The organism is Gilliamella sp. BG2, assembly GCF_046635645.1.
GTDB lineage: Bacteria > Pseudomonadota > Gammaproteobacteria > Enterobacterales > Orbaceae > Gilliamella > Gilliamella bombi.
In genome coordinates this window covers 115344-173014 of record NZ_JBIDFF010000002.1, presented here as the reverse complement: position 1 = coordinate 173014, position 57671 = coordinate 115344, and the positions used below count along the sequence as shown (strand labels likewise).

Annotated in this window: 49 protein-coding genes and 1 pseudogene (2 of these 50 cut by a window edge); 25 read left to right on the top strand and 25 right to left on the bottom strand. The window is 35.0% G+C overall.

Features of this window, described 5'->3' with window-relative positions; genetic code table 11:
• Window positions 1-630: pseudogene (locus ACGH6Q_RS01830) on the top strand (IS3 family transposase); it begins 536 nt to the left of the window's first position.
• A gap of 186 nt (window positions 631-816) precedes the next feature.
• Here the strand turns inward: ACGH6Q_RS01830 and ilvA are convergent.
• The 5 genes from ilvA to ilvG all read right to left on the bottom strand — a co-directional run bounded on the left by ilvA (window position 817) and on the right by ilvG (window position 7335).
• Window positions 817-2358: a threonine ammonia-lyase, biosynthetic gene (gene ilvA, locus ACGH6Q_RS01825; RefSeq protein ID WP_411591602.1), complete on the bottom strand. Its 1542-nt coding sequence runs from the start codon at window positions 2356-2358 to the stop codon at window positions 817-819.
• A gap of 2 nt (window positions 2359-2360) precedes the next feature.
• On the bottom strand, window positions 2361-4211 hold the full coding sequence (gene ilvD, locus ACGH6Q_RS01820) for a dihydroxy-acid dehydratase (RefSeq protein WP_065589312.1): 1851 nt from the start codon (window positions 4209-4211) through the stop codon (window positions 2361-2363).
• Between the two features lie 116 nt (window positions 4212-4327).
• Complete coding sequence (locus ACGH6Q_RS01815; RefSeq protein WP_085165727.1) at window positions 4328-5257, bottom strand: branched-chain amino acid transaminase; 930 nt, start codon at window positions 5255-5257, stop codon at window positions 4328-4330.
• A gap of 167 nt (window positions 5258-5424) precedes the next feature.
• Window positions 5425-5655 carry an acetolactate synthase 2 small subunit gene (gene ilvM / locus ACGH6Q_RS01810; RefSeq protein WP_065635496.1) on the bottom strand — a complete coding sequence of 77 codons (231 nt, stop codon included), beginning with the start codon at window positions 5653-5655 and terminating at the stop codon, window positions 5425-5427.
• A gap of 3 nt (window positions 5656-5658) precedes the next feature.
• Window positions 5659-7335 (bottom strand): acetolactate synthase 2 catalytic subunit, encoded by a 1677-nt coding sequence (ilvG, locus tag ACGH6Q_RS01805; protein ID WP_411591600.1) that lies wholly within the window; start codon window positions 7333-7335, stop codon window positions 5659-5661.
• 1115 nt (window positions 7336-8450) lie between these two features.
• Here ilvG and ACGH6Q_RS01800 point away from each other — a divergent pair.
• The 4 genes from ACGH6Q_RS01800 (at window position 8451) to ACGH6Q_RS01785 (ending at window position 11506) form a co-directional block, all read left to right on the top strand.
• A complete protein-coding gene (locus tag ACGH6Q_RS01800; RefSeq protein ID WP_065589309.1) occupies window positions 8451-9338 on the top strand; it encodes an SDR family oxidoreductase in 888 nt (295 codons plus the stop codon).
• Between the two features lie 135 nt (window positions 9339-9473).
• Entirely contained in the window at window positions 9474-10136 is a 663-nt protein-coding gene (locus ACGH6Q_RS01795; protein WP_411591598.1) for a hypothetical protein, read from the top strand.
• A 213-nt stretch (window positions 10137-10349) separates the two neighbouring features.
• Window positions 10350-10877, top strand: coding sequence for a hypothetical protein (locus ACGH6Q_RS01790; RefSeq protein ID WP_085165723.1), 528 nt, complete (start codon window positions 10350-10352; stop codon window positions 10875-10877).
• Between the two features lie 188 nt (window positions 10878-11065).
• Complete coding sequence (locus ACGH6Q_RS01785) at window positions 11066-11506, top strand: hypothetical protein (RefSeq protein WP_085165721.1); 441 nt, start codon at window positions 11066-11068, stop codon at window positions 11504-11506.
• A 75-nt stretch (window positions 11507-11581) separates the two neighbouring features.
• Here the strand turns inward: ACGH6Q_RS01785 and ACGH6Q_RS01780 are convergent, their stop codons facing one another.
• The 6 genes from ACGH6Q_RS01780 to ACGH6Q_RS01755 form a co-directional block, all read right to left on the bottom strand.
• A complete protein-coding gene (locus ACGH6Q_RS01780) occupies window positions 11582-12823 on the bottom strand; it encodes an MFS transporter (protein WP_411591596.1) in 1242 nt (413 codons plus the stop codon).
• Window positions 12824-13006: 183 nt separating this feature from the next.
• On the bottom strand, window positions 13007-14119 hold the full coding sequence (locus ACGH6Q_RS01775; RefSeq protein WP_411591595.1) for a JmjC domain-containing protein: 1113 nt from the start codon (window positions 14117-14119) through the stop codon (window positions 13007-13009).
• Window positions 14109-14894, bottom strand: a complete 786-nt coding sequence (locus ACGH6Q_RS01770; RefSeq protein ID WP_296318172.1) for a YchF/TatD family DNA exonuclease — start codon at window positions 14892-14894, stop codon at window positions 14109-14111. The genes ACGH6Q_RS01775 and ACGH6Q_RS01770 overlap by 11 nt, the downstream gene beginning before the upstream one ends.
• A 22-nt stretch (window positions 14895-14916) precedes the next feature.
• Window positions 14917-16086: a lipopolysaccharide assembly protein LapB gene (gene lapB / locus ACGH6Q_RS01765; protein ID WP_065589302.1), complete on the bottom strand. Its 1170-nt coding sequence runs from the start codon at window positions 16084-16086 to the stop codon at window positions 14917-14919.
• Between the two features lie 12 nt (window positions 16087-16098).
• Window positions 16099-16404 carry a LapA family protein gene (locus ACGH6Q_RS01760; RefSeq protein ID WP_411591592.1) on the bottom strand — a complete coding sequence of 102 codons (306 nt, stop codon included), beginning with the start codon at window positions 16402-16404 and terminating at the stop codon, window positions 16099-16101.
• 162 nt (window positions 16405-16566) lie between these two features.
• The gene (locus ACGH6Q_RS01755; RefSeq protein WP_065589301.1) at window positions 16567-17286 is read right to left on the bottom strand and encodes a phosphatase PAP2 family protein; all 720 of its coding nucleotides are present in this window, start codon (window positions 17284-17286) and stop codon (window positions 16567-16569) included.
• A gap of 106 nt (window positions 17287-17392) precedes the next feature.
• On the opposite strand from ACGH6Q_RS01755, the gene ribA reads away from it, so the two are divergent.
• Entirely contained in the window at window positions 17393-18004 is a 612-nt protein-coding gene (gene ribA / locus ACGH6Q_RS01750) for a GTP cyclohydrolase II (protein WP_034914165.1), read from the top strand.
• A gap of 180 nt (window positions 18005-18184) precedes the next feature.
• Here the strand turns inward: ribA and ACGH6Q_RS01745 are convergent, their stop codons facing one another.
• The 4 genes from ACGH6Q_RS01745 to zipA form a co-directional block, all read right to left on the bottom strand.
• Window positions 18185-18373, bottom strand: a complete 189-nt coding sequence (locus tag ACGH6Q_RS01745; protein WP_085165713.1) for a 2-hydroxymuconate tautomerase — start codon at window positions 18371-18373, stop codon at window positions 18185-18187.
• A gap of 9 nt (window positions 18374-18382) precedes the next feature.
• Window positions 18383-18901 (bottom strand): S-ribosylhomocysteine lyase, encoded by a 519-nt coding sequence (gene luxS, locus ACGH6Q_RS01740; RefSeq protein ID WP_296300923.1) that lies wholly within the window; start codon window positions 18899-18901, stop codon window positions 18383-18385.
• A gap of 70 nt (window positions 18902-18971) precedes the next feature.
• The gene (gene ligA, locus ACGH6Q_RS01735; protein WP_296300922.1) at window positions 18972-21050 is read right to left on the bottom strand and encodes an NAD-dependent DNA ligase LigA; all 2079 of its coding nucleotides are present in this window, start codon (window positions 21048-21050) and stop codon (window positions 18972-18974) included.
• A 119-nt stretch (window positions 21051-21169) separates the two neighbouring features.
• On the bottom strand, window positions 21170-22084 hold the full coding sequence (gene zipA, locus ACGH6Q_RS01730) for a cell division protein ZipA (RefSeq protein ID WP_174799441.1): 915 nt from the start codon (window positions 22082-22084) through the stop codon (window positions 21170-21172).
• A 409-nt stretch (window positions 22085-22493) separates the two neighbouring features.
• On the opposite strand from zipA, the gene ACGH6Q_RS01725 reads away from it, so the two are divergent.
• Window positions 22494-23702, top strand: a complete 1209-nt coding sequence (locus ACGH6Q_RS01725) for an efflux RND transporter periplasmic adaptor subunit (protein WP_065575602.1) — start codon at window positions 22494-22496, stop codon at window positions 23700-23702.
• A gap of 18 nt (window positions 23703-23720) precedes the next feature.
• A complete protein-coding gene (locus tag ACGH6Q_RS01720) occupies window positions 23721-26915 on the top strand; it encodes an efflux RND transporter permease subunit (RefSeq protein WP_065589296.1) in 3195 nt (1064 codons plus the stop codon).
• 163 nt (window positions 26916-27078) lie between these two features.
• Here the strand turns inward: ACGH6Q_RS01720 and ruvC are convergent, their stop codons facing one another.
• Together ruvC and ACGH6Q_RS01710 are read right to left on the bottom strand one after the other, a co-directional pair.
• On the bottom strand, window positions 27079-27567 hold the full coding sequence (gene ruvC / locus ACGH6Q_RS01715) for a crossover junction endodeoxyribonuclease RuvC (RefSeq protein WP_034914152.1): 489 nt from the start codon (window positions 27565-27567) through the stop codon (window positions 27079-27081).
• On the bottom strand, window positions 27567-28310 hold the full coding sequence (locus tag ACGH6Q_RS01710) for a YebC/PmpR family DNA-binding transcriptional regulator (RefSeq protein ID WP_411591590.1): 744 nt from the start codon (window positions 28308-28310) through the stop codon (window positions 27567-27569). The genes ruvC and ACGH6Q_RS01710 overlap by 1 nt, the downstream gene beginning before the upstream one ends.
• A 767-nt stretch (window positions 28311-29077) precedes the next feature.
• Here ACGH6Q_RS01710 and murB point away from each other — a divergent pair.
• From murB to birA, 3 genes are read left to right on the top strand one after another with little or no spacing between them, the layout of a single operon-like run.
• The gene (murB, locus tag ACGH6Q_RS01705; protein WP_085165700.1) at window positions 29078-30088 is read left to right on the top strand and encodes a UDP-N-acetylmuramate dehydrogenase; all 1011 of its coding nucleotides are present in this window, start codon (window positions 29078-29080) and stop codon (window positions 30086-30088) included.
• 58 nt (window positions 30089-30146) lie between these two features.
• Complete coding sequence (locus ACGH6Q_RS01700; protein WP_411591586.1) at window positions 30147-31289, top strand: MFS transporter; 1143 nt, start codon at window positions 30147-30149, stop codon at window positions 31287-31289.
• Window positions 31264-32217, top strand: a complete 954-nt coding sequence (gene birA, locus ACGH6Q_RS01695; RefSeq protein WP_411591584.1) for a bifunctional biotin--[acetyl-CoA-carboxylase] ligase/biotin operon repressor BirA — start codon at window positions 31264-31266, stop codon at window positions 32215-32217. Before ACGH6Q_RS01700 ends, birA begins: the two co-directional genes overlap by 26 nt.
• 67 nt (window positions 32218-32284) lie before the next feature.
• Here the strand turns inward: birA and ACGH6Q_RS01690 are convergent, their stop codons facing one another.
• Window positions 32285-34606 carry a zinc/cadmium/mercury/lead-transporting ATPase gene (locus ACGH6Q_RS01690; protein ID WP_411591583.1) on the bottom strand — a complete coding sequence of 774 codons (2322 nt, stop codon included), beginning with the start codon at window positions 34604-34606 and terminating at the stop codon, window positions 32285-32287.
• Window positions 34607-35630: 1024 nt separating this feature from the next.
• On the opposite strand from ACGH6Q_RS01690, the gene ACGH6Q_RS01685 reads away from it, so the two are divergent.
• Together ACGH6Q_RS01685 and gapA are read left to right on the top strand one after the other, a co-directional pair.
• Entirely contained in the window at window positions 35631-36581 is a 951-nt protein-coding gene (locus tag ACGH6Q_RS01685) for a hypothetical protein (RefSeq protein WP_065589292.1), read from the top strand.
• Between the two features lie 487 nt (window positions 36582-37068).
• Window positions 37069-38067, top strand: coding sequence for a glyceraldehyde-3-phosphate dehydrogenase (gene gapA, locus ACGH6Q_RS01680; protein ID WP_034912538.1), 999 nt, complete (start codon window positions 37069-37071; stop codon window positions 38065-38067).
• A 145-nt stretch (window positions 38068-38212) separates the two neighbouring features.
• On the opposite strand, the gene ACGH6Q_RS01675 is transcribed toward gapA, so the two are convergent.
• The 3 genes from ACGH6Q_RS01675 to yjgA all read right to left on the bottom strand — a co-directional run bounded on the left by ACGH6Q_RS01675 (window position 38213) and on the right by yjgA (window position 39938).
• The gene (locus ACGH6Q_RS01675; RefSeq protein WP_025315032.1) at window positions 38213-38422 is read right to left on the bottom strand and encodes a cold shock domain-containing protein; all 210 of its coding nucleotides are present in this window, start codon (window positions 38420-38422) and stop codon (window positions 38213-38215) included.
• Between the two features lie 384 nt (window positions 38423-38806).
• A complete protein-coding gene (ppa, locus tag ACGH6Q_RS01670) occupies window positions 38807-39337 on the bottom strand; it encodes an inorganic diphosphatase (RefSeq protein WP_065589290.1) in 531 nt (176 codons plus the stop codon).
• Between the two features lie 64 nt (window positions 39338-39401).
• On the bottom strand, window positions 39402-39938 hold the full coding sequence (gene yjgA, locus ACGH6Q_RS01665; RefSeq protein WP_065589289.1) for a ribosome biogenesis factor YjgA: 537 nt from the start codon (window positions 39936-39938) through the stop codon (window positions 39402-39404).
• Between the two features lie 77 nt (window positions 39939-40015).
• Here yjgA and pmbA point away from each other — a divergent pair, with 77 nt between their 5' ends.
• The 12 genes from pmbA (at window position 40016) to uvrD (ending at window position 55347) form a co-directional block, all read left to right on the top strand.
• The gene (gene pmbA, locus ACGH6Q_RS01660; RefSeq protein ID WP_065589288.1) at window positions 40016-41368 is read left to right on the top strand and encodes a metalloprotease PmbA; all 1353 of its coding nucleotides are present in this window, start codon (window positions 40016-40018) and stop codon (window positions 41366-41368) included.
• Window positions 41369-41376: 8 nt separating this feature from the next.
• Window positions 41377-43119 carry a SulP family inorganic anion transporter gene (locus ACGH6Q_RS01655; protein WP_411591580.1) on the top strand — a complete coding sequence of 581 codons (1743 nt, stop codon included), beginning with the start codon at window positions 41377-41379 and terminating at the stop codon, window positions 43117-43119.
• A 153-nt stretch (window positions 43120-43272) separates the two neighbouring features.
• A complete protein-coding gene (gene rpoZ / locus ACGH6Q_RS01650) occupies window positions 43273-43563 on the top strand; it encodes a DNA-directed RNA polymerase subunit omega (RefSeq protein WP_174799447.1) in 291 nt (96 codons plus the stop codon).
• An 18-nt stretch (window positions 43564-43581) separates the two neighbouring features.
• A complete protein-coding gene (gene spoT, locus ACGH6Q_RS01645) occupies window positions 43582-45690 on the top strand; it encodes a bifunctional GTP diphosphokinase/guanosine-3',5'-bis pyrophosphate 3'-pyrophosphohydrolase (RefSeq protein WP_174799448.1) in 2109 nt (702 codons plus the stop codon).
• Between the two features lie 5 nt (window positions 45691-45695).
• The gene (gene recG, locus ACGH6Q_RS01640) at window positions 45696-47789 is read left to right on the top strand and encodes an ATP-dependent DNA helicase RecG (RefSeq protein ID WP_174799449.1); all 2094 of its coding nucleotides are present in this window, start codon (window positions 45696-45698) and stop codon (window positions 47787-47789) included.
• Between the two features lie 242 nt (window positions 47790-48031).
• Window positions 48032-48187 carry an LPS translocon maturation chaperone LptM gene (gene lptM, locus ACGH6Q_RS01635; protein ID WP_141672655.1) on the top strand — a complete coding sequence of 52 codons (156 nt, stop codon included), beginning with the start codon at window positions 48032-48034 and terminating at the stop codon, window positions 48185-48187.
• A gap of 21 nt (window positions 48188-48208) precedes the next feature.
• Window positions 48209-49462, top strand: a complete 1254-nt coding sequence (gene lysA, locus ACGH6Q_RS01630; protein ID WP_411591622.1) for a diaminopimelate decarboxylase — start codon at window positions 48209-48211, stop codon at window positions 49460-49462.
• A gap of 121 nt (window positions 49463-49583) precedes the next feature.
• The gene (gene dapF, locus ACGH6Q_RS01625; protein WP_174799450.1) at window positions 49584-50408 is read left to right on the top strand and encodes a diaminopimelate epimerase; all 825 of its coding nucleotides are present in this window, start codon (window positions 49584-49586) and stop codon (window positions 50406-50408) included.
• Window positions 50409-50567: 159 nt separating this feature from the next.
• On the top strand, window positions 50568-51305 hold the full coding sequence (locus tag ACGH6Q_RS01620; RefSeq protein ID WP_174799451.1) for a DUF484 family protein: 738 nt from the start codon (window positions 50568-50570) through the stop codon (window positions 51303-51305).
• 12 nt (window positions 51306-51317) lie between these two features.
• Window positions 51318-52235, top strand: a complete 918-nt coding sequence (xerC, locus tag ACGH6Q_RS01615; protein ID WP_174799452.1) for a tyrosine recombinase XerC — start codon at window positions 51318-51320, stop codon at window positions 52233-52235.
• 2 nt (window positions 52236-52237) lie between these two features.
• On the top strand, window positions 52238-52951 hold the full coding sequence (yigB, locus tag ACGH6Q_RS01610) for a 5-amino-6-(5-phospho-D-ribitylamino)uracil phosphatase YigB (RefSeq protein ID WP_174799453.1): 714 nt from the start codon (window positions 52238-52240) through the stop codon (window positions 52949-52951).
• A gap of 215 nt (window positions 52952-53166) precedes the next feature.
• Window positions 53167-55347: a DNA helicase II gene (uvrD, locus tag ACGH6Q_RS01605; RefSeq protein WP_174799454.1), complete on the top strand. Its 2181-nt coding sequence runs from the start codon at window positions 53167-53169 to the stop codon at window positions 55345-55347.
• A 76-nt stretch (window positions 55348-55423) separates the two neighbouring features.
• Here uvrD and cyaY read toward each other — a convergent pair whose 3' ends face one another.
• The 4 genes from cyaY to ACGH6Q_RS01585 form a co-directional block, all read right to left on the bottom strand.
• The gene (gene cyaY, locus ACGH6Q_RS01600; RefSeq protein WP_034912502.1) at window positions 55424-55735 is read right to left on the bottom strand and encodes an iron donor protein CyaY; all 312 of its coding nucleotides are present in this window, start codon (window positions 55733-55735) and stop codon (window positions 55424-55426) included.
• A gap of 99 nt (window positions 55736-55834) precedes the next feature.
• On the bottom strand, window positions 55835-56347 hold the full coding sequence (locus ACGH6Q_RS01595) for a surface-adhesin E family protein (RefSeq protein WP_174799455.1): 513 nt from the start codon (window positions 56345-56347) through the stop codon (window positions 55835-55837).
• Entirely contained in the window at window positions 56348-57130 is a 783-nt protein-coding gene (locus ACGH6Q_RS01590; RefSeq protein WP_174799456.1) for a hypothetical protein, read from the bottom strand.
• Window positions 57131-57219: 89 nt separating this feature from the next.
• Window positions 57220-57671 carry the 3' portion of a thiamine diphosphokinase gene (locus ACGH6Q_RS01585; protein ID WP_296301107.1) on the bottom strand. The gene runs 169 nt beyond the window's last position, so only the last 452 of its 621 coding nucleotides appear in the window; the start codon falls outside the window, past its right edge; it ends in the stop codon at window positions 57220-57222.

The window sequence follows — 57671 nt, the reverse complement described above, 5'->3', positions numbered from 1 at the left end:
TTACGTAGTTTAAGATTGCATAGTAAAGCAGCACGTAAATTCAAGTATAAAACAGACAAGGCTCATCACAATATTGCGCACAACACGTTAGATAGGCAATTTAACCCTGATAAGCCTAATAAAACATGGGTAACCGATATTACTTATATTAAAACGGGGGAAGGTTGGTTATATTTGTCGGTGATTATCGATTTATATGGACGAAAAGTGATTGCTAGGCAAACCAGTCGCTACATAGACCGCCATTTAGTGTGTAATACATTAAAACAAGCCTTATTTCGGCGTCACTTTCCTAAAAATGTACTCATTCATAGTGACCAAGGAAGCCAATATTGCAGTGCTGATTTCAAGCAATTATTGTTACAATATGGGCTAAGGCAAAGCATGAGTCGAAGAGGAAACTGCTTTGATAATGCGGTTGTTGAGAGTTTTTTTCATACACTCAAAACACATATTATTCATGACTGTTACTACAAAACGAGGAAGCAGGCTAATAAAGCACTATTTGAATATATTGAAATCTATTATAATCGGATACGCCGTCATTCAACCAATGGCTGGGTATCACCTGAACAATATGAACAACAATATTACCAAAACGAAAAAATGATAGAGGCGGGCACTGTCTAATATTTTGGCGAGGATCAGTATTACAACGCCATCAACAAATACATAGGAGCATATAGAAGACAAAGTCTGCGGTCCTTGCGCTTTTGCAACTGAGTAGCAAAAGCGCTTTTCTAAAAAATAAAACTTACTACAACAAAAAAGTACTCTTCGCTAATCCACCTTATAGGTGAATAGTTGTTACTAATTTTAACCTTGATTGGTTAAAAACAGTTTAAGCGAAGGATTATGTGTTTCGTTGTGGAAACCATAATCGAGTTCAGTTAGGTGTTGATTAAACTGGTTAAGGGTTGATTCGTCGATTTCAAATGCGGTAAGTACACGACCATAATCGGTACCGTGACTACGATAGTGGAACATTGATATATTCCAATTAGTCCCTAACGTTTGTAAGAATTTAAGCAGCGCTCCTTGCGATTCAGGGAACTCAAAACTGTATACTTGTTCTTGAAGCGGTTTGCAAGGTTTGCCACCAATCATGTAGCGTACATGTAGTTTTGCCATTTCGTCTTCGGTTAGATCCACAACCGGGTATTTTGCAGCAGCAAGCTCTTGCATGATGTCATCTTTTTCGTTGCTTTGTGCTATTTTGATTCCAACAAAGATGTAAGCAGACTTTTCGTCATGATAGCGGTAATTAAATTCGGTCACTGAGCGTCCGCCAAGGAGCTGGCAGAATTTTAAAAAACTACCTTTCTTTTCGGGAATAGTGACAGCAAACAGGGCTTCACGCTTTTCGCCAAGTTCGCAACGTTCTGATACATAGCGTAAGTTGTGGAAATTTAAATTAGCGCCTGACAGTATATGAGCAAGTTTTTCACCACAGATGTTATGCTGATCGACATATTTTTTTAGTCCAGCTAATGCTACTGCGCCAGATGGTTCAGCTATTGCACGTACATCGTCAAATAAGTCTTTCACTGCCGCGCAAATTTCGTCGCTATTCACGGTAATAATATCATCAATATATTGTTGGCAAAGTCTGAATGTTTCATCGCCAATTCGTTTGACAGCAACGCCTTCAGCAAAGAGTCCGACACGCTCTAAATCAACAGGGTGACCTGCATCTAATGCAGCTTTTAAGCAAGCTGAGTCTTTAGGCTCAACAGCAATAACTTTGATTGATGGCATGATTTGTTTGATTAATACTGCAATGCCTGCGGCAAGCCCACCACCACCAACAGGTACAAAGATTCGGTCGAGTTTAGCATTTTGTTGTAATAGTTCCATAGCAATACTGCCTTGCCCAGCAATTACTAATGGATGATCAAATGGTGGAATAAAGATGCGATTTTGTTCTTTAGCCAATTCCATTGCTTTGGCTTTGGCTTCGTCAAAGTTGGCACCATAAAGTAATACTTCACCACCAAAACTTTTTACAGCTTCAACTTTGATATCGGCAGTTGTTAGTGGCATAACAATTAAAGAACTGATGCCTAATTTTGTAGCCGAAAAAGCCACTCCTTGCGCATGGTTGCCAGCCGACGCGGCAATAACGCCGCATTTGCGTTCTTCTTCACTTAAGCTGGCTATCATGGCTTGTGCTCCACGGATTTTGAAACTGTGGACGAGTTGGCGGTCTTCGCGTTTGACAAAAACTTGATTGTGTATTCTTGCCGAGATTTTTTCCATTTTTTCAAGTGGAGTTACTTCTGCCACATCGTATACGGCGCTACAAAGCGTTGCTTTTAAATAATCTGCACCAGTAAGTTGAGTATTTTCTTGTTTCACAATTAGCCACCTAATTTACTTTTATCTCGTACGGCACCTTTGTCTGCGCTTGTTGCTAAACTGGCGTAAGCTTTAAGCGCAAATGAGACGTAACGATCTCGATTATGAGGCGTAAATGCTTTTTCACCTCGTTCTAGTTCTGCAACTCGTCGACGTTCAAGTTCAGAAGTTGGGACATCAAGTACTAATTTACGATTTGGGATATCAATATCAATAATATCACCATCACGAACAAGACCTATAACGCCGCCATTTGCTGCTTCAGGAGAAATATGACCAATCGATAAGCCAGAGGAACCACCAGAAAAACGTCCATCTGTTATCAATGCACATTTTTTGCCTAGACCCATGGATTTTAAATAACTGGTTGGGTAGAGCATCTCTTGCATACCCGGTCCGCCTTTTGGTCCTTCATAAATGATGACAACGACATCACCTTCAACCACTTTGCCTCCTAATATGCCATCAACAGCATCTTCTTGGCTTTCAAATACTTTTGCTGGGCCTCGGAAAATTAAATTTTCAGTAGCAACGCCTGCGGTCTTAACAATTGCGCCATCTTGTGCCACATTACCATAGAGTGTTGCAAGTCCACCGTCTTGACTATAGGCGTGAGCTTTATCACGAATACAACCATTTATACGGTCATCGTCAAGTGAATCCCAATAGCAATCTTGTGAAAAAGCTTTAGTGGTGCGAATGCCTGCAGGTCCACTACGATACATTTTTTTTACTGCTTCGTCGGTAGTTTGAGTTATGTCGTATTTGGTGAAAGTTTCTTGTAATGTTAGTCCTAAAACGTTGTGCACATTGCGATTTAGTAATCCTGCTTTATCTAGTTCTGACATAATTGACACAACACCACCAGCTCGATGAACATCTTCCATATGATATTGTGCTGTACTTGGCGCTACTTTACATAAATGTGGGACTTTTCGCGATAATCTATCTATATCTGACATGGTAAAGTCGATTTCGCCTTCTTGTGCAGTAGCTAACAAATGTAATACGGTATTGGTCGAGCCACCCATAGCAATGTCTAATGACATAGCATTTTCATATGCCGCTTTTGTTGCAATTGAACGAGGCAGGTAAGATACATCATCATGTTCATAATAACGTTTGGTGATTTCAACAATGCGTTTAGCTGCGTTTAAAAAGAGTTGTTCACGTTGTTTGTGAGTGGCAATAAGTGAACCATTGCCCGGTAATGAAAGTCCTAATGCTTCGGTTAAGCAGTTCATGGAGTTAGCCGTAAACATACCTGAGCAAGAACCACAAGTAGGGCAGGCTGATTCTTCGATGGTTTTGCTATCTTCATCGCTAACATTTGGGTTAGCACTTTGAATCATTGCGTCAACTAAGTCTAATTTAATGATTTGGTCAGATAGTTTGGTTTTGCCTGCTTCCATCGGTCCACCTGAAACAAAAATGGTTGGGATATTTAAACGAAGCGAAGCCATTAACATTCCCGGTGTGATTTTGTCGCAGTTAGAAATACAGATCATGGCGTCGGCACAGTGTGCATTAACCATATACTCGACAGAATCAGCAATGAGTTCTCTTGAAGGAAGTGAGTAAAGCATTCCACCATGTCCCATGGCAATACCATCATCAACTGCGATTGTATTGAACTCTTTGGCAATGCCACCCGATGCTTCAATTTGTTTGGCAACTAGTTGTCCAATGTCTTTTAAGTGGACATGTCCTGGTACAAATTGTGTGAATGAGTTAACCACCGCAATGATGGGTTTACCAAAGTCTTCATTTTTAACGCCAGTTGCACGCCATAATGCGCGGGCACCAGCCATGTTTCTACCCTCGATCGAGGTTGCTGAACGATATTTAGGCATTTCCTGCTCCCAATTTTATGCAAGTAACCGTGTTTAACGGTTTGTAGTTTTTAATATTAATCACCAAGTTAAAAAGTCATCCGCCAACATGGTTGGCGGATTTTTGATTTTATTTATTATTTAACAAGATCTAACCAACCATATTTATCTTCAGTTTTACCATTAAATAAACCAAAGAATGTTTGTTGGATTTGTTTGGTGATTGGACCACAACGGCCAATGCCAACTTGGATGCGGTCAACACTGCGCACAGGTGTGATTTCAGCTGCAGTACCTGTCATAAAGACTTCATCTGCCAGATAAAGTGATTCGCGTGATAGTGTTTGTTCTCGCACTTCAATACCAATGTCACGTGCTAGCGTTAATACTGCATCACGTGTAATACCAGGTAGCGCCGATGACGATAAAACCGGAGTGTATAAAATGCCATCTTTAATAATAAAGAGATTTTCACCAGCACCTTCAGATAAGTGACCATGAACATCTAACGCAATACCTTCTTGGAAGCCATTTGCTCTCGCTTCAGAACCAATTAATAATGATGATAAATAGTTACCACCTGCTTTAGCTGCGGCAGGAATTGTATTTGATGCAACGCGATGCCAAGATGAGACCATTGCATCAATACCTTGGTCTAATGCTTCTTCGCCTAGATAAGCCCCCCATGGAAATGCAGCTATCATAACATCGGTTTTATAACCCTCACGTGGGTTAACGCCCATACCCACATCACCAATAAAGACTAATGGGCGAATATAAGCGCTTTTTAAATTATTTTTTTTAATGGTTTGACGTGTAGCTTCCATGATTTCATCAAGAGAATAAGGTACAGGGAAACGATAAATTTTTGCTGAATTTAACAGCCGTTGTGCATGTTCTTTGTGGCGAAAAATGGCAGGACCTTTATGGGTGTCATAACAACGTACACCTTCAAATACTGAAGTTCCATAATGTAAAGCATGTGACATTACATGAACTTTTGCATCTGCCCATGGAATCATGTCACCATTCAACCAAATATAATCAGATTTTGCTGTAGAACTCATTTTGTTTCCCTCTTTATTTTTCAATTTGTTAAGCATGTACTTTGCTTTCGGTATTTTTGTTTTAACGGTCAAGCATTATACTACACTTATTTGTTTATTTAACTGTTAAATTGTTTACCATCTTTGATTTAAGATATTATTTAATAATAAGTTGTTTGAGATTATTATTACTCAATTACTATTACATCTTCTAATTTTGCTACTTGATTTTGTAGTGTCGAAAACGCTCTTTCGGTGGTTAATATTAATGTCATAATTAGTATGTTGTTTTCAACTGTTTGCATTTGCATTGATTTAATATAACCACCCCGATGACGGATAACCCGTAATATACGTTCAAGTGCCCCCAATTTGTCATAAGCTTTTATGACTAATTGGTATTGTGTTTGTTCGTTCATTGCTTACTCCTCACAACTTCTATCTAGCATGTTTTCGTTTGCTGCTCCAGGTGGTACCAGTGGCCATACGTTTTCTAATTCATCTATGCATACATGTAAAAGATAAGCACCTTTTGAATTAAATAGGTTATCGAGCGCAGTATCGATTTGTGACTTTTTGTTGATAGTTTGCCCAGGTATATCAAATGCTTTAGCTAGCATTAAAAAGTCGGGATTATCTGATAAATTTGTTTCGCTGTATCTTTCGTTAAAAAATAATTCTTGCCATTGGCGAACCATACCTAGGCGTTGATTATCAATTAATACAATTTTTATTGGCAATTTTTTACGTTTTATAGTAGTCAATTCTTGGACATTCATCATGAAAGATCCATCACCTGATACACAAATTACACAGTCATTGGGTCTTGCCATCTGTGCGCCAACGGCCGATGGTAAACCAAATCCCATTGTGCCAAGCCCACTTGATGTAATGAAGTTTTGAGGGTGATTAAAGCACATATGTTGTGCTGTCCACATTTGGTGTTGTCCCACATCGGTAGTGACAATAGTATTAGCTGATTTTCGCTCAGAGATAGTTTTTAATAAAGTTGGCGCATAAATAGCTTCACCAGGGTGATCATATCGAGTTGGGTATTGTGCTTTTAGTTGATTAATTTTTTTATGCCAGTTATCAATTGAAACTGTTTGATTTAGTAGTGGTAAAACTTGCTTTATATCGCCTTGTAATCCTAAATGGCTTTGGCGTAATTTGTTGATTTCAGCTTGATCGATATCAATATGAAGTACTTTAGCATGTCGTGCAAATTCATTAAGATTGCCGGTAACCCTGTCATCAAATCGCACTCCTAGGGCAATTAGTAGGTCACACTCTTGCACTGCTAAATTGGCTGCTTTTGCTCCATGCATGCCGACTAATCCTAAATAATAGGGATTATTAATATCGGCAACACCAAGCCCTTTTAATGTTGATACACTTGGAATTTGTGTTAATTCCATAAAGCTTCTAAGTTCGGATATTGCGCCTGAAAGCCCAACACCTCCACCAATGTAAAGTATTGGTTTTTGGGCTTGGGTGATCATTTGTTTGGCTTGTTTTATATCATCAGGCAAGATTGGGTATAGTTGAGTTTTATTCTGTGCGATTTTTAATGAGGGTGGCGTTAAATAGTTTTGATACTCTAGGTTTGCAAGCTGTATATCTTTGGGAACATCAATTAATATTGGTCCCGGTCTTCCCGAATTGGCTAAGTTAAACGCCTCTTCTAATATATTGGGTAAATCGTGTGCATCATCGATTAAATAACTGTGTTTGGTGCAAGCAAGAGATAATCCTAAAACATCAACTTCTTGAAAGGCATCAGTGCCAATAAGCTTTGTGGGAACTTGTCCTGTTATGGCAACAATCGGTACTGAATCAATTAAGGCGTCGGCAAGACCGGTAATGATGTTGGTTGCTCCAGGGCCCGAAGTGGCAATGCAAACGCCAGTTTTGCCTGTTGCACGAGCATAACCTATAGCTGCCATGGCAGCACCTTGTTCATGACGACATAGTACATGTTCAATACCCCCGTCATAAAGTGCATCGTATAGAGGCATAATTTGTCCACCAGGATATCCAAAAACGATGGTTACGCCTTTTTCTTTTAAGGTTTTTACTATCCACTGTGTTCCTAACATTTATTCCTCGCTTGTACTTTACCTATCCATTAACCATAAAAAAACCCCCGCTTTTTGGGAGCGGGGGTTTTCTGATTTATGTATAAACATATTTTTTATTCAAAAACGCCCCCGCGCAGGAATGATGACCACGCTGACAATAATATTGATGAGGACGATTTTGAGTGAAAATTTCATAATGTTGGATGATTAACTTTTTATCATTTTTTAAAATATTTTTAACAAAATACCCTTTTTTAAAAAAAGTGCAACAGTTTTTTATTGCTTTTGCTATTTAGCATAAATAGTTTGTGAAAAAGTTTCAGGAAACACTGTGTTTTAGTATAAAAATATCGGTTTTAATAATTTGGTTTGATGTTTTTGCAATGTCAGTGTATAAAAAATAAATATAAGTAATATAAAGAAATATCGAATATTTAAAAAATGATATCAGTATGAAAATATTGCAACTAATTATTTTTGTTATTTTTAAATTGGTTTTAATAAACTTTGATAACGCTAAAAAACTTCACAAGATACATCTACCGCGGATTGGGAAAATGGTGATCTTAATGATTCTCAAAGTTCAGTCAATGATCCAATCCTTCAAAAATTACTTAACGCATATTGTGAAAATAGTAATGAGATGAATGAGCTTAAAAAATTTTCTAAATGGTGTTAACTATCACTACGATATAAATAATAAAAAAATCATAATAATTTATCTAAAATCAATATGTTGTAAATAAAAGCAACCTGTTTTTAAAATTTTCTTTTACTAGCTTCGTATATGTTAATTTGATACACTTAGTTCAGTGCAAGATTATGCAATATTTAAGGTTTCGGCTTTACTATTTTCAATGACCTCACCAAGCCAATCATAGAAAGCCGCCTTTGTTTATTATTAGCCTCACTTTTTGTTTGTTTAAAAATCTTTGGGGATGATATTGAGCAATGCTATTAAGTTTAAAAAAGAATATTCTAATTTTTGTTGTCAGTAAATATAATTTATTGAATTAATTAGTTATTTTAAAGATTAAAATAGGTTTATCAATAGGATTTTGTGATTATTAATTGATTTCATTTAAGTTATATCGAATTTGTTTTCAAATACATGTTTAACTTAGGAGAAAATTATGAGCAAACAAATCTATAATCCACTTACCAAATATCATCATGATAAGTTCCCAAAACAAACACAAGTTGCACCAGCTTTACAGTGTGAAATGACCCCAACTCCTGATTGTGGTGAAAAAAGCTATCAAGGCCATGGCCGCTTAGAAGGACGTAAAATGCTTGTTACTGGTGGCGATTCTGGTATTGGTCGGGCGGCAGCGATTGCTTATGCTAAAGAAGGTGCTGATGTAGCAATAAATTACCTTCCTTTCGAGCAAAAAGACGCGGAAGATGTTGCTAAGGTTATTCAAGCGGCTGGGCGCAAAGCTGTATTGATCCCTGGTGATTTGAGTGACGAGACTTTTTGTAAAAAATTAGTTGAAGAGGCGCACCATCAATTAGGTGGATTGGATAATTTGACATTGGTTGCTGGTAAGCAGGTTGCTGTTGAAGATATTATGGAACTTACTACCGAGCAAATTAAGAAAACCTTTGAAGTTAATGTGTTTTCGCTTTTTTGGTTAACTAAAGCGGCTTTAGGTTACTTAAAACCAGGATCAACCATTATTACAACTTCATCTGTTCAGGCTTATCAACCTAGCAGTAATTTATTAGATTATGCTTCAACTAAAACAGCTATTATTGCATTTACACGTGGATTAGCTAAACAATTAGGTCATAAAGGTATTCGTGTAAATTCTGTTGCCCCAGGTCCAGTTTGGACTCCATTACAAATTTGTGGTGGTCAACCAAGTGATGCTATTCCTGAATTTGGTAAACAAACTCCTTTACAACGAGCTGGCCAACCTGTTGAACTTGCTGGTGTTTATGTGCACTTAGCATCTGAAGAATCAAGTTATACAACTGGCGAAACTTATGGTGTTACAGGTGGTATGCATATTAACTAATTGATATTTGTTATAGTAAAAGAATTTATTTAAACTCTTTTACTATTAACATTAGATAAAATTAACTTTTAAAATAAAATGGTTATTATGAGTTAATTCATGGTAGTCAAAAAATTAAATAAAAAAGGAATAAAAATGAAACTTTTTAAAGTGATCACTTTAGTAGTGTTAGGGCTTTTTTTAGTCAATTGTGATAATTCAAAATCAAAAACTGATGATATTGAACAACAAGCCAAACAAACAAGTTCAGAAGTAAGTGACAAGGCCAATCAAACAGGTGCAGAAATTAGCGATAAAGCCAATCAATTAAGCTCAGAAATTGGTGATAAGGCTAGCCAATTAAATGCAAAAATTGAAGACCAAGTTAAGCAAGTAAGCTCAGCAATTAGTGATAAAGCTAAAGATTTGTATGAACAAACAAAATCAGAAAAAGATGAGATGCTTAATAAGATTGAAGAAGGTAATTATAATGTTGCTCAAGGTTTGATGATCAAGGCGATTAAAACAAAATTACCTGCAACAATTGATTCGAGTGTAACTTTAGTTGATGTATCGTCAGATAGCAATGCAATTAATTATAAATATATTGTGAATAATATCACTAAAGATGCATTACAGGCTAAAACTAATCAAAAAAATTTACAGGATAAATTGGTTGCGTTTTATTGTGGTGATGATTCTAGCATGAAGACTTTAAGATTAGTATTCCCTAGAGGAGCTAACCATAATTATTATATCAATGACGATAAGGTATTTTCAGTAGATATAAAACCAAGTGATTGTGATGATGATGATTAAATATATTTTTATTAATTTGAATAACTAGTTAAATTTTATTAATATAAAAGGGCTGATTGAAGCCCTTTTTATTTTGGACGCTCTTTCTTAATAGTGTTCATTTACAGCTCTTTTAAAGGTTAATTAATATTATTATTACTGTTTTTGTATTTTTATAGTTTTATCTTTTAAAAGATATCAGGTAGTGATGAATTAGCTTAGGTAGGAATGAATATGAAAGGCATGAAAGTAACATTTGTGATGTTAATGGGGATAATATTATTTGGTTTTAACAATTCAGAAGCAAAAGTTATAGGTACTCAGCGAACTGGTATTCAAGAGAATATGGATATTGTTGAAAGAGGACAAAATATTATTGCTCAATCAACACCTGAAAAAATTAAAGAATTTAATGAGCAAAAAGATGGTGATTATAGTTTTGCTCAAGATTCGGTTGTTGCAGGTATAAAAGAAAAGTTACCCATTGTGATTGATAAATTTACGATGTTCAATGACATATCAAAAGATAACAATAAACTTATTTATAAATATATTATAAAAGGTTTGCCTAAAGATGTGATATTGCTAAAGCAAAATCAGCAATCTGTATTAAAAACGATAGTTACTTTATATTGTGGTAATGACCCAAATGTTGAAGCGTTGAAACTCATATTCCCAAATGGAGTAAGTCATAATTATTATCTTGAAAATGAGAAAATTATGTCGTTTGATTTGGAACCGAGTGATTGTGATTCTAAATAACCATTAATCAACTTAAAAAATACTAGAAACCATCAGCACTAAATGGGTGGGGGCTTATTAAAGCTTACTTTTTGTTTTAAATTGTAAATTTTTTATGTACTTTTTTCACTGATATTTTACAATTTATCGACCACTTTTTAAATAAGTGGTCGATATGTAATTTATAAAATTTACTCAAAGGAATAATAATGAAAAGTTTAAAAACAGTGTCAGCAATTTTGATAAGCTTGGTTCTTTGTAGTTGTGATAATTCAAAATCTGATGCTAATAAAGCTGTTGGTGATTCTTCAAAAAATACTGAATTAAGTCGTTTGCAAGAAACTATTATTAACGAAGCAAAAAAAATGCTTCCAGTTAAAGTTGATGCAAAAACTAATTTGATTGATATAACTAAAGATAATGATTTAATTAATTATAAATATGTAATTGATAGTTCAAAAGATGAGGTATCAATTCCTGATACTCAAAAAATGACGACAGAAAGTCTAAAAACACTTTATTGTAGTAATAGCTCACAAGTTAAACAACTTAGGGATGCATTCCCAAATGGTGTTAGTCATAATTATTATATAAATGATGAGCAATTATTTAGTGTTAAATTGACGCCAGCTTCTTGTACTGCTAACTAAAGTAGTTTGTTTTAATTTTTGATATAATTTATTAATGTGATATAAAACAGGGTGATTTACCCTGTTTTTTTTGAGTTATTCTAGTTCTTTACCTTTTGTTTCGGGTATTAAAAATACAAATGCAGCCGCTGATAATAAATAAGCAGCAGACAGTAAAGCTAATGCGTAGCTAATTGAATAAACAGTAGCTAAATATGCAATTAAAACTTGCGATATTCCTGCAATTCCTCGACCTACATTGAAAATAATATTTTCAGCACTTGAACGGGCATCTGTTGGGTAATGTTCAGCAAGCAATGCACCATATCCGCCCATCATGCCATTTACAAAAAAGCCAATTGCTGAACCAAATATGATTAATATAAACATATCAGTTTGATGAAAATAAAACCAAATTGAAACTGCCGAAACGAATAAAAATAGGATATAAGAAGGACGGCGACCAAATTTATCACATAACCAACCAAAAATTAAGATCCCTAATGACATACCAATTGTTGTTGAAATGGTCCAGAACATTGTATTTTTGAATGGCAATTTGAGTTCAGTTGCAATCATATTTGGCATCCAAACCATGAGCCCATAAAAACCAAAATTTTGTACTGCACAGGCAATAGTTAACCCTATTGTAGTTGCTACGGTTCGAGGATTTTTAAATAATTTGCCAATGGCTATTTTATTTTTATTTTGGGCTTTTAAATTTTGCCAGATTTCTGGCTCTTTTAGGCCTTTACGTGTCCAAGCAACAAATAGCGCTGGTAGTACTCCCATGGCAAAAGCCCAGCGCCAACCATAAATTTCACCAATAAAATTAACGGTCAATGCGGCTAAAATGATACCTACTTGAAAGCCTAATGCTACAATAGATGTTGCTCTTGAGCGTTTATTTTTAGGCCAGCTTTCAGAAACTAAAGTCATACCAATTCCAAATTCACCACCAAGACCAAGACCACTTAAAAAGCGAAATATTAAAAAGCATTCATAGTTAGGTGAAATTGCACATAACCCAGTGAAAAGAGAAAATATTAAAATAGTCCATGAAAAGACTCTTACTCGACCATATTTATCGGCAAGGATACCAAATAAAATACCGCCTAATACGGCGCCAAGTAAGGTTACTGATGTTAAGGTTCCTAAATCAGCTTTAGTTAGGTTAAAGCTGGTCGAGATTAGACTAAAACATACACCTAAAATCATCATATCCATGCCATCAAGTGCGTAACCGACAGTGGATGCAAAAAGGGTTCTTTTTTGATACGGGGTTGTGTGTTCGTTTTCACTTTCTGCTTGCAAGGCTGTGTTTGCTTCAGTGTTCATGTATACCTCTAGTTTTTAAAAATAGATGTTACTTAAAATTTGCGTTTTATGATGTTTAATTTGTGATTAAACGGAGGGTAAATTAAAGCGGGGCAAGTATATACTTAAAACTAGTAAAAAGCCAAGCTTAATGCCCTAAACAGTCGTTTTATCTGCCGATTTTGTTATCGGCAGTTGATTTATTTAATCTTCAGCAAAGTGCCAATAACCTTTGTTGACAAGATCAAGCATGACTTTAAGTGTGTTTTTATCCTGCAACTGTTCGTAATTAAGTGTTTCATTTTCACAAAGTAGATCTATAATAGGCATTGGTAAGTCAATTTTTTCACCATGAATATAGCCAAAATCACCTACTTTAAAGATTCGAATGCTTAGTACACGGTGCAGCTCTGCACCAGCTTCTAGTAATGATTCAAATTCTTCATAATTGTATGGTGGTTCAACTGGTACAATATTTAGATCGTGCATTGGTAGAGTAATGTATTTGCCAAACCAATCGTTAAATAATGTAGGCGTTTTGATTAGGTCGATAATTTGATTTTGTGCTTTTGTTAGTTCATAAGGTTGAACGCGATGGGGATCATTAGGTAGCTTTAAATCTGGATCTTGATAATAAACACTAATTGGTAGGTTATCAATGACATAATCAGCAAAGCTACTTAATAGTTGTTGTGATGTTTGTGTCATAAAGCCAACGGAATAACTTAATGATTCTCCAATGGATATACCATTATGCGGACAACCTGTTGGAATATATAGAATGTCGCCTGTGGTGAGCTCTTCGTCAATGATTGGTTGATATTCTTCGACATGTAATAATGCTTTGTGTGCATTAAATTGTTTATAATTTGGATCGCCATTGCCTACTTGCCAACGCCTGCTACCCATGCCTTGAATAATAAATACATCATAATTATCAATATGAGGTCCAACTCCAGCGCCTTGGGTTGCGTAAGAAATCATTAGATCATCAAATTGCCATTGTGGAAGGCATTTAAAAGGTTTAAGTAAGGTCGCTGCTTGTTCATGCCAATGGTCAACGGCTTGTACTAGCAAACTCCAATGATCTTCACCTAAGTTATCGTATTGAGTAAATGGTCCGAATTTAGCATCCCAAACACCATCTTTATTAGAAACAATTCGGCTATCAATTTCTTCTTCCATCGCTAAACCAGCTAGTTCGTCTGGTGTTATGGGATCAATAAAATTAACAAATGCTTTGTGTAAGATTACCGGTTTTTTTTGCCAATAGTTTGTTAAAAAATCATCCCAATCAATAGTTAATTTATAATTCATTTAATTTTCCTTGAAGATTGAATAACTGGCAAAAATTATGGGTGGTTTTTTGGGCTATATCCTCTAAAGAAACACCTTTTAAAGCAGATAAATATTGCGCAACTACACGAACATACGCTGGTTGGTTTTCTTTACCTCGATATGGCACGGGGGCAAGATAAGGTGAGTCAGTTTCGACCAAAATACGATCAAGTGGAACATATTTAGCAACTTCGCGTAAGGCCACGGCATTTTTAAAGGTGATAATCCCTGAAAAGGAAATATAAAAACCAAGATCCAATAGTTGTTTTGCTGTTTCGATATCTTCTGTAAAACAGTGCAAAACACCAGAGTGGACATGCTCTTCTTTTAAAATTCTTAAAGTGTCTTCTTTAGCATTACGTGTATGGACAATAATGGGTTTGCTTAGCTTTCGCCCTAATCGGATATGTTCTTTAAATATAGTTTGTTGTAGTTCTAAGTTGTCTTGTTGGTAGTAATAATCAAGTCCTGTTTCACCAAGGGCAATGACATTATCTTCTTGTGCTAAGGTTTGAAAGCGTTCAGCATCGTAGGTTTCGTCATCAAGATTAAGTGGATGAATCCCACATGAGAAAGAGCATTGAGTTTGATAAGGTGTAAGCTTATGTTTCATCGATTCATAGCCAGATAGTGTTGTTGCCACGCTTAGGCAATGTTTAACGCTATTGTTGATAGCTTCTTGTAAAACATCTTTGATGGATTTAGTACTAAAGTCTAAACTATCTAAATGACAGTGAGAATCAATTAAAAACATAAAAATCTCTTCTTTATTTATCTTAATGTTGTTCAAAATCACGAACAGGTTTTATTGTTGACCATGAACGGCAAGCAGGGCATAACCAGTAGAGTGAGTTAACTGTGAATCCACATTTTTGGCATCGATAATTGGGTACCGCTTTTATTTGTTCGCCAACCATGTTGCGTAAAAGTAAAAGGCTTTCTTTAGCTTTACCTTGTTCTGCATCAGCAACATGATAGTTCATTAATCGATAAAAACCTTTTAAATTAGGGTGTTTCAGTAATTCTCGATACATATAGTATTGTGCGGTGTCTAGACCTTTTTCTTTTTCGATAACATCAGCAAGCATTAATTCAGCAACATTACCTGTATCTTGATCGACACATATTTGTAAAAATTCTTGAAATTCATATTGATTATTTAGCTTTAGGTAACACTCTTTTAATGCAGGTAATGCTTCGCCAATAAAAGCTTTGTCCTGCAGTAATATTTGCTTAAAAGATTTGATAGCTTGCTCAGTTTTGTTTTGTAGCATAAGAACTTGCCCCAACATGAGTGAAGTACGAGCACATTTAGTGTCTGCCATTGCTGATTTTTGTAATAGACTATTGGCTTTATCGAGATCATCATTATCAATCGCTATTGACGCCAATTCACAATAAAATTGTGCAATATCGGTTTTGTATTTTACATTACCAAGTTTGACCAATTTAGTTGCCATGTTGATGGCATTTATCCATTCACTGGTTGATTGATATATGATGATAAGTTGTTGTAATGCATGCTGTTGAAAGTCTTCTTCATCAATTAATTGTAAAAATGTCTCTTCAGCACGATCGTAAAATCCTGCAACCATGTAATCTCGACCTAGTTGTTGAATAGCTAATAGTCTCTGTTCGAATGTTAAAGATGAACTTTCTAATAGCGCTTGATGAATACGGATAGCACGATCAACTTCGCCTCGAGAGCGAAATAAATTGCCCAATGTTAAATGGGCCTCAAGTGTGCCATCATCTTCTTTTAACATGTCTAAGAAAAGATCGACAGCTTTGTCTTTTTGATTTGATAAAAGAAAATTCAAACCATCAACATATTCACGAGATAGCCGATTAGATTGATTTAGATGTTTCTGTTTTGCATTTCTGTCACCCATATACCAACCGTATGCGGCGGCAATAGGAAGTAACAAAAATAACAGTTCAAACATAGTAACCTATTCTTAATTAGTTTTAGTTGTGTTTATTTGCAGATTATTAGTCATGCCTTCATCATATTTTTTTTGTAATTTATTTAGTTTACGTTTTGTTGATGAGTGCTGTAATTTAGATTTTAGAAAGAAAATGCCGGTTAATATCCAACCAACAATAAACCCCGAACCAAATAAAATAGCTAATAAGACTGATAAGCGGGTTTCAGTTTTAGCCACCAAATAATTGAATGTTACTATTTGATCATTAGCCGAACCTATTGCTATTGAGATGGCAAAGATGATAATTATCAATAAAATTGATATAACAAATTTCATAATGTTGACCTTTCTTTTTTTTGTTTTAGTTAGACTCTTTCGTTTATTATACTCTTCTATTCTTATAATTTCTTTTTGCATTTGGCTAGTTAGATTATTAACTGTATTGCCTAAAAATAATATTGTTTGTTGTAAATGTCACTTTCTCAAAATATTTAATAATCATTTGTCTACTATATGCCATTTTCTAGCATAAAAATAGCAAATTAATGAGATTATCCATGCGATTAATATACTTGTTATTAGATCAATAGGACTATGCATGCCTAATAATAACCGGCTTAATTCAATTAATATTGACCAAATAATGATAGAAGATACTATCACATAATGCTGTCTAAATTTTAGTAATATTAAGGCCAATAGTGCCCAAGTTACAGCTAACAAGGTATGCCCAGAAGGAAAAGCATATCCCGTTTCATTTTGCCAGTGGCCTGATAACCAACTAGGGATTGTTGATGAATTGTTAAATAATTGATGAATAATTTTTTTTCTTTCTGAACCTGATTTCGAATAAAATTGTTGATCACTAATATTATATTCCTGAGCCATCCAAAGTACATAAGGCCGTGATTCAGCGGTTTGTGATTTTAAAAGGCTTTTAATTATTTGCCCACTTAATATTGCGCTAACAAGAAGTAACCATAATAATATGATTCTTTTTTTTGTTTTTTGGGGTAATAGCAGACAAAATACAATGAATAAAATTGTTGAGGTGATAATTCCCCAAGGAAAACTTGCTGTTTCAGTTATTAAAAATAAACATTTAGATGTATTATTTAAGGTTGCTGGTTGCCAATGCCAATTTATGGCTATAATAGTAAAAGGAACAGCTAAGAAAATAGCCAATAAGACTATTGTTTTTTTTATTACTAACCTCATTTATAAACTCAATTAAGTATAAATTGCTTTTGCTTAATATTTTAGCATAGAAGATAAATTTATTTTTATAAAATCTTATTTATCGTTATTGAAAACGGAGATAATAATGCAATTAAAACGTGTTGCACAAGCGAAATTGCCGACGCCTTGGGGGTGTTTCATTATTGTTGGATTTGAAGAAATTGCAACAAAAAAGGATCATGCCGCATTAGTATTTGGTGATATATCTGGCGATACACCAGTTCTCACAAGAATTCATTCTGAATGCTTAACAGGCGATGCGCTTTTTAGCTTACGCTGTGATTGTGGTTTTCAGTTAGAAGCAGCCTTAAAACAAATTGCAAAGGAGGGTAAAGGGATTTTAATTTATCACCGGCAAGAAGGACGCAATATTGGTTTATTGAATAAAATCAGAGCTTATGCGCTACAAGATCAAGGCTTGGATACGGTTGAAGCTAATGAGCAATTGGGGTTTGCAGCAGACGAACGCGATTTCACTCTATGCGCAGATATGCTAACTTTATTAGGTGTATCACAAATTCGCTTATTAACCAACAATCCCGAGAAAATACGAGTGCTTGAACAATCAGGAATTAAAATTATACAACGGGTGCCATTGGAAGTTGGTGGAAATCCAAACAATGAGCATTATCTAGAAACAAAAGCAAATAAAATGGGACACTTACTTCATTTGCATCACTATAATTGCAATCACTAAAAATTTAAGTTAACTAAGAGAACTTATTGGTTTGTAATTGAATTTATCCAAAATAGTAAAAATGTTTAAATAAAAACTCAAAATAGAAAATATTATTTTGAGTTTTTATTACTTGATAATAAGAGAAAAATTTTAATTTAGGTTTATGTGATAATTGTCAATTGTTTGGCACCTTTAAAATCAATTTTTATCGCTGCGTAGCACACCACCATTAGCAATCTGATCTTTAGATAATTCGTGCATTATGATTTGTACTGCTTCTGGTTTACAGTTAAGGGTTTCAACGATGGCATTAGTTACCCGTTTTGCCATTTCTCTTTTTTGCTCTACAGTGCGACCTTCTAAAAAGTCTATAACGACATTAGGCATAGATACCTCCTAGTGATTATTAATTTGGGCAAGTTGTTCATCAGTTAATGCGATTTCATCATTATGGCATATGCTAATGCCAGATTTTATAATTTGCTCAGCAATGGCCTTAGCTTCATCTAATGAGTGCATTTTATAGGTACCACATTGATACTCATTCAATTCAGGAATCTGATTTTGTGATTTAACATTTAATACGTTATGCATTGATTTTAGCCATGCATCGACAACTAATGCCTCATTAGGATTACCAATTAAGCTCATATAAAAGCCTGTACGACATCCCATTGGTGAAATATCGATTATTTCAACTTTATCACTGTTAAGATGATCGCGCATAAAACCAGCAAATAAATGTTCTAATGTATGAATTCCTTTTTCTGGAAGGTTATTTTTATTTGGAATGGTAAAGCGTAGATCAAACACAGTAATGCTGTCACCTTTTGGGGTCACCATTGTTTTTGCAATTCGTACAAAGGGTGCTTTCATTTTTGTGTGATCAACTTTAAAACTGTCTAATAAAGGCATAATGTCCTCCTTGTTATTTGATAATTGTTATTCTAATCAATTTACTAATAAGTACCAGTAGATTTGATATTTACTGATCAAGTAAATTTATTAATTCTTGCTCATCAATAACTTTTATTCCTAGTTCTTGAGCCTTATTAAGTTTAGAGCCTGCTGCTTCTCCTGCAATCACTAGATCAGTGTTTTTCGAAACACTGCCTGTTACTTTGGCTCCTAGTTGCTTTAATTTATCTTTGGCTTCATCTCGTGTTAAAACCGACAATGTACCAGTTAATACTACAGTTTTTCCTGAAAAAGGTGAGTTAATGGCGATCTCTTGTACCTGTGGAATGACATCTTGCCAGTGAATGCCTACTTCATTACTGGTTAGTTGTTCAATTACATTGCGATTATGTGGTTCTTGAAAAAAGTCAATAATGCTTTCTGCAATGACGGCACCAATTTCGTTTACTGATTGTAGTTTTTCTAGTGAGGCATTCTCAATTGCTGATAAACTACCAAGTTGGTTAACAAGATTTTCGGCAGTAACTTCACCAACATTCGGGATTCCAAGCGCAAATATAAAGCGGCTTAATGTAGTATTTTTAGATAATTCTAGTGCATTTAATAAGTTATTGGCAGATTTTTCCCCAATTTTATCTAAACTACATAGTGTTGGTAGATTTAGTTTATATAAATCTGCAGGTGTTTTGACATATTCTTTATCAACCAGTTGTTCAATAATTTTTTCGCCCATACCATCAACATTCATTGCTCGCCGTGAAACAAAATGCTTTAAGGCTTCTTTTCGTTGTGCAGGGCAAATCAAACCTCCAGCACAGCGTGATATCGCTGCACCTTCGTCTCGAACTATTTGCGAGCCACAAATAGGGCAGTGTGTCGGAAAGATGATTTCTTTTGTGTCGGCGGGTCTTCTATCTACTATGACGGCTACTATTTTAGGAATAACGTCACCAGCTCGGCGTATTGTTACATAGTCACCCTCACGGATACCTAATCGGATTATTTCATCGCTATTATGTAATGTCGCATTGCTCACAATAACGCCAGCAACTGATACAGGTTCAAGCCTTGCTACAGGAGTAATTGCACCTGTTCGCCCAACTTGAAAGTCTACTTTATTTAATTTTGTAATTTCTTCTTGAGCCGGATATTTAAATGCTGTGGCCCATCTTGGTGCTCGAGCAACAAATCCAAGCTGATTTTGTAGTTCAATACTATTAACTTTAATTACTACACCATCGATATCAAAATCTAATGACATACGCTGTTCACCAATTAGTTTAAAATAATCTAGAGCGGCTTGCACCCCTTGGCGTTTTTGTACTTTATTACTAACTGGTAACCCCCAAGCTTTAAATTGCATTAAACGATCGTAATGAGTGTCAGGTAATGTGGTACCTTCGACAATACCAACACCATAACAAAAAAATGCTAATGGTCTTTTTGCTGTAATTTTAGGATCTAATTGTCTTAATGAACCAGCGGCTGCATTACGTGGATTGGCAAATACTCTTTCGTTATGCTTTTCTGCATCTGCGTTGAGTTTTTCGAAGCCTTTATGTGTCATAAAGACTTCTCCTCGAACTTCTAATCTAGAAGGGATGTTATCGCCTCTTAGAACTAGTGGAATTGTTTTGATAGTCTTTACATTGGCTGTTATGTCTTCTCCTGTTGTACCATCTCCTCGTGTTGCTGCTTGTAAAAAACGACCATTTTCATAAAGAAGACTGACAGCAAGTCCGTCAAGTTTGAGCTCACAACAATATTCAACCTGTTCAGCATCGTTTAAATGAAGACGATCTTTAACTCGCTTGTTAAATGCAATAAAACTAGCATCATCAAAGACATTATCTAGTGATAGCATAGGTATTTCATGTTTAATTGATGCAAATTGGGCTAATGGGGAACCACCAACTCGTTGGGTTGGTGAGTCGGAAGTAATAAGATCTGGGTTTTGCTGTTCTAATGTTTGTAGTTGCTTTATTAATTTATCATATTCAACATCGGGAATTTCTGGTGTATCAAGGACATAATAACAGTATTCATGATGTCTAATTAGGTTGCGTAGTGAAGTCAATTGCTTCGCTATGTCTTTATTCAATTCAGGTGTACTTACTGAATTTTTTGTTTCATTATGTAGCGACATGATTATATGCTCTTATTAAAACGAAGGTTTGGGAAAATATTATAAATAGGTTATATTCATTTTTATCCACCAATTCAAGTTGGTGGAATTTTTTAAAAGATTTGCTGAAAAGACTACGGTTAAATTTCGTTACTGACCTTTTTAATACGTTCTTTATAACTGTCTATTTTTTGAGGGGTTAGCATATGATGTTCATCATCTAATACTACACCGTTGACATCGTCAGCTATGCGTTGTGCTGTTTGCAACATTAATTTGAAGTTTTGTTGATTGTTACCCTCTGTAGGCGCAACCATAAAAATAGACACACCAGGTGTGGTAAATTCATACATTGTATCGGGATCCAAATATCCAGGTGTCACCATATTGGCTAAACTAAATAATATTGCTCCATTACCCGCAGGATCTACATGGCGGTGAAAAATTCTCATATCACCGAACTGAAAACCAGATTGCATAATGCTAGCGAGTAACACATCACCTTGTAATAATTTCCCGTTAATGCCTGTGATATTTAATACAATAATTTCGGTTGTGGATTGTTCAGTGTCAATATTTATTTTTTTGGGTTCTTCGTTATGGTTAATTTCATTATTAGTATCTGATGGTTTTTCTTTCGTTGTAAGAATTAAATCAGGGTGTTGTTCATCTTCAAAAAGATCAAGTTCAACATTGATAGCTGGTTCTTTTGTTGTTTCAGCATTAATCTCTTGTTTGTCGTCATTATCAACAAATAAATCTTCTTGTTGAGGTATTTTTTCTTGCTCTTTTGTGAGTTCATTAATAATTACATCGTTTTCAACGGTTTCACTGCTTTTTGTTGTTTTAGGTTTGAGTAAGATAACATCATCATCTTCTTCTATGTCATTCATAGAATAGTTTTGATATTGTTGAGTATTTTTTTCAAATTTTCCTTTTTTATTTGAACTAAAAAGCGAAGAACGTTCTTTTTTATTGATCCAAAACCCATGGATGAGCAATGCAATAATGACCAAGGATGCAACAACAACTAGAACAATACGTAAATTATCCATAATAACCATCTCTGTATTAAATTAAATATAGACTCAAATTATTCAATCATCTTTTGAAAAAGTGATTGCGGAGTACAGTAATGTAAATTTTTTATTCTTTATTAGCAATATGAATTAATATTCATTAAAGCAACCATATTTGATATTTGTAGTATAACATTTTATTTAAGATACTTTATAGCACAAAAAATCAATTACTCTATATTACTTTATTTCTAGCAATAATCCTAATTAGCAATACTTTTTTTAGTATCATAATCTAACTAGCTATTTTTTAGAACTCTGTGCTATTAACTTGTAAAGATACTTACAATCTATGCATATTTTTTGTAAAATCGCCGATTACTTTTAACTAAGATCAATTATTAAAAATTAAAATAATTATTAAGTTTACTGAGGTCATTTTTATATGAGATTTAACAAGCTATTATTAGCCTTGCCTGTGGCGTGTGCTAGCCTACTTTTATTAACAAGTTGTGATAATGGCAATTCAAAAAATGGTAATAATAAATTACCGAAGGTAACTGTATTTAAAGTGGAACCATTGAATTACACATTAAAAATTGGTTTACCAGGTAGGGTTGTTGCATCTCAAATTGCTGAAATTAGGCCTCAAGTAGGTGGTATCGTCTTAAAACGCGAGTTTGATGAAAGTTCGAATGTTAAGGCCGGACAATCTCTTTATCAAATAGATCCAGCTATTTATCAAGCTAATTATGATAGTGCGGTAGCAAGTGTTGCTAGCGCTAAAGCGAATGCAAATATTGCTCAACTTACTCTTAAGCGTTACGCTGGATTATTAAATACTAAATCAATCAGCCAACAAAATTACGATAAAGCAGCTGCAGATGCTAAACAGGCTGAAGCTGCAGTATTAGTTGCACAAGCAGCTGAGCATACAGCTAAAGTCAATTTAGAATATACAAAAGTGTATTCACCAATTGATGGGTATATAGGTAAATCAAGTGTGACTGAAGGGGCATTAGTGTCGGCAGGTCAATCGACACCACTTGCACTAGTTCAACAACTAGACCCAATTTATGTCGATATGACAGAAGCGGCTACTCGTTATAATAAATATATTCAGGATGAAAACGTAATTTATGAACCAGTAAAAGGTAATAATGTCGAATTATACTTCAATGATGGTTCTAAATACGCTTATCCAGGTAGTGTAAAATTTTCTGATATGACTGTAAATGAAACAACGGGTACAGTAACTTTGCGGTCACAATTTACAAATAGTGAAGGGAAAATTTTACCTGGCATGTTTGTTAAGCCTCAGTTGACATTAGGCTATATCAAAAATGCAGTGCTTGTTCCACAGCAAGGAATTACCAGCAATAAGTTGGGGCAATATACTGCAAAAATTTTGAAACCTGATAATACAGTAGAGTATCGGCAAGATATTCAAGTATACACAGGAGTTGGTGGTTATTGGGTTGTAACAAAGGGAATTAACATTGGTGAAGAGGTTATTATTACTGGATTACTTAATTTAACTTCTGTTGAAAACCCTCAAAAAGATGCTCCACCTATGAAAGTAGAAAAAGTCGGGGATCCTAATACACTTTCACAAGAACAATTAGACAGTATCATAAAAAACAGTATGAAATAAAACAGGAGTAGGTGAATTATGGCTAAGTTTTTTATTGATAGACCTGTTTTTGCATGGGTAATTGCTATCATGATGATGCTAGGAGGTGCTTTATGTATAAAGCTACTAGCTGTTGAGCAGTACCCTGACATTGCCCCTCCTGCTGTAACTGTTAGTGCTGTTTACCCAGGTGCCGATGCACAGACCATCGAAAATACTGTTACTCAGTTGATTGAGCAGAATTTAACTGGATTGGATAATCTAATTTATATGAAATCAACCAGTAGTGCACAAGGTGTTGTTCAAACGACGTTAACCTTTGCTCCTGGAACTAATCCCGATTTTGCTCAAGTACAAGTGTTAAATAAAGTAGAGAGTATTAAATCAAGGCTACCAGAAAGTGTGCAAAAAAATGGTGTTTCTGTTGCAAAAAATAACACCAACTTTTTAAAGGTTGTGGGTTTTTATTCAACAAATCCTAAAAAAACACAAGCTGATATTGCTGATTTTGTTTATTCAACAGTGCAAGATCAGATTAGACGTGTACAGGGTGTAGGTGATACTCAATTGTTTGGTTCTGAATATGCAATGCGTATTTGGCTTGATCCAAATAAATTGACCTATTTTAATTTATCAATTGAAGAAATCATTGCGGCTATTCAAGCACAAAATGCGCAAGTAACAGCAGGGCAATTAGGTGCCTTACCATCAACAGATGGACAAGAACTCAATGCGACAATTACTGCTCAATCACGTTTAAAAACACCCGAACAATTCCAAAATATTTTAGTGCGTGTAAATACAGATGGTTCTAATCTTTTATTAAAAGATATAGCAACGGTTGAAATTGGTGCGTCTGATTATAACTTTATTTCTTATTATGATGGTAAAGCATCTGCAGGTCTTGGTATTTATTTGGCAACAGGAGCTAACCAATTAGAAACTTCTGATCAGGTAGATAAAAAATTAGCTGAATTATCAAAAATCTTTCCTGAAGATATTCACTATGCTTATCCATATGACACAACACCATTTGTAAAATTATCAATTAATAACGTAGTACATACATTGATTGAAGCTATTATTTTAGTTGTTATTGTAATGTATGTCTTTTTACAAAATCTTCGTTCGACACTTATACCTACGATTACCGTACCTGTGGTATTGCTAGGAACTTTTGCTGTTTTGTATATCTGTGGGTTTACGATTAATACATTATCTATGTTTGCAATGGTGCTTGCCATAGGCTTGTTGGTAGATGATGCAATAGTTGTTATTGAGAACGTTGAACGTATTATGCATGATGAAGGTTTATCACCTTATGATGCAACCGTTAAATCGATGGAACAAATTACTTCAGCGTTGGTTGGTATTGCAGTCGTGTTATCTGCAGTATTCGTTCCTATGGCGTTTTATGGAGGTGCAGCGGGTGGAATTTACCGCCAATTTTCAATTACCATTGTAACAGCAATGGCATTATCAGTATTGATGGCAATCGTATTAACTCCAGCACTTTGTGTTCAAATTTTAAAAGCACCATCTAAAAGTAAATTAAAAAGAAATTCATTAGTTGAAAAGTTAGAATCTATATCACTATTTAGTTGGTGTTCTGTTGGCACAAAAAAATTCTTTAAATGGTTTAACGAGTTCTATGAAAAAAGTTTACGCCATTATGAAAAAGGTGTAATAAAAGTTGTTCGTTATCCATTAATAGCTTTTGTTTGTTATGCTTTAATTCTAGTTGGATTAATCTTTGGTTTTAATCGGTTACCTACTGGTTTTTTACCTAATGAAGATCAGGGTGTGCTTTTAGTTATGGTTGAGCTACCGCCAGGATCAACTTTAGAGCAAACTATGTCAGTTTTAAATAAAACGGCAAAATTTTATACTGAGCAAAAAGCTGATTCAGTTGAGGAAATATTTACTGTAGCTGGATTTAGTATGGTTGGTCGTGGGCAAAATATGGGGCTAGGCTTTGTTCGATTAAAAAATTGGGAACAACGTAAACGCGCTGATCAAAAAGTTAATGCTTTAGTCGCTAGCGGTTGGGGATTTGCTTCTACTATAACCGAGGGGAGGGTAATTGTTACCAACTTACCAGCTGTTCCAGCATTAGGTATGGCTAATGGTTTTTCTTATGTGCTGAAAGATACGGCTAGTTATGGTCATGATGCTTTGGTAGGTGCATTTTTCCAAATGTTGGGTCAAGCTTCTCTTCATCCTAAACTGCAACAAGTTAGACCGGGAAGTATGCTAGATGTTCCACAGTACAAAATTAATGTTGATTTTGAAGCAGCACAAGCACTGGGCGTTTCGGTAAATTCAGTAAATACTGTATTGTCCACAGCTTTAGGTTCTGCTTATATTGACGATTTTGTTTATAATAACCGAGTTAAAAAAGTATACTTACAATCTGATGCACCATATCGTATGCTACCAGATGATTTTAGCTATTGGCATGTTAAAAATAAAAATGGTGAGATGGTTCCATATGATGCATTTGCTACTACGACAAAAACTTATGGTTCTCCTTCACTGGTTCGTTATGATGGTGTGGCAGCAATGGAGATAAGCGGTTCAGCCGCTCCAGGTCTAAGCTCTGGACAAGCAATGGCTGTGATGGAAGAGTTGTCCCAAAATTTGCCAAAAGGATTTACTTTTGACTGGACAGGTATATCTTATCAAGAACGTCAGACAGGATCACAAACAACAACACTTTATATTATTTCGATTATTGTTGTGTTTTTATCATTAGCTGCATTGTATGAAAGTTGGACAGTGCCAATTTCGATCTTATTTGTTATTCCTCTTGGGATTTTAGGTACAGTATTTGCAACTATGTTTAGAGGGCTTGATAACGATATTTACTTTATTGTAGGACTATTAACGACAATGGGGTTATCTGCTAAAAATGCTATATTGATTGTAGAATTTGCCAAAGATGCCTTGGAAAAAGAGGGTAAATCATTGATTGATGCTACACTTGAAGCTTGTCGCCTTCGCCTACGCCCGATTTTAATGACTTCGTTTGCCTTTATTTTAGGGGTGTTACCGCTAGCATTAAATAGCGGTGCTGGTTCCGCTAGCCAAAATGCGGTAGGTACTGGTGTAATTGGTGGTATGTTGACAGCAACATTTTTAGCAATATTTTATGTTCCCTTGTTCTTTTTATTTGTAACAAAACTATTTACAAAACATAAAAATAAAGCAGTGTTACCTGTTAACCGTTCTTAAAAGCAATAACTAAATAGCTAGTTTTGGTACATATATGGCCTTGATGTATAGTTCTATAGGTCATATATAACTTAAGCGAGCTATTAAAATAACGAAATGCGCCGTTTTTTGGCGCATTTTTTATTTATATAGTTGCGTATACGTAAATTGAATTTTGTTATATTTACTTGCGATGCTTTAGTAACTGCTGACTGGTATGGGCGTGGGTAATTGCTATAGCTAAAGCATCAGCGGCATCAGCCTGAGGGCTAGCTGGTAACTTTAATAATAATTTGACCATATGTTGTACTTGCTTTTTATCGGCTGCGCCTGTTCCTACTACACTCTGCTTAACTAAACGAGCTGCGTATTCAAAAACAGGTAAATTATTATTTACAGCAGCAACAATTGCAGCTCCCCTTGCTTGACCTAACTTTAATGCGGAATCGGCATTATGAGCCATAAAAACTTGTTCAATAGCAAACATATCAGGTTGGAATTGTAAAATAATTTCACTAACACCGGCGTATACTCGTTTTAAACGAGTAGGTAAATCATCAACAGCAGTACGGATACATCCACTACCAAGGTAGGTAAGTTGTCGTCCCGTTTGATGGATTACGCCGTAACCCGTCAAACGAGATCCTGGATCGATGCCAAGAATAATGGCCATTAGAGCGTTGCAGCAACCTCGTCAGAAACTTCACCATTATGATAAACTTCTTGAACATCATCACAATCTTCAAGCATATCAATTAAACGTAATAATTTTGGTGCAGATTCAATATCAAGATCGACTTTTGTTGCTGGAATCATTGATACTTCAGCGGCTTCGGCAACTAGCCCTGCAGCATCAAGCGCATCTTTTACTTCACCAAATGATTCTGGTGTAGTAAATACGTCAATCGCGCCGTCATCATAAGTCACAACGTCGTCTGCCCCTGCTTCAAGCGCTGCATCCATAACTTGGTCTTCATCAGTACCAGCTGGGTATGAAATAACGCCTTTTTTAGTGAACAAATATGAAACTGAACCATCAGTACCTAAGTTACCACCTGTTTTTGTAAATGCATGGCGTACTTCGGACACAGTTCGATTACGATTATCACTCAAGCATTCAACCATTACAGCTGTGCCAGCAGGTCCATAACCTTCATAGATAATTGTTTCCATGTTGCTATCATCTTCCCCACCAACACCCCGCGCAACAGCTCGGTTCATGGTATCACGGGTCATATTATTAGATAACGCTTTATCCATTGCAGCTCGTAATCGAGGATTTGACGCTGGATCGCCACCACTCAATTTTGCCGCAGTTACTAACTCACGAATAATTTTGGTAAAGATTTTACCCCGTTTTGCATCTTGTGCAGCTTTACGGTGTTTCGTATTGGCCCATTTACTATGACCTGCCATAAAATTCTCCAGATAATAATTAAAAAATCGCTATATTTTAGCAAACATTTACTTAAAATTCATTACTAATATACCGATAAGTTTTTATGTTCTGTAAATTATTCTTTATTAGGAATGATTTAATTTTTATTTATATGTAGAAATCATGTTGTTCACAGTTGTTAGAAAAGCTACTATAATAAATATACATAAAAAAGCACTAACCTCGTATCACAAATATCCGATATGACTCCTATATCATCAAGAAAAAATAATTGTTACCTATTTAGCAAACATTTAAAAACGGATAAGGCGTCTTTCTACATATTAGGTATACTGAACACTTGCATTTTAAGCACTTTGCCACGTCTAACAATGAATTAAAATATCAAATACAGCTAAAAGAAATTGCTCTTTCAATAAAAGAAAATAGAAAGACGCTATTAAAGATGATGTTATAATATAATTTTGTCAAAATGCTAATAATAACAATTTGTTATGCTCTGGAGGTTGTTAACAGATAATCACTGAAAAATGAAACATTATTGAATGTAGTAACACGTTACAATAAGTTGGCAAGAAATTATATCAGTATGATTGCATTAGTACATTGCATGATGTGACTAAGAATGTAAAGGATGCTTATGATTAATACAAAAGATCAACAGCTCCTAACCAATGTGGTAATATAAACATTAAATACGATAGATCCCAAACTATAAAAATAACCTAAGAAATTGATTGATTTTCGGGCATCTATTTTCACCAAAAATTAAAGGTAGTTATCAATGAAACAAAAAATTCCTAATACATTTGGTTTAACTGTTTTTGCGCAAAACGTTGTTACTGTAACCAGTCCCGAACAATTACAACAAGTTTGGCAAGATAACTACCAAAATTTACCAATTATGATTATTGGCGAAGGTAGTAACACTCTTTTTACCTGTGATTTTGATGGTATTATTATTGTTAATCGTATCAAAGGTATTACCATTAGCGAAACAGAACAAGCATGGCATTTAAAAGTTGGTGCTGGTGAAACTTGGCATGATCTAGTATCAACAACAATCAAGCAGAACATACCAGGACTTGAAAATCTAGCATTAATTCCTGGATGTGTAGGTTCGGCACCGATTCAAAACATTGGTGCTTATGGTGTTGAGTTTCAAAAAGTTGCTGATTATGTGGAGCTACTTGAACTAGCTACAGGCAAAATCATCACTGTAACTGATGGCCAATATGGATATCGTGAAAGTATCTTCAAAAAAGCGTATTTGCAAGGTTATGCTGTTATCAATGTTGGTATAAAATTACCAAAACAGTGGCAGCCAGTTTTAACTTATGGGGAATTGCGAAACTTTGATCCCAAAATTGTTACTGCAAAAATGATATTTGATAAAGTGTGCGAAATTCGTTGTAGTAAATTGCCAGATCCAAAGGTTTTAGGCAATGGTGGAAGTTTTTTTAAAAACCCTGTGATCGATAAAATTGTGGCGGACAAGCTACTTGAAATTTATCCAAACATGCCAATATATCCACAAGCTAATCATCAAACAAAATTAGCCGCAGGTTGGCTTATTGATCAGTGTGGTCTTAAAGGCTACCAAATAGGTGGAGCGGCTGTGCATCAACAACAAGCATTGGTTTTAGTTAATAAAGACCAAGCAACAGCACAGGATGTGGTTGAATTAGCTCGATATATAAAAAAATGTGTATTACAAAAATTCTCGGTGAATTTATCACCCGAAATCCGATTTATCGGCAACTCAGGCGAAATAGATGCAGACAATTATTTATAATTAGCACCAAATTATAATTGCCCGCAAATTTTAACCCATAATTATACGCGATAACATTATGAAACATTCGTATTCATTCCCTATTTTATTAACGAGTTTGCTCTTTGTAACAATCTCGTTGTCAGCATTAAACACACAGGTACCATTGTGGTTAGTGCGTAATGAGTTTTCGCTTGGGCAAATTGGTCTTGTCGGATCAAGTTATTTTACTGGTAACTTGCTAGGTACCATTTTCGCCAATTGGTTTATTAATAAATTCAATGCTCGGCACACATACACCTATAGTTGCATTATTTTTGCCATTGCAACCATTGGATTAAGTTTTTCAATGAATTTTTATAGCTGGATAATGTGGCGATTTTTTATAGGCATTGCTTGTGCGGTCACTTGGGTGGTTATAGAAAGTTGTATATTACTCACTGGCCCTGTACGTACGCGAGGAAAAATGCTGGCAGTTTATTTAACCACTTATTACCTAGGTACGGTTTTAGGGCAAGCTTTGTTGCAGTATTTTCCGCAAAACATATTATATTTTGGATTAGTTATTATGTTACTGATGGGATTAGCAATTTTATTTATTTTGCTGACCCATTATAAATTACCAAAAAGGAAAAAAAGCAGCTTTAACATCATGCCAATGATATTAAATAAACCCTCTCGACTTGGGTTAACTGGTTGTGCTATTGCAGGTATGTTAATTGGATCGTTATATTCACTTTTACCAGCCTATTACTCACATTTAGGATATAGTGATATTCAGGTGGCTAATTGGATGATTTTACTGATTTTATCAGGAGTGATTGCACAAATGCCTGCTAACTGGTGTGCAGACAAATTTGGACGGCAACTTATATTATTAATTGAATCGTTACTAATGTTAATTGCATGTATTATGCTGATATTCAATTGGTTTAATGCGTTGGCGATTATTTTATTAGGCGCCACTATTTACACCATTTATCCCATATCCATGGCTTGGGCTTGCTCGTGTGTTAGAAAGCAAGATATTGTGGCGATGAATCAAGCAATGCTATTAACCAATACATTAGGGAGTTTAGTTGCTCCTGCTGTGATAGCATTTATTATGGATAAAACAAGTAACACCTATTTATTTGTTAGTTTTGCTATAATTTCGTTATACTTTATTATATTATTAGCCCAAAAAAGAGGAACGGATGCGCAGCTACAAAAATCCGCTTAAATTAATTGAAATACTAGCCGATGGTCAATTCCATTCAGGGGAAGAATTGGCAACAATTTTTGGCATAACCCGTGCAGGCATTAATAAATACATCAAACAACTGCGTGAGTGGGGGATTGAGCTAACCTCAATACAGGGTAAAGGCTATTGCTTGGCAGCGCCTCTTAATTTGCTTAATAAAACCAAAATTAACCAGCATTATCAATCGAATAGTCGATGTGAAATATTACCTATTATTGATTCAACTAACCAATATCTACTGGATCGAATTGATCAACTAACATCGGGCGATTGCTGTGTGGCCGAATTTCAATCCAAAGCACGGGGAAGGCGAGGGCGAAAATGGTTTTCACCTTTTGGCACTAATCTATACTTTTCAATGTATTGGCGACTAGAACAAGGCGTAGCGGCGGCAATGGGATTGAGTTTAGTTGTTGGTATTGTTATTGCTGACACCTTACGTACATTATCTGGCCAAGACATCAAAGTTAAATGGCCAAACGATCTATATCTTAACGATCAAAAACTAGCTGGTATTTTAGTTGAGCTTGCAGGTAAAACTGGCGACTGTGCCCATGTTGTGATTGGTGTTGGCGTCAATTTAACCATGACAAACCCGGATACCAACATAGTTAACCAAAAATGGGCTAGTTTAGGCAATGTTGATCGTAACTTATTAGTTGCGCAGGTTGCCAAAACCTTAAAAAGTCAATTAATAGAATTTGAAAAACATGGTTTACTGCCATTTATTAATGATTGGAATAGACTAGATAACTTTGTTAACCGTCCTGTAAAACTATTAATTGGCGATAACATTATTCAAGGAATAGCAAAAGGTATAAATGACCAAGGAGCCTTATTGTTAGAACAAAATGGTAAAATTGAAGCTCATATTGGTGGCGAAATCTCATTAAGAAGTGATGAATAATAACCTAACAATCATTTAAAGAACCTATTCCACTTGCTACAAGTGAAATAGGTTAATTAAACCAATTTTAACTTTTATTCTTAAATTTCAAAACTCGAAGCGCGTTAGCTGTCACAATCGCAGTCGTACCTGAATCAGCTAGCACAGCCAGCCACAGTCCAGTAAAGCCAAATAAGCTGGTAATTAAAAATACTAACTTAATTCCCAACGCAATTGTAACATTTTGTTTAATATTACGAGAGGCAAAACGAGTTAAACCAATTAGCTTAGGCAAACTTAACAAGCTGTTTTTAGTTAATGCGGCATCAGCGGCTTCTAGCGCAACATCAGTACCACTACCCATAGCAATACTTACGGTTGCCGCTTTCATGGCTGGAGAATCGTTAATTCCATCGCCCACCATAGCAATCGTCGTTGAGATACGCATCTTTTCAATTTCTGCTAATTTATCGGCAGGTAACAACTCCGCACGGTAATCCATACCTAATTGCGAGGCAATGGCTTTGGCCGCTCGCGCATTATCGCCTGTCAGCATCAAAGTCTTAACGCCAAGCTTATTAAGCTTATTCATTGTAGTAATTGCATCAGCCCGCAACACATCTTGCAATGCAATAATGCCCATCAATTGTTGACTTGTTACTGCAACTACTACAGTTTTACCAGCGTTTTCAAACTCCTCAATAATTTTGGTATGTTCATCTTTCAATGGTGATGAAACTGTCACAACCTTACTTGGTGACACAATATAAAAAGTCTGATTATCTACCTCGCCTTGAACGCCAACCCCCGCAATCGCTTTACGATTATCGGCCTCATTAATATTTAATTGATTCTGCAATGCATAATCAACAATAGCCTTAGCAATGGGGTGATGCGAACCGCTTTCAATAGCGGCAACTAATGTCAATAATTGCTCTTTTGAAATATCTTGACTAATCACATCGGTGACTTGCGGTTTACCTTCGGTTAACGTACCAGTCTTATCAAATGCAACCACTTTAACTGAACCAATATGCTCTAGCGCCGCACCGCCTTTAATTAGCACGCCTTGTTTTGCCGCATTAGACAAGGCCGACGTTATTACCGCAGGCGTTGAAATAACCAATGCACAAGGGCAACCAATTAACAATAGAGTTAAACCTCGATAAAACCAAGTATACCAATCAGCATTGAACAACAAAGGTGGCGCAATAATCACTAACAGAGCAAATAAAGCAATTGCTGGCGTATAATAACGACTAAATTTATCAATAAATCGTTCAATAGGTGCTTTACGCTCCTCGGCATCTTCAATCAACTGTAAAATACGATCTACCGCATTTTGCCCAACTTCTGATACCACTTTTAATTGGATTGTATTATCAACCACGAGTGAACCAGCCAAAATCTTATCGCCAGAAAGATAATTAACAGGGATCGACTCACCAGTTAGTGCACTTTCATCAATATTGGCTTGCTCACTTATCAAAATCACATCAGCAGGCAAACGACCACCAGACGAAATTTCAATAATATCATTGGGTTTTAAGCTATGACTGGCAACCGTTTTTCGATCCCCATTAATGATTATCACTGTTTCTTGGGGCATCAGCTCAGCGAGCGACGAAATACCTTTTTTAGCTTTACTTGTAGCAATACTTTCTAGCATTTCGCCTATCATAAATAAAAATAAGACCATGGTTGCTTCTTCGGAGGCACCAATAAACAAAGCTCCAATAGCTGACACACTCATTAACGACTCAATTGCAAATGGTGTACCACTACGCGTTAAAACTACCGCTTCTTTCAAAATAGGTATTAACCCAACAATTGCTGTCATTATAAAGGCATATTCGCCAACGGTTTGATTCCATAACAAAAGGATATAACTCATCACAATTAAAGTGCCTAATACCACTAAAGGAATTAGTTCTTTTTTATCAAAACTGTGGGAATGATCATGATGATGAGAATGTTCTGGAGATGATTCAAAAATAGGTTTATAGCCTAGCTCGATAACTTTATTTTCTATTAATTTAATGGTTTTTTCATTATGTTGGGGAACAAATACCACCAACTTTTCGGTAGAAAAAACAATCTTAATTTGGTTAATATTGGGTAACGCTTTTAGGCTATTTTCAATTTGTTGAGCACAGTGCGCACAATCCATGCCTTTTATTTTCCAAGTTAATTTAATTTGCTCGTTTAGCCTGTTGGGATCATCAGGGGGATCGTCAAACTCATTTTTAGACGTAGTATGAGTATCGCCCCCACAGCTATGTGTTGATTCTTGATGACAAGTTATATCGTGAGATAAATGAACATGATTATGTGCCATATTTAAACAATTGCCATGACAACACTCATGGTGATGAAGTTCATGATGTATATATTTGTTATTATATAACATAACGTTACCTATATTTATGGGTGATTTTGATTGTACGCCAAAAAATAAAAAAGAAAATCATTTTTACTTTTAGTAGCAAAAAAAGTAAAAATCACTTCAAAACTGACCTGTAACACTTTTCAAAAAATAACGAACTAACTAATTAATTCGCTTTAATTATTAGCATGTGCAAGGCACAAAAAACACAGCAAAAACATTGTAATAAAAACAGAAATTAGCTAATAATTACTTAAATTAAGTGAAATAAAAACTTTAATAAAATCAATAGTCTACCTGAGCTATTTTAGAGAAAACACACAACACGGCAAGGTCAATCCACCTATCTTTTAACTGTGTTGTAGTGCTTTGCTAACAGAGTGAGGCAGCACGAAAAATTGGACTGCTTGGCGAGTTTGTGCTTTGTTAGGGATGCCAATTTATCAGGAACAATTTGGCACTTCTGAGCAAAGCAAATAGTCTTAAAAAAGGCGAATATCATAATGATTCGAGTAAATCATACCGATGGTTAAGAGCGAGAGCGTTGGGTACCGTAGTTCATATTTTGTATCTCATGTGAGTTGTAAGATGTTACGCTCAAAATTCTTAAATTAAACGTTATCACCAATATCAGTTATTTCGACAAAACTCAAAAGCTATAAAGCTAACAGCATATTTTAATTATAAAATTAACCTATCTATAAAGTCGAATTGTTTTATCTTTACATTTCCTTACAAAAAATCCGCTAAAAAACTAGCCAACTATATCTTAAATGGTTATACTTTTATCGCTATAGGAAAGCAAGCTTATTAAATAAGCAAATAATTGTAAAAAATCTAAATAAAACAAATCATTACTTGACAGGTAAACCATAATGCATTATCATTTTAGACACCAGACACCAGACACCAGCACTGGCAAACCTATGTCTTAAATTTATTAAATAATCTTATTCGACGAATTTTTACACGAAACTTATTTATATCTTCCAAATTATCTCTCAACGTATTATCGAAATTGTTTCCAAAAAGCCTATTGGTGTTGGGGGTGTTATTACTGTCATCTTCATGGAGTTTACAGGCATTAACTAGTAAAAGTGGTCGTGTAAATAATCATCGTAGTGATGCAATAATGCTACCACAGTCGGTAGTTATCAATTATGCAAGGCCGAATCTGCTATTTGGTAAAAATGGTGTGGATATTAGTGGAGTCAACTTCGCAGGTCCCGCTGATATATGGAATCCTGATGAGGGCTTTTTAGTTCAATCAACCAATCCTGCATCATACGGCCTTAATTTTCCGACTACAGGCGCTGATGGATTATATTTTGATTTAGTTATAGAGGAAATTGATGCACGCCAATTGGTATGGGAGCCAGTTACACATGGGGGAATAACAGCCACAGTGACATGGATATGGGCTGAAGATGATTGGCTTACATCTGGAGGAGAAATTATAGCGCGCGTTACGCTAAAAGGTCCTGAGGCAAGCGCTCAAATAAATAATCATTATCCTAATCGAATTGCTGTGCCAAGGTTACCGCAGATTTTTGAGTTAGTGGGTAGAGATATTAGTACTGGTAATGAGCTGGTAAAATATGGATTTGTATTACAGAAGTGGTTCGTGAACCGTAAAGATAAACAAGATAACTATTCTAATACAGAAGCGTGGTGTAGATATTTAGGCTATCGAGTGCCGCAAGTAAAGGATCTAACGAACGCAATCTGTTTGGGTACATGGGAAGGTGATTGGTGTAAAGGCTCTGTCGGCGCTACGCCATCATCAAGTGGTAATCATTATCAGCGTCGAATAGGAGCAGGATTTTTCACTGAGTGGGGCGGTACGTACCTTTATGCTGGAGCAGGTTTCGTCTATGACTACCAATACTGGACAAGCGACACGGCTGGAAATACTCAGTTTGATGTGGACTCAGATGTTGGTGATGTGTACTTCAACCAATCGAGTAATAGCCCGCGGGGTCTTTGCGTTACTCCTTAGCTTTTAATCTTTGGAATGTGGTTAAGTTTATGGTGCTAATAAGGAACAAGCATTAAAAAAGTTTCCATGTAAGGTAAAGCCCCCTAGTTTGCGTATTTACTATTAGATAGTAAATACGTTTATTTGAAAAAATTCCAATAAAATCAGATTTCTGTCTGAAATGTTTTAAGGTGAAAATCCTACATATTGTAAAATTAATATGCCTGTCTTTTCACGACGTTAGAATATATCGAAAACTGAAAACTAAGTTATTGGTTTGTTATTTAGTTTTGGGACGGTTTTTGATTATAGTACGGCTTACTACGTCAGGTTATTTTTTACAATATCATGATTTTATTTATAATAATTAATATAAATTACATTCAGTTTAATCTATTTAATCAATTCGTGTTTAATTATTAGGAATCTTCTTGAATAAATCTTTAAAATTTGATAGTTTACAGGAAAGATTTTTAACATTAAAAACACTAAAAAGAAGGTAATTGTTATGACAATCAAAGTAGGTATTAATGGCTTTGGCCGTATTGGCCGTATTGTTTTCCGTGCTGCTCAAAAACGTTCAGACATTGAAATCGTTGCTATCAACGATTTATTAGATGTTGAGTATATGGCTTATATGCTTAAATATGATTCAACACATGGTCGTTTTGACGGTACAGTTGAAGTTAAAGATGGTAAATTAGTCGTTAATGGTAAAGCAATTCGTGTTACTGCTGAACGTGATCCTGCAAACTTAAAATGGAATGAAGTTGGTGTTGATGTTGTCGCTGAAGCAACTGGTTTATTCTTAACTGATGAAACTGCTCGTAAACACATCCAAGCTGGTGCTAAGAAAGTTGTTTTAACTGGCCCTTCTAAAGACAGCACTCCAATGTTTGTTATCGGTGTTAATGATAAAGATTATGCTGGTCAAGATATCGTTTCTAATGCTTCTTGTACAACTAACTGTTTAGCGCCTTTAGCTAAAGTTATCAACGATAACTTTGGTATTGTTGAAGCATTAATGACAACTGTTCATGCAACAACTGCAACTCAAAAAACTGTAGATGGTCCATCTCATAAAGATTGGCGTGGTGGTCGTGGTGCTGCTCAAAACATCATCCCTTCATCAACTGGTGCTGCTAAGGCGGTTGGTAAAGTTATCCCTGAATTAAACGGTAAATTAACTGGTATGGCTTTCCGAGTTCCTACTCCAGACGTTTCTGTTGTTGACTTAACTGCTCGTTTAGAAAAACCAGCTAAATATGAAGATATCTGTAAAGCAATCAAAGCCGCTGCTGAAGGCCCAATGAAAGGCGTTCTTGGCTATACCGAAGATGATGTTGTTTCTACTGATTTCTTAGGTGAAGTTTGTACTTCAGTATTTGATGCTAAAGCTGGTATCCAATTAAGTGATAACTTTGTTAAACTTGTTTCTTGGTATGACAATGAAGTAGGTTATTCAAACAAAGTATTAGATTTAATCGCAGTTATTTCTAAAAAATAATTGATATTTAACTTTGTTTATAAGGCGACCTTAGGGTCGCTTTTTTTATGCTCTCATTTTAGAGAGATTTTTAGTTTTTTTAGAGACAAAAAAACGCTCACTTTGTGAGTGAGCGTTTTTCTAATATGAAATTCTAAAGTTTCAATTAGATTACAACGACTTCAGCAGCTGCAGGTCCACGAGGGCTATCTTGGATAGCAAATTCAACTTGTTGTCCTTCAGCTAATGTTTTAAAACCATCACCTGAAATAGCTGAAAAGTGAACAAATACATCTTTACTTCCATCCGCAGGGGTAATAAAACCAAAACCTTTACTTTCATTAAACCATTTTACTTGGCCTGTTTTTTTATTCATTTACTAGACATCCTAACAATAATTAATAATTAGCCATTACGGCCGTATGGGTTTTAACATCGTGTTAATAATGTAACTAAAAGCCAAGATAATGTGCTTAAAAATACATTATTGTGGTTCATTGTTATTCACTATTTTGTACTTTGTTGTTTACCCAGTGATATTACCGCATAAATTATAATCAAAAGCAAGATGTGAATAATAATTTTTTTTTATAAAAAAAAAAGTTTTATTGAATTTTCAGGAAATTATTTTTTAATTGATAAAAGTCAAATTTTAGACGTTGAAATTTTAATTGATTTTTAAAGTCACTAAAAATTATGAAAAATAAAAAAGCCATAAAATAATATTTATGGCCTTGATAAAAATATTTTTTATTGAACTTTATTTGTTTTTTGCTCGTTCAAATGACTCAATAATTTCTTTACGGGCGGCATCTGCGTTATCCCATCCGTCAACTTTCACCCATTTACCTTTCTCTAATGCTTTGTATTGTTCAAAAAAGTGTTTGATTTGTGATTTGAGTAATTCAGGTAAATCATCAACATCTTTAATGTGATCATATTCTTTTGATAGTTTGCTGTGAGGTACTGCAACTAGTTTTGCATCTTGACCTGCTTCGTCTGTCATTTTTAATACACCAACTGGGCGGCAACGAATAACTGAGCCTGGTTGTAATGGGTATGGCGTTGGGACTAATACATCAACTGGATCGCCATCTAATGATAATGTGTGATTAATATAACCATAGTTACATGGATAAAACATTGCTGTAGCCATAAAACGGTCAACAAATACAGCGCCAGTGTCTTTATCAACTTCATATTTAATTGGATCTGCATTGGCTGGAATTTCAATCACAACGTAAATATCATCTGGTAATTCTTTACCTGCTGGTACATTTAAAAGTCCCATTTTTGTATCCTCTATCTAAGTTTATATAGTGTTTGTGAATAATAATAAGCGCACCTTATAAAGATTATTCAGTGTCGCTCAATTCTTTTAAATATTGAAAAATTTGTCTTGCCGTTTTGGTTGGCTTGTTTGTTTCTTGCTCTTTTTTTGCTAAACGGGCTAAGGTTCGTAATTGCTGACGATCGGCAGTTGGGTACAAACCGATAATAGTTTCGGCATCGCCAGTTGCAATCAATTCATCACGAAGTTTTTCAAGTTTGTGAAATAGGGCGATTTGCTGATTATGGCGATTTTTAAGTTTATCAAGTGCTTGACTAATTGGGTCAATATCTCGGTTACGCAGCAGTTTACCAATGTATTGAATTTGGCGGCGATACCCTTCTTTTTTTATTTTCTGCGCAAGTCCAATTGCATAAGTGAGATCTTCATCGAGAGGAATTTTTTCAAGTTCGTTTTTGCTTAGCTTGACAAGTTCAATCCCTAATTTTTTTAAAGCTTCAGCATCACGTTTAATTTCACTTTTACTAACGTAGATGATTTCGTCATCTTCAGTGTCAATAGCGAAGTTGGGTTCTAGATTTGTCTCTTGATTGTAATTCATGTTATTTCTTTTGTTAACTATTGTGTAATTCTAGCTTATTATAGCGTATCGCTAGCAGAATTGTAGAAAATAATAAAATGAGTATTGAACAGATTAAAAAAGAAGCTTTAAATCAAAAAGAAACTTTATCGGCAATTGTTGCTAATGCTATTGAGCAAGCAAAGTCACGTGTTGATGAAGTTGAGGTATCGATTAATAAGTCAACAGGTATTAATGTTAGCACTCGCATGGGTGAAACCGAGAATGTTGAATTTAATAGTGATGGTGCGTTATCTATTACTGTTTATCAAAATGAACGTAAAGGGAGTGCTTCTACCAATGATTTGTCTTCTCAGGCTATTTTGCAAACGGTGAATATGGCGATTGATATTATGCAATATACTTCGCCAGATCCTTGTTCAGGTTTGGGTGATGTGAGTCAAATGGCATTTAATCCACCTGATTTAGATTTATTTCATCCTAGTGATTTGAACGTTGATAATGCCATTGAGCAGGCTAAACAAGCCGAATTAACTGCGTTAAATCATTCCAAATTGATTAATTCTGATGGCGGTTATTTTAGTAGTCGCTATGGCGTTTATGTTTATGGTAATAGTTTGGGGATGTTGCAAGGTTATTGCGCAAGTTCACATTCACTTTCATGCTCAGTTATTGCTCAACAAGCAGGGCAGATGGAAAGTAATTATGCTTATACTTCATCACGTGATTATAGTCAGCTCAAGTCCGCTGATTGGATTGGTGTGCAGGCGGCTGATAGGGCGATCTCACATTTAGGCGCTAAACAGATCGCAACAATGCAAACTCCTGTGTTATTTAGTGCAGAAGTTGCCGTTGGACTCATTAGGCATTTAGTAGGTGCTATAAGTGGCGGTGCCATTTATCGTAAATCTTCTTTTCTTTTAAATAGTGTAGGGAAGGTGATTTTTCCTAATTGGTTAACTATTTATGAGGATCCTTTTATTTTAAAAGGCGTTGGATCATCGCCTTTTGATAGTGAAGGGACAAAAACAGTTAAGCGCAATATTGTTGAGCAAGGTGTGTTGCAAACTTATTTGTTAGGCAATTATTCAGCTCGTAAATTAGGCTTAAAATCGACTGGGCATGCAGGTGGGATTCATAATTGGTTTGTATCGCCAAGCCATGCAAATGCTAGTTTTGATGAGATGCTAAAAAAATTGGATAAAGGTGTTTTGGTGACTTCGTTAATGGGGCAAGGTGTTAATAGTGTGACTGGTGATTATTCGCGTGGAGCTACAGGATTTTGGGTTGAGAATGGAAAAATTCAATATCCAGTTAGTGAAATCACCATTGCTGGTAATCTTAAAGATATGTATAAAAATATTGTGGAAATTGGAAATGATATCGAAACCAGAACAAGTATTCAATGTGGCTCAATTTTGATTGATAATATGAGTATAGCGGGGAAATAAGGATTAGCATGGCTGATTTGTTAAAAAGTACTTTTTTTCAAAAACTAATTGCATGGATGCCTGGATTAGGCAGTTTATTACAGTATAAACGAGAATATCTTAATTTTGATATTAAGGCTGGTTTATCAGTTGCTGCTGTTTCGTTACCTGTGTCAATTGCTTATGCTGAATTGACTGGTGTTGGCGCTATAGCTGGACTGTATTCGACCATTTTGCCTTTAATTGTATATGCGTTTTTTGGTTCTTCTAAACAATTGATTGTAGGACCTGATACAGCAACTTGTGCTGTAGTTGCCGCTGTTGTGTTACCTTTAGCGGCTAATGATCCAATATTGCGCTGGCAATTAGTTATTATATTAACAATAATGATAGGCATTTGGTGTATCATTGCTGGAAAGTTACATCTTGGTGCTTTAGCCGACTTGCTTAGTCAGCCTATTTTAATTGGTTTGCTTAATGGCATATCAATTACCATTATGGTCGATCAGTTAGCCAAGACCTTAGGCTTTAGATACGATTATTCTTATTTGATTGAGCGAATAGTCTATTTCCCTTTTAAATTGTCAGAAATTCATATAGGCACTGCACTCGTTTCGTTTTTTACTTTGTCTATTTTAATTGCCTTAAAGCGATTAAAACCTCTATATCCTGCACCTTTATTAGCTGTTATTGTGATGACGTTTTTTTCGTGGGTGTTTAATTTTGAATATTTTAATATTCGTATTATTGGTAATGTTAGCAGTGATTTTATTCCTACCGAGTCATGGCTTGATTTTGATAAAGGATTAATGCGTGATTTAGTTGTTCCTTCACTTAATATTGCTATCATCTGTTTTGTTAGTATGATGATAACTGTACGCAGTTTTGCATCAAAAAATAACTATGAAACCAATGCCGATGTTGAATTTAAAGCGTTAGGTATAGCTAATATTGTAGCAGGGTTATCACAAGGCTTTGTTGTTAGTGGTACATCATCAAGAACGGCTGTAAATGATGCAAATGGAGGTAAAACGCAACTAGTTTCGATTATTGCAGCAATATTAATTGGTATTGTGGTATTGTTTTTCCTTTCGCCTTTACAATATATTCCAACTTGTGTGTTAGGGGTTATTTTAATATATTCTTCAATTTCACTCATTAATTTTCAAACCATCGTTCGCTTTTTTAAATTTGATCGAGACGCTTTTTATTTGAGTTTGATAACACTTATTTCAGTACTTGCTATAGGGATTATTCCTGGTATGGCGTTAGCGGTACTACTGGGGTTATTTTTATTTTTACGTCGAGTATTTAGACCTAAAGATCAGTTATTAGGTGTTGATGAAAGTGGTCGGATTCATTCCATAAGCCAAAATGTGCAACCGATCAGTAATACAATGATTTATCGATTTAATTCTCCGCTAACTTATTTCAATATCGCTTATTTTAAACGAAGAATTATCAGTTATATTGATGATTCTAGTGATCCAATAAGCTATGTTATTGTCGATGCAATCCCTTGTTTTACTTATAAAGATGTGAGTGTGCTGTCGGGAATTGATGAATTAGTGAAGTCTTTAAAAGTAAGAAATGTTACCCTAATTTTATCTGGTCGACGTAAAACACTTAAAAATTGGTTTAAACAGATGAATATTAAGCTTGATGATGAGTATATCGAGTTTGCTTATGATCTTTATTTTGCAGTTAAGTTAGCTCAAAGTAAGGGCCATATGGATAATAAAACTGATGATGAATCTGAACATTTATCATGACTATTCATCAAATATGTAGGATCTGTTTTAATTATCTGACATTTCTCAATTATTGACAGATAAAGTAATATTAATATAGACAATCGCCTACAAATTTAAGTACAATATTAGATCTTTCAAATAAAGTATTTTAGTAAAAAATTAGAGGTAAAAATGGCACGTGTAACTGTTCAAGATGCAGTAGAAAAAATTGGTAATCGCTTTGATCTCGTTCTTGTAGCAGCGAGACGCGCTCGTCAATTACAAGTGGAAAATAAATCACCACATGTTCCTGAAGAGAACGACAAAGAAACTGTTATTGCTTTACGTGAAATTGAAAATGGTCTTGTTAATAAACAGATTCTTGATATTGCTGATTTTCAAGCTCGTCAAAACAAAGAGGAAGAAACACGAGCAACACTTCATGAGTCGATTCTTCTCGAAAACACACCATCATACGAATAAGCTTTACAGGAATTGCTTATGCAATATTTTGATGGCTTAAAAGAGGTTGTAGCATCTTATCTTCCGTCTAAACAAGTCGAATTGATACAAGATGCTTATCTTTTTGCTAAAAATGCACATGAAGGGCAATTCCGATGTAGTGGTGAACCTTATATTACTCACCCAGTTGCAGTTGCAACATATCTAGCTGAGATGCGGCTTGATTATGAAACAGTTATTGCCGCACTTTTACACGATACTATTGAAGACACTCCTGTCACTTTTCAAGATATTACCGACAAATTTGGTAAACATGTTGCCATTTTAGTCGAAGGTGTCTCTAAACTTGATAAATTAAAATTCCGTAACAGGCAAGAAGCACAAGCTGAAAATTTTCGGAAAATGGTGCTTGCTATGACTGAGGATGTGCGTGTAATTTTAATTAAACTTGCTGATCGTACGCATAACATGCGTACACTTAGTGCTTTAAGACCTGATAAACGTCGTCGCATTGCTAAAGAAACCCTTGAAATTTACGCACCTTTGGCTCATCGTTTAGGTATCAATCACATCAAAACAGAACTTGAGATTTTGGGCTTTACAGCAATGCATCCAAATCGAGCTAAAGTGATTGAAAAAGTCGTTAAAACAGCGCGAAATACGCGAAAAGAGCTAATTCAACAAATTTTGTCTGAAATCCGTGGGCGATTACATGACGCTCATATTGATGCAGAAGTTACTGGTATCGAGAAAAATATCTATGTTATTTATCAAAAGATGAAACTACGTGAACAACATTTTCATTCTATCATGGATATTTACACTTTTAGAATTGTGGTAAAAGATGTTGATGGTTGTTATCGTGCTCTTGGACTGGTACATAATTTGTATAAACCACGTCTTAATCGTTTTAAAGATTATATCGCTATTCCCAAAGCAAATGGCTACCAATCATTGCATTCATCGTTAATAGGCCCTCACGGTACACCAGTTGAAGTCCAAATTCGTACCGAAGATATGGATCAAATGGCTGAAATGGGTGTTGCTGCTCATTGGGCGTATAATGCAGTTGATGAATTAAACAATACTACTGCGCAAATTAAAGCTCAGCGCTGGATGCAAAGCCTGTTAGAATTGCAACAAAGCGTAGGGAATTCTTTCGAATTTATCGAAAATGTTAAATCTGATTTGTTTCCTAAAGAAATTTACGTTTTTACTCCCAAAGGACGTATTGTGCAATTACCAGAAGGAGCTACCGCAGTTGATCTTGCTTATGCAGTCCATTCTGATATTGGTTATCAATGCATTGGCGCAATTGTTGATCGTAAACCTTATCCTTTATCACAACCATTAAGCAGTGGGCAAACAGTTGAAATTATTACTTCCCCTGAGGGCCATCCTAATGCTAGTTGGTTAAATTTTGTGGTTAGTGCTAGAGCGAAGTCGCGTATTCGTCAGGCGCTTAAAACTCTTAAGCGTGAAGATGCAATTGAATTGGGTCGACGTTTATTGAATCTTTCGTTAGTTAAATCAGGCGGTATTAGTGGACTGTCAGAAAGCCAAAAGGCTAGAGTGGTTGAGTTAGCCAAATTGTCCAATTTTGATGATGTCTTAGTCGAAATCGGATTAGGTAATATTATGAGCCATTTTATTGCCAAAGGTTTAGAACATAAAGCGCTGCTGCAAAATAAATCAGAGTCAAATAAAACTCTTGTTATTACTGGCAGTGAAGGAGTTTCTGTTACATTTTCTAAGTGTTGTCATCCAATTCCTAATGATCCTATTGTTGGGCATGTTAGTCCAGAGAAGGGGTTAATTGTGCATCATGAATCTTGTCGAAATGTTACTGGTTATCAAAATAATCCAGAAAAATATATCTCACTTAAATGGGCTCCCGATATTTCTCAACGTTTTGTTGCTGAAATTTGGCTCGATATTTTAAATACTCAGGGTTCTTTGGCGCATATACTTTCAATTATTAATGACGAAAATACTCGCTTGCAATGGCTAAATACCGAAGAAAAAGATAGGCAGATTTATACTGTTATTCTACAGATAGAAGTAAAAAATACCCAGCAACTTAATGAATTAATTCGTAAAATGTTACTACAACCTGATGTAGTAAGTGTTAAACGAAATATAAATTAGTCATTATGATAAATCGTTTTTTCGACCATTTGCCGTTGATAAAACTAACGGGGATTGGTGAAAGTCTAGAAAAAAAATTCAATACATTAGGTATCTATACCGTTAAAGATCTGTTATTGCATTTTCCTTTACGTTATGAAGATCGTACTTCATCTTGTGCTATTGCTGACGCCAATATTGGCGAATTTACGACAATTGAAGGTGTTATTATTAAAAGTGAAATTGCTTTTGGTCGCAAACAAATGCTAGTTTGTTACGTTCAAGATGATTCTGGTATTGCAATATTACGATTTATGCATTTTACTGCTAGTATGAAGGCTTCGCTAATTAAAGGTAAATGGATCAGTGCTTATGGTGAAATAAAACGCGGTAAAAATTATCTTGAAATAATTCATCCGCAATTTAAATTAAAAACAAGTCGAGACGAAAAATCTATCAAGTTAGAAGATGATCAAGAAAGATACACACCTATTTATTCAACTACTTATGGATTAACTCAGGCTGTGATTCGACGGTCAATTATGGCTGCGCTAATTTTGTTGAAAAATAATCCTTCAGAAGAAGTTTTACCTCCTCAGTTGGCTTATCGGTTTTTGTCGGCTTTTGATTCTTTAAATATTATTCACAATCCCCCCATTGATACTGAGATTGAACAGTTGGAGTCGGGTGATCACCCAGCTATTAAGCGGTTTATTTTTGAGGAATTGATTGCTTATCATCTGAGTATGTTAATGATAAAAAAACATAATCAAAGACAGCAGGCACACTTGTTTTCCCCAACTCAACGCTTGATCAACCCGTTTTTATCATCATTACCTTTCACGCCAACCCATGCTCAACAGCGAGTTGTGCAAGAGATTTATCTCGATATGGCAAAACCAGTACCTATGATGCGATTAATTCAAGGTGATGTTGGTTCTGGTAAAACATTAGTAGCAGCTTTAGCAGCGTTGAATGCAATTGAAAATGGTTGCCAAGTGGTTTTGATGGCACCAACAGAAATATTAGCCGAGCAACATTATAATAATTTTAGTACTTGGTTTGGGCCGTTGGGAATTAGTGTTGATTGGTTGTCAGGAAGATTAACCGCCAAAAATAAGCGACAGCGTTATGAGCGCCTTCAAAAGGGTGAAATTACTATGTTAATTGGTACTCATGCAGTATTTGTTGATAAAGTAGAATTTACCTCTTTAGGTCTTGTCATCATTGATGAACAGCATCGATTTGGTGTTAATCAACGCCTAAGTCTTTGGGAAAAAGGAATTAAAGATCATCTTTATCCGCATCAATTAATTATGACGGCAACGCCTATTCCAAGAACATTAGCCATGACCATTTATGCTGATTTAGATGTTTCTGTTATTGATGAATTACCACCCGGAAGAACACCAATTAACACAGTTGTAATACCTAATAATCGCCGAGATGAAATTATTGAACGTGTAAATCAAGCTTGCTTAGCAAACCGCCAAGTTTATTGGGTGTGTACTTTGGTCGAAGAGTCCGAAATACTTGACGCACAAGCGGCTGAAATGCTGGTTGCAGAATTGCAAATGCGTTTGCCGCATTTAAATATTGCGTTAGTGCATGGTAAAATGAAGTCTGATTTAAAACAATCAGTTATGCAAGAGTTTAAAGCAGGAAAAATTCAACTGCTGGTTGCTACAACAGTTATTGAAGTTGGTGTTGATGTTCCTAATGCTAGTTTAATGATTATCGAAAATGCAGAACGTTTAGGTTTAGCTCAGTTACATCAGTTGCGTGGGCGAGTTGGACGTGGCACGGCAGTATCTCATTGTGTATTAATGTATCAAGCTCCTCTAAGTAAAGTTGCTCAAGCACGCATGAAGGTAATGCGTGAAAGTACTGATGGATTTGTTATTGCCCAAAAAGATCTTGAACTTCGTGGTGGTGGTGAAATTTTAGGGACTCGGCAAATGGGTACAGCTAATTTTAAAGTTGTTGATTTGATTCGCGACCAGCATTTGATTAGTGAAATTCAAAATATATCTTATGACATCCAAAAAAACCATCCACACAGTGCTGAACAATTAGTTGATTGTTGGCTTCCAAATCGTGAAAAGTATATTAATGCATAAAACTTAGCTGATTTTTTCTGATAAGTTTTGAAATTATCAATCTGAATCATATCTACAAATTGTGTAACGGTTTATTGCATAGTAATTTGATGTGTAGAATGTAGTCTTGTACCTTTAATTTAATATATTTACTTATTTTATATATCTGTTTATGTTCGCATGATGATTTGCGCTTTGCAGCATTGTGCCTATCGTGTAATATAGATAGTATTATAAAAAATGGAAAGAATTGCGGATATTGTATGAAATCAACTATAAAATTACTCCCTATCTGTTTTGTTACATTGGCATTAGTAGGATGTGGATTAAAAGGTCCGCTTTATCATCCAGTTGAAAAAACAGCAATGCAACAAACAAAACTAACAACTGCTTCAATTCAATCTGGTTTATTTATTTAAATTGCATAATGGAATAACATGATGGATTTTTTAAATTATCAACAAAGTCGTTTATTTGCCAATCAGATAGCGATAGCGGATCTTGCTAAGCAGTATGGTACACCATTATATGTTTATTCGGCCGAATACATAAGTAAACAGTTTTTAGAGTATGAACATGCTTTGGTTAATAATAAACATTTGGTTTGTTATGCGGTTAAAGCTAATAGTAATTTGGCTGTTTTGAGTTTACTTGCAAAACTGGGTGCTGGTTTTGATATTGTTTCACAAGGTGAGTTAGAACGAGTATTAAAAGCAGGAGCAGATCCTAAAAAAATTGTCTTTTCAGGTGTTGCTAAATCAATAGTTGAAATTGAACGTGCGCTTGAAGTTGGTATTAAGTGCTTTAATGTTGAATCTGAGGCTGAATTATACCGAGTTGATGAAGTTGCTAAAAGATCAGGTAAAATTGCACCGATTTCATTGAGAATCAATCCTGATGTGGATGCTAAAACACATCCTTATATTTCAACAGGTCTTCGCGAAAATAAATTTGGTATTAGCTATGAGTTAGCTTTAAATGTTTATCGAAAAGCAAGCTCATTAGCTAACATTAAAATCGTTGGTATTGATTGCCATATTGGCTCTCAATTAACTCAATTGTCACCATTTCTTGATGCTGCCGATCGTATACTCGCTTTAGTTGATAAATTGCAATCTAATAATATTGTAATTGAACATATTGATTTAGGTGGAGGTTTAGGGGTCTGTTATGATAACGAACAACCACCAACAGCATCGCAACTTGTAACCGAACTTAAGAACAAATTAGTTGATTATCCTGATATTGAAATTTTGTTCGAACCAGGGCGTTCGATTGTTGCTAATTCAGGGTTGCTAATTACTAAGGTGGAATATACCAAACACCAAGATAATAACCATTTTGCAATTGTCGATGCAGGTATGAATGACTTAATTCGTCCCGCTCTTTACGATGCTTGGATGAGAGTGTTACCTGAAAAGCAACCACAAACTGGTGATGAATTTTTGGTCTATAATGTTGTGGGACCTATTTGCGAATCTAGCGATGTGTTGGCTTATCAGCGTGAGCTTTCGGTTAAACAAGATGATTTGTTGGTAATTTGTAGTGCTGGTGCTTATGGCTTTAGTATGGCATCAAATTATAATAGCCATTTACGACCAGCAGAAGTGATGCTTATTGATGATAAACAACATAAATTAATTCGCCAGCGTGAATCCTTCGATGATTTATGGCGAGGTGAAGTAGTTTTATAATATTTAACAGGTTATTGAATGCTTAATTATAATAGCATTCCTCTTTTAGTTGATGTTGGTAACCAGTTTAGACTAAAAGTTAAAAATAAAAACATGTTTGACAACAGAAGGTAAACTAGCGATGAACTTTTCAAAAATGCATGGACTCGGAAATGATTTTATGGTTATTGATGCTGTGACGCAAAATGTTCATCTTTCGACAGAAATGATTAAACGTATGGCAGATCGATATACTGGTGTCGGGTTTGATCAACTTCTTATTGTTGAGCCACCTTATGTACCAGATAGTGATTTTCATTATCGTATTTTTAATTCAGATGGTTCTGAAGTTGAGCAATGTGGTAATGGGGCTCGCTGTTTTGCACGTTTTGTTCGTTTAAAAGGCCTTAGCCGAAAACGAGTGTTAAAAGTTAGTACCATGAAAGGCAATATTGTTTTAACCGTAAATGATGATAATACTGTGCGTGTTAATATGGGACAGCCTATTTTTGAACCTAACAAAATTCCTTTCAAAGCTATAAAAGAAGAAAAAACTTATATAATCCGAGCACAAGAACAGACTATATTATGTGGTGTTGCATCTATGGGCAATCCTCATTGTGTTGTTCAAGTCGATAATATTCTAACCGCAGAAGTGGCAACACTAGGTCCGTTATTAGAACAACATGAACGCTTTCCTGAACGTGCCAATATTGGATTTATGCATATTATTGATCGCAATAACATTAATTTACGTGTATTTGAACGTGGGGTTGGCGAAACACAAGCTTGTGGTACTGGTGCCTGTGCCGCAGTAGCAGTAGGCATCAATCAAGGACTATTAAACCAACAAGTTAATGTCAATTTACCTGGTGGCAAATTATTAATTGAATGGAAAGGTGGAAATCAACCACTTTATATGACTGGACCTGCTACACATGTATATGATGGTTTTATTGCTACTTAACTTTAACATCATCCTCCCAATAGATTCTAAAACTTGTTGACAGAAAATAACAAGGCAAAAAACATTCAGGTTTGGTATTGATTTTATTGAAGTTTTTATCTTTAACCGAAAAAAACAGTAGAAACATGAGATAACACGGTAATACAATAGACGCTAATTATGGTTGGTAAAAATACACAAAATTTAAGAGTAAAAAAAGCTCGGCGATCGTCTTCATCATTAAAATTAAATGATGAAATCGTTTGTCAATATATTATTGATAATCCAGATTTTTTTATGAGAAATGCCCGGTATGTTGAGTGTATGCAAGTGCCTCATCCTGTCAGGGGAATGATTTCTTTACCAGAATGGAACATGGCGCGTCAGCGCAATAAAATTAACCAATTAGAGTGCGAAATTTCATTATTATTGGAACATGCCAGTGCCAACGAATTGTTGTTTAATCAGCTAATGGATCTGCAAATTGAATTAATTAAAGCACAGGATCTAAATCAACTTATTGTTTTATTAAACACATGGGCTAAATCATTAGGACTTAGTGGTGCTTATTTATATCTTTTTGGTGACAAATGGTTGCTTAATGCGCCATCAAATTACCATCATATAGCTTTAGATTCATCACAATTTGATTTTATTCGTGTTAGACATTTCCAGTACAGTCAACAGTATTTAGGTACATTAAATTCAACTGAGCTTGATTTTTTATTACCTGATGAACACGGTTATGTTGGCTCAGTGGCATTATCTTTGTTAGGTCAATTTGGTGATTTGGGGCTTTTAATGTTTACTAGTGCTAATTCCGAACATTATCAAGCAGGACAAGGTACATTATTACTTGAAAAAATGAGTGAAATTTTACCAATTTTAATTAGCAGATGGATTATGCGAACAAAATAAGGACATAGCATTATGCAGCCTAATAAAAATGATAATACGGCATTAAAGCTGCCTGTTGATCAATTTTTAAATTATTTAAAGTCAGAAAAGCAACTAAGCTTAAATACTCAGATTAATTATCGACGTCAACTTTATGCACTTATTTCGTTGGCAAGTGAAGTTGAAATCTCGAACTGGCAAAATTTGGATTCATCCGCAGTTAGATTGTTAATCAGTCGTAGCAAACAGACGGGCTTGCAAGCAAGAAGCTTATCATTAAGACTTTCTGCTTTGCGTAGTTTTTGTGATTGGATGGTAAAAAACGAGCTGCTTACCGCTAATCCAGCTCGAGGCGTGCTAAATCCAAAATTAGGTCAACACTTACCCAAAAATATTGATATTGACGAAATTAATCAACTGCTTGATATTGATCATAACGATCCTCTTTCTGTTCGTGACAGAACAATGCTTGAAGTTATGTATGGTTCTGGGTTACGCCTTTCTGAATTAGTCGGTCTTAACTGTCAAGAATTGAATCTTGTTGATGGTGAAATTCGCGTAATGGGTAAGGGGAATAAAGAGCGAAAATTGCCATTAGGTCGAGAATCTATCAAATGGATTAAACACTGGTTGTCAATGCGGAATTTTTTAACACCACAAGATGATGCTTTATTTATTTCCAAATTGGGTAAGCGTATTTCACCGCGAAATGTTGAAAAACGGTTTGCTCAGTGGGGAATCAAACAAGGGTTAAGCAGTCATGTTCACCCTCACAAATTACGTCATTCATTTGCAACTCATATGCTAGAATCAAGTGGTGATTTGCGTGCAGTACAAGAATTGTTAGGGCATGCTGATTTATCGACGACCCAAGTCTATACGCATTTAGATTTTTCGCATCTATCTGAAGTTTATGATTCAGCCCATCCACGCGCTAAAAGGGGAAAATAACGATGCACTTTTATCGATCTATTAATAAGATTAAAGCGTTTACTTTCGATCTAGATGATACGTTATACAATAACAGCATGATCGTTGAAAAAGCGGAAGACGAAATGATCAAAACTCTTCAAGGTTATGAACAATTGCGCACGCTTACTTTACCCGAATATTTTTCCGAAAAGCGTGCTGTACTTGCATCTGACCCTGAAATTTATCACGATGTTATTGTTTGGCGAATTCAAACCATTACATCGCTATTAAATAAAACTAATATACCAGCATCAAAATTTGCTGATGTCATCGATGAAGCAATGAGTTGTTTTAATGTTTGGCGGCACAAGATGAACGTTCCTGAATCAACGCATACACTATTAACTAAATTAGCCACTAAATATCCTTTGGCTGTTATTACTAATGGTAACGTTGATATTAACAAAATTGGCATAGGTGATTATTTTCAATTTTCACTACGTGGTGGTGAACATGGCCGTTCTAAACCTTTTCCTGAAATTTTTGATTTAGCATCTCACAAACTTAATATTCCATCACACTCTATTTTACATGTGGGTGACAATTTATTAACGGATGTTAATGGAGCTATTGATAACGGCTTTTTAGCTTGCTTTATTAATATTTATAATCAGGATATTTTTCAGCTTAATGATACTAGATGTTTACCTCACATCGAAATAACACAATTGCCAGAATTAGAGAATCTGCTATAATTAACCTCCTTATCTGTACAAATAAACAGTAAAATAAATGTAAAGATACGTTTCTTTAGTAGCAATGAAAATTTTTACCTAAGAAGCTTTGTCTTTATTTATGTTCTGTTAGATCACAGTGGACAAACGTATTCGGAATATGATGAAAATATTAATAACGCTTTCAACATTAATGCTACTTGGCGGTTTCTATTATCAAAATAGGTTTGCATGTAATGGAAATTAATAAATTATTATTAGATGGCCTAAACACAGAGCAACAAAAAGCAGTTACTACCGATAGTCAATATTCAATTGTTCTTGCAGGTGCAGGGAGTGGCAAAACGCGTGTTTTAGTTCATCGTATTGCTTGGCTTTGTATTGAAAAGAGTTATTCACCTGGCTCAATTTTTGCGGTTACTTTTACCAATAAAGCGGCTATTCAAATGCAAGAACGTATTCAAGCATTAGTAGGCGAGGGTTATTTTAATGGTATGTGGGTGGGTACATTTCATGGGCTTACTCATCGTTTGTTACGCATGTTTCCTGAGCAAGCTAAGTTACCTCCTAATTTTCAACTTATTGATACTGAAGATCAAATTCGGCTTATTAAGCGAATTTTTCACGAGCTAAAAATCGACGAAAAACAATGGTCGCCAAAACAGTGTGCTGCTTTTATTTCTACTCAAAAGGAAAAAGGTTTCAGAGCGGAAGATATTGTTCCTGAAGATCCTAAACAAGTGATGTGGCAGGCGATTTATCGAGACTACCAAACTATTTGTGATAGAGTTGGATACGTTGATTTTTCAGAATTAATTTTAAGAACGTATGAGCTGCTTTGCCATAATCAAGACGTTTTAAATTATTGTCATCATCGTTTTTGTAATATCTTAATTGATGAATTTCAAGACACTAATAAGATCCAATATCGTTTGGTACAAAAACTGGCAGGTAATACAGCTAATGTAATGATTGTAGGCGATGACGATCAATCTATTTACAGTTGGCGTGGTGCTAATGCGGATAATCTCCAATTATTTATAAACGATTACCCTGAAACTGAAATTATTAGGTTGGAACAAAATTATCGTTCAACTGGTAACATTTTAGATGTAGCTAATAATTTAATATCGAAAAATCAGAACCGGTTGGGTAAAACTTTATGGACAGATATAGGCGGCGGTGAACTGATTACGCTTTATATTGGTTTTAATGATATTGATGAGGCAAGATTTGTTGTTGGTCAAATAAAAAAATTCCATGACGAAGGTGGAAAGTACGCAGACTGTGCGATATTGTACCGTAATAATGCACAATCACGTATATTTGAAGATACATTGTTGCAAGCAGGTTTACCTTATCAAATTTATGGATCTATTCGTTTTTATGAACGACAAGAAGTTAAATTAGCGCTTGCTTATTTACGGCTATTACATGACCACAATAATGACATGGCGTTTGAAGCTACAATCAATACCCCAACTCGAGGTATTGGTAATGTCACGCTAGATAAAATTAGATTGACTGCAAAGCAGTATAATATTTCATTATGGGATGCATGTATAATGCTAATCCAAACCAATGCTTTTACTGAACGGCAAAGCTCTGGGATTGGTCGTTTTTTGGAATTAATAGAATCAATCTTCGATAAAGTAGAGCTTAAACCATTTTATAAACAACTTGATATTATTATCAAATTATCTGGCATATTGCAAATGTATGAGCAAGAGCCTGGTATTAAAGGGCAATCAAAGCTGGAAAATCTTGAAGAATTGGTATCGGCCGCTGAGCAGTTTTATCGCTTTAATGAAAATAACCTTATTCAAGATAAAGAAACGGGTAAGGCATTAACTGTTTTAGAATCATTTTTAGCATATACGTCATTAGAAAGCAGAGATGTAATTAGTGAACAAGATACCGTTCAACTAATGACTCTGCATTCTGCCAAAGGTCTTGAATTTGATAATGTTTTTATTGTAGGACTAGAAGAGGGCATATTCCCAGACTTAAGATCTTCTCAAGACTTCGATAAACTTGAAGAAGAGCGTCGTCTTGCCTATGTAGGTATTACTCGAGCACGTAAGTATCTAACATTATCATTAGCTCAGATAAGGCGTCTATATGGTCGTGAAGAGCGTAATTTACCTTCACGCTTTTTGTCTGAATTACCTATTGATAAGTTAAATGAAATTAGTTATCAAGGAACAATGTCGCCTGAAAAAATAAAGTCTTACCCTAAAAAGAAGCCTCAATGTGATGGTTACAAATTAGGTCGTAAAGTGTTACATAAACGTTTTGGTGAAGGAACTATTGTTAATCTTGATGGCGAAGGTGATCATAAGCGAGTACAAATAGCTTTTGTTAATGAAGGTATAAAATGGCTAGTAGTTAAATTAGCAAATCTTACTTTATTGTAGATTTCTTTTAAGTAAAATTTGTGACTACTTTCTTGAACGGGAATTAATTGTTAAACTAATTCCCATTTTTTATATATTATAGCTCAGCTTGTTCTTTTACAGATTCAGAAAAAATCTGATTAAACGACTTGTCGGTACGATTACAAATCCAATTATTATCGATGTAATCAAAATGATAACCTTGTTTTTGAGTGGCTAACCATACCTGAAAGAGTGGTTCTTGGGTATTAATGATGATTTTACTGCCATTGGGGAAACTAATGGTGATAACATTGCCGTTTGTTTCATAATCTAGATCGATGTCATGCTCATTTACATAATTATCCAAGAATAGTTCGATTTTGTTGAATAACTGTTCGGTAATGGTATGAAATTGTGTGATATTCATAAAGAGATATTCATTCAAATAAATAATAGAGCGATATTAACATAAATGAATATACTCCGCCACAGCAAGGTGGCAAGAGTAAAAGTAGGTACTGATTTACTAATTAGCGAGTGGTAAGGAACAGGCAATAGTAAGTAGCTTATATTGCTCGTTATCATGAGTGATAGCTATCCAACGGTTTGCTATCTCAATTGTGTTGACTAATTTTCCATCACCAAAATTATTTTCGATTGTTCTAAGCTTTCCTTTTGCTAACTCCATTTTGTCGCAATTGGCATAATATTCGATCCTTATGGAATGATAAGGTGTCTCTGTACCATCATCATTTTTTTGTATCAATGCTGGGCTGTAATTAGTCACTTCACTAAATACACGAATTTTGGAGTTGAAAGGGTGAAGGTTGATCGATTTTCTATCTAAAAATGAATAGCCAATAGTATTATTGTCGTTAGTTTTTGATGTTGGAATGAATTGTTCTCCTACTCTTGGATCTTTTAAACTTTCAACAGCAGTATTTTCATTTGCTTTCGTATCAATATTAGCTTTTTCCCCTGAGGCATGGCTGAATGCTGCAAAAGAAAAGAGAATTAAAAATAAATTGACCTTTTTCATTTAAATTTTTTCTCCATCTTTTGAGTTAGCTTCTGTAGGATTAGTTTGTGATTGATTTTGTTGTTTTTCTTTTTCTTTTTGCATTTTTTCTTGGTTTGCTTTAATTCGCTCTTGCAGTTCAGCTTCTTGTTTTTCGATGATTGGTTTTAGATCTGGGCGAGCCGTAAGAATTGTTTCTTTTTCTAAATCGCCTTGAATAGAACAAAAAATACTACTTTGATTATTAGCAGAAGATTCTAGATAAAGTGCTTTATTAATTGTACCAAACCTTGGAATAACACCATCGATGGCATAAATATCATCTTCCCATGTTTTAGATTTTGATTTTTTATCATAAATTTTAGCATTTGCTATGTAAGTGTTTTGGCTATAATGCAACCAATTAATATTGCTTAAAGCACTTTTAATTTCATCTTGCTTGTTATCAAAGATAAATCCCCAATAAAGAAACTGACCAGATAAAGTAGTTGAAATATAAATATTTTGATAGCCAACAATTTCTAAATCATGATACTTAAGTGGTTTTTTAAACATAACTTTATTTTTGTCGGTTTTTTGAATAGATTCAACAGGAATATAAGTTACATTATCGGGAGTGGTTGCTAAATCAACGTATTGATTTATTGACTCTTGGTGTTTAGATAATTGTTCAAAAAACTGATTATCACATTGCAAAAATGTATCAATTACCTTATCTGTTTCATCCTGTATATTATTTGTTTGGGCAAAAACACAAGAAACGAAAGATGCGCAAACTAGCACAGAAAGTTTTTTGAGAAGCATGGCGAATTTCCTTGAACCACAATTATATTTCTTCTTTTGTAAAGGAAGATTGTAAAGTAATGTAAATATAAATGTCAATTGACATTATTTCAATTCTCAACGAAGACCATTAAATCACCGTTTTTAAAGGATATTTTAATCAAATCACTAATCGCTTTGTTTCTTAAACTCACAACTCCTCCTAGCGATAATGTGGCATCAATTAAGGGGTATTGAAAGCCTGTAATGGTTACACCAGTTACTTTCGAAAATGGCATTAGTGAAATAATATGATCTTTTACATTGGTTATTTCTTGATGATGTTTTGCAAAAAAGAAATGACAATAATTATCATAAAAGGTAATTTGATACTGATGATAATATCTTATTGCAACAGAAATATTCCCCAAAAAGTGATCGCTAGCATGACCACTAGCACCATAAACATCAAATGCTTTCACCCCTTTACCTGCTAAAAACAAAATTGCTTTTTCAAAATCAGTTTTATTTTGGTCAGGTGTATGAATAATTTTAGTTTTAGGTGGAATTGCTTTGTTAGGAT

Coding starts and splice junctions, on each gene's coding strand:
- lapB (WP_065589302.1), bottom strand. CDS start 16,086: ATGTTTGAACTGTTATTTTTGTTACTTCCTATTGCCGCCGCATACGGT.
- birA (WP_411591584.1), top strand. CDS start 31,264: ATGCGCAGCTACAAAAATCCGCTTAAATTAATTGAAATACTAGCCGAT.
- ACGH6Q_RS01790 (WP_085165723.1), top strand. CDS start 10,350: ATGAAAGGCATGAAAGTAACATTTGTGATGTTAATGGGGATAATATTA.
- ACGH6Q_RS01795 (WP_411591598.1), top strand. CDS start 9,474: ATGAAACTTTTTAAAGTGATCACTTTAGTAGTGTTAGGGCTTTTTTTA.
- xerC (WP_174799452.1), top strand. CDS start 51,318: ATGCAGCCTAATAAAAATGATAATACGGCATTAAAGCTGCCTGTTGAT.
- yigB (WP_174799453.1), top strand. CDS start 52,238: ATGCACTTTTATCGATCTATTAATAAGATTAAAGCGTTTACTTTCGAT.
- ACGH6Q_RS01800 (WP_065589309.1), top strand. CDS start 8,451: ATGAGCAAACAAATCTATAATCCACTTACCAAATATCATCATGATAAG.
- ACGH6Q_RS01745 (WP_085165713.1), bottom strand. CDS start 18,373: ATGCCTAATGTCGTTATAGACTTTTTAGAAGGTCGCACTGTAGAGCAA.
- uvrD (WP_174799454.1), top strand. CDS start 53,167: ATGGAAATTAATAAATTATTATTAGATGGCCTAAACACAGAGCAACAA.
- ACGH6Q_RS01655 (WP_411591580.1), top strand. CDS start 41,377: ATGGCTGATTTGTTAAAAAGTACTTTTTTTCAAAAACTAATTGCATGG.
- pmbA (WP_065589288.1), top strand. CDS start 40,016: ATGAGTATTGAACAGATTAAAAAAGAAGCTTTAAATCAAAAAGAAACT.
- lptM (WP_141672655.1), top strand. CDS start 48,032: ATGAAATCAACTATAAAATTACTCCCTATCTGTTTTGTTACATTGGCA.
- ACGH6Q_RS01770 (WP_296318172.1), bottom strand. CDS start 14,894: ATGTTTTTAATTGATTCTCACTGTCATTTAGATAGTTTAGACTTTAGT.
- ilvG (WP_411591600.1), bottom strand. CDS start 7,335: ATGTTAGGAACACAGTGGATAGTAAAAACCTTAAAAGAAAAAGGCGTA.
- gapA (WP_034912538.1), top strand. CDS start 37,069: ATGACAATCAAAGTAGGTATTAATGGCTTTGGCCGTATTGGCCGTATT.
- ACGH6Q_RS01590 (WP_174799456.1), bottom strand. CDS start 57,130: ATGCTTCTCAAAAAACTTTCTGTGCTAGTTTGCGCATCTTTCGTTTCT.
- rpoZ (WP_174799447.1), top strand. CDS start 43,273: ATGGCACGTGTAACTGTTCAAGATGCAGTAGAAAAAATTGGTAATCGC.
- ACGH6Q_RS01815 (WP_085165727.1), bottom strand. CDS start 5,257: ATGAGTTCTACAGCAAAATCTGATTATATTTGGTTGAATGGTGACATG.
- ACGH6Q_RS01710 (WP_411591590.1), bottom strand. CDS start 28,310: ATGGCAGGTCATAGTAAATGGGCCAATACGAAACACCGTAAAGCTGCA.
- ilvM (WP_065635496.1), bottom strand. CDS start 5,655: ATGAACGAACAAACACAATACCAATTAGTCATAAAAGCTTATGACAAA.
- ruvC (WP_034914152.1), bottom strand. CDS start 27,567: ATGGCCATTATTCTTGGCATCGATCCAGGATCTCGTTTGACGGGTTAC.
- ppa (WP_065589290.1), bottom strand. CDS start 39,337: ATGGGACTTTTAAATGTACCAGCAGGTAAAGAATTACCAGATGATATT.
- ligA (WP_296300922.1), bottom strand. CDS start 21,050: ATGTCGCTACATAATGAAACAAAAAATTCAGTAAGTACACCTGAATTG.
- zipA (WP_174799441.1), bottom strand. CDS start 22,084: ATGGATAATTTACGTATTGTTCTAGTTGTTGTTGCATCCTTGGTCATT.
- ACGH6Q_RS01755 (WP_065589301.1), bottom strand. CDS start 17,286: ATGAGGTTAGTAATAAAAAAAACAATAGTCTTATTGGCTATTTTCTTA.
- yjgA (WP_065589289.1), bottom strand. CDS start 39,938: ATGAATTACAATCAAGAGACAAATCTAGAACCCAACTTCGCTATTGAC.
- ribA (WP_034914165.1), top strand. CDS start 17,393: ATGCAATTAAAACGTGTTGCACAAGCGAAATTGCCGACGCCTTGGGGG.
- ACGH6Q_RS01700 (WP_411591586.1), top strand. CDS start 30,147: ATGAAACATTCGTATTCATTCCCTATTTTATTAACGAGTTTGCTCTTT.
- ACGH6Q_RS01595 (WP_174799455.1), bottom strand. CDS start 56,347: ATGAAAAAGGTCAATTTATTTTTAATTCTCTTTTCTTTTGCAGCATTC.
- ACGH6Q_RS01620 (WP_174799451.1), top strand. CDS start 50,568: ATGGTTGGTAAAAATACACAAAATTTAAGAGTAAAAAAAGCTCGGCGA.
- dapF (WP_174799450.1), top strand. CDS start 49,584: ATGAACTTTTCAAAAATGCATGGACTCGGAAATGATTTTATGGTTATT.
- ACGH6Q_RS01785 (WP_085165721.1), top strand. CDS start 11,066: ATGAAAAGTTTAAAAACAGTGTCAGCAATTTTGATAAGCTTGGTTCTT.
- ilvD (WP_065589312.1), bottom strand. CDS start 4,211: ATGCCTAAATATCGTTCAGCAACCTCGATCGAGGGTAGAAACATGGCT.
- spoT (WP_174799448.1), top strand. CDS start 43,582: ATGCAATATTTTGATGGCTTAAAAGAGGTTGTAGCATCTTATCTTCCG.
- ACGH6Q_RS01675 (WP_025315032.1), bottom strand. CDS start 38,422: ATGAATAAAAAAACAGGCCAAGTAAAATGGTTTAATGAAAGTAAAGGT.
- ACGH6Q_RS01775 (WP_411591595.1), bottom strand. CDS start 14,119: ATGAATTATAAATTAACTATTGATTGGGATGATTTTTTAACAAACTAT.
- lysA (WP_411591622.1), top strand. CDS start 48,209: ATGGATTTTTTAAATTATCAACAAAGTCGTTTATTTGCCAATCAGATA.
- ACGH6Q_RS01720 (WP_065589296.1), top strand. CDS start 23,721: ATGGCTAAGTTTTTTATTGATAGACCTGTTTTTGCATGGGTAATTGCT.
- cyaY (WP_034912502.1), bottom strand. CDS start 55,735: ATGAATATCACACAATTTCATACCATTACCGAACAGTTATTCAACAAA.
- ACGH6Q_RS01725 (WP_065575602.1), top strand. CDS start 22,494: ATGAGATTTAACAAGCTATTATTAGCCTTGCCTGTGGCGTGTGCTAGC.
- luxS (WP_296300923.1), bottom strand. CDS start 18,901: ATGCCTTTATTAGACAGTTTTAAAGTTGATCACACAAAAATGAAAGCA.
- ACGH6Q_RS01690 (WP_411591583.1), bottom strand. CDS start 34,606: ATGTTATATAATAACAAATATATACATCATGAACTTCATCACCATGAG.
- murB (WP_085165700.1), top strand. CDS start 29,078: ATGAAACAAAAAATTCCTAATACATTTGGTTTAACTGTTTTTGCGCAA.
- recG (WP_174799449.1), top strand. CDS start 45,696: ATGATAAATCGTTTTTTCGACCATTTGCCGTTGATAAAACTAACGGGG.
- ACGH6Q_RS01760 (WP_411591592.1), bottom strand. CDS start 16,404: ATGAAATTTGTTATATCAATTTTATTGATAATTATCATCTTTGCCATC.
- ACGH6Q_RS01780 (WP_411591596.1), bottom strand. CDS start 12,823: ATGAACACTGAAGCAAACACAGCCTTGCAAGCAGAAAGTGAAAACGAA.